This window comes from Micrococcus sp. TA1 (assembly GCF_014199555.1).
Taxonomy (GTDB): Bacteria; Actinomycetota; Actinomycetes; order Actinomycetales; family Micrococcaceae; genus Citricoccus.
On record NZ_JACHNW010000002.1, the window covers coordinates 453,268 to 510,028 of the forward strand.

Here is a 56,761-nt window from a genome sequence, read left to right on the forward strand (position 1 = left end):
ACCACCAAGTGGGGCCTGGTCGGGTTCACCAAGACCCTGTCACTGGAGCTCGGCCCCCACGGGATCACGGTGAACTCCATCCACCCCGGCGGCGTCAACGGACCCCGCCTGGAGAGGGTGTTCGAGGGCCGCGCCCAGGTCTCCGGGCGCAGCATCGAGGAGGAGCGGGAGGCGGCCCTGGAGAACCAGGCCATCAAGTCCTTCACCGACCCGGCCGACATCGCCGCCCTGGCCGTGTTCCTGGCCAGCCCGGCCGCCCGGACCATCTCCGGCCAGCAGCTGAACATCGACGGGGACTCCAAGGCAGCGCAGTGACCACCCTCCGGGCGGGGGCGGCTTGACGGCCACGACGCGTGCTTGACGGCCCGGTCAACCCCGGGTTGACTTGGGTGATCCGCGTCACACGCCCCCCGGTGGCCGGCCTCCGTCCTCATGGTGGTTCCCCGTAGAACCCGCCGCGCCCCGGCCCCCTCCCGGCCGGGTCCGTCCCGAGAGGATGCCATGACCCGCTCATCACACTCCGCACCGCGCCCCTCCGCGCCACACTCCTCCGGCTCGCAGCGTTCCCCGCGCCCCCGGGGCCGCCGGCTGGCCGCCCTCACCCTCGCCGCCGGCCTGGCGCTGGGGTCCGGACTGGCGGCCCCACCGGCCTTCGCCGTGGGCAAGGGACCGAACTACGGCGGCAACGAGACCATCAACACCTCGATCCTCACCACCTACGACGAGCTGGTGGCGGAGCTGCACACGCAGGAGGCCAAGCAGCCGGCCATGGAGCTGGAGGTCATCGGGCAGACCGTGAAGGGCCGGGACATCCACCTGGTCAAGTACCTCTCCGACCCGCAGAACCCGACGATCCTCTACCTGACCCAGCAGCACGGCAACGAGCAGCTCACCACGGAGGGCGCGCTGTCCTTCATCAGGTCGCTCGGCACCGGCAAGAACCAGGGCGTGCTGGACGGGGTCAACATCCTCGTGGTGCCGATGCTCAACGCGGATGGTGCCATGGGTGACGTGGACTTCTCCCTGGAGGACTACATCGCGTCCGGGGACCGTCACCTGACCCGGTACAACGCCCACGAGGTGGACCTGAACCGGGACCACATCGCCAAGGTCGAGCCGGAGACCCGGGCCCTGCACGAGAACGTGCTGCAGGCCTACGACATCGACTACATGATCGACCTGCACCACCAGGGTTCCCGGTCCCAGGCCGACGGTGAACTGGTCTCCGGGTCGATCCTGCATCCGACCACCCCGAATGTGGACGCCGAGGTCCTGGGCGGGTCCAAGCGACTCGGAGCGATCGTCCACGGCGCCATCGAGCCGACCGGCTGGGGCCACCTGGGCAAGTACGTGGGCGGCGCCACCGAGAACATCGCGCGCAACGGCATCGCCGTGGAGTACGGCATCTCCACGCTGCTGTTCGAGATGCGTGGGATGTCCGACCACTCCAACCCCGGTTCCGTCCTGGGCCAGAAGTCGAACGGTTACCTGATCAAGCAGACCGTGACCACGCTGGAGTCCACGGCGCGCGCGATCGCTGACGGGTCGATCGAGGCCGCGGACACCACCTTCTGGGACACCCTGACGGCGCAGTCGAACGCGGGGTGGCCCGCCGAGTAGCCTGGCCGTCCTCACCGGCTGCCGGTCGATGGATGGCGCGGAGCCCCGGGGTCCGGGTGCTCCGCCTCATCCATCGACCACCGGCCCCGCTGGGCTCGCCGTCAGGCCCGACGGGGGTCAGGCAGGGCGGATCGTCAGGCGCGGCGCACCCGGAAGGCGCTGATGATGGTGGTCAGCCCGAACACCACGCCGTAGATCCCGACGACGAGCACCAGGGCACCCAGCGCGACGAGCGGGTTCACGAACATGACGACCGCCAGCACGATCGCGACGACCACGTTGATCAGGCCCAGGAAACTGCCCCACCTCCCGGATCGGCGGTCGGTGATCTCGAGCAGGCCGCGCACCGCCAGGCCGATGGCCAGGATCCACAGCACGGCCACCCCGCCCACCACGGCCAGGGCATAGGGGAAGACCACCAGGGCCAGGCCGGCCAGGATCGCCACCACCCCGCCGAGCAGGGGCATCCCCCACCGGCGGCCCGTACTCTTGCGCCGGCCCGCGATCGCGCAGCCGGTGACCCCGTCCAGGACGAGCCAGATCCCGATGACGATGCTCAGCGCCGCGGCTGCGGCTCCCGGCATGAAGACCATGACGAGGCCGAAGACCAGGGCGAGGACACCGCGGACGAGCAGCCACCAGAAGACGGCGTTCCTGAACTCCTCCTCCAGGCCCTCGAAGGTGCCCCAGTCATCAGTCCGACGCCGATCGGTCTCCCTGGTCATGACGGACCTCCCTCACCCCTGCAGATCCGGCCCCGTTCCGGCTCGACCCCGCCCGGCCCCGGAACCCCGTGGTTGCGTCGTGCCCATCGTCCCACTCTCCCGGCCTCACGCGCAGGACCCCGTCCGCGAGGTCTTGCCCGCAGGGCTCCACCTGCCGCACACTCCGCGCCGGTCGCTTCTGGCCAAGACCCCCCGCCCCCTGTCTACGGTGGTCGGAGCCCTTACCTACGGCGAAAGGCAACACCATGTCCGAGAACCCCCAGATCCCCGGCACCCCGGGCCCGGTCCCGCCCCCGCTGGAGGAGCCCACGACTCCGGCCGGCCCGTTGCCGCCGAAGCCTGACCAGACCGGGCCCGCCACGGTCTCCCCCACCGGGCAGGAAACCGGTGCCCCGCAGGAGAAGATGGCCCAGGGCGGGGAGTTCCTCACCACCGCCCACGGCGCCCGGCTGAAGGACTCGGACCACGCGCTGCGCGCCGGACCCCGGGGACCTCTGCTGCTGCAGGACCACCACTTCCGCGAGAAGATCAGCCACTTCGACCACGAGCGCATCCCCGAGCGGGTGGTGCACGCCCGCGGCGCCGGCGCCCACGGCGTGTTCCGCGGCTACGGCACGGCCGCGAAGATCTGCCGGGCGGGGGTCTTCGAGAAGGACAAGGAGACCGAGGTCTTCGTCCGTTTCTCCACCGTGGTCGGTTCGCGCGGCTCCATGGACGTGGCCCGTGACACCCGCGGCTTCGCCACCAAGTTCTACACGGACGAGGGCACCTGGGACCTGGTCGGCAACAACATGCCGGTGTTCTTCATCCAGGACGCCATCAAGTTCCCGGACGTGGTGCACGCGGTCAAGCCGCACCCGGACCGGGAGATCCCGCAGGCCCAGTCCGCCCATGACACGTTCTGGGACTTCGTCTCCCTGCACACCGAGGCCCAGCACCACACGATCTGGAACATGTCCGATCGCGGCATCCCGCGGTCCTACCGGATGATGGAGGGCTTCGGCGTCCACACCTTCCGGCTGATCGCCCAGGACGGGTCCACGGTGCTGGTGAAGTTCCACTGGAAGCCGAAGCTGGGCGTGCACTCGGTCACGTGGGAGGAGGCGCAGATCATCAACGGCGCCGATCCGGACTACCACCGCCGGGACCTGGCGGACGCGATCGAGGCGGGCGCCTTCCCGGAGTGGGAGCTGGGCGTGCAGGTCTTCGAGGACAACGAGGACCAGATGTTCGCCGGGATCGACCTGCTGGATCCCACGAAGATCGTCCCGGAGGAACTGGCGCCCGTCGAGCCGATCGGGCTGCTGACCCTGAACCGCAACACCTCGAACTTCTTCGCCGAGACCGAGCAGGTGGCGTTCAACCCGAACAACCTCATCCCCGGCATCGACGTCACCAACGATCCGCTGCTGCAGGGCCGGCTCTTCTCCTACCTGGACACCCAGATCACCCGCCTCGGCGGCCCCAACTGGAACCAGCTGCCCATCAACCGCCCGCACGCGGAGGTCAATGACATGCTGCGGGACGGCATGCACCAGACCGCCGTGCACACCGGAGTGGCCCCCTACCGCCCGAACACCCTGGACGGGAACAACCCGTTCGAGACCCCCGACGGCGAGCGGCCCTTCATCGACCACCCCGCCCCGGTGGCCGCCTCGGTGAAGGAACGGGCACTGCCCGCCACCTTCGACGACCACTTCAGCCAGGCCCGGTTGTTCTTCCGGTCCCTGACCGAGGTGGAGCGCGAGCACGTGGCCCAGGCCTACACCTTCGAGCTCGGCAAGTGCTACGAGCAGGCCATCCGCGAGCGCCAGTTGCGCGCCCTGGCCAACATCGACGCCACGCTGGCCCAGGTCGTCGCCGAGGGGCTGGGCCTTCCGGCACCGAAGCCGTCCGAGGCCCCGGCCGACGTCGAGCCCTCACCGGCCCTGGCCCAGGTCGGCGGTGAGTGGCCGCTGGCCGGCCGTCAGGTGGGGATCATCGTCGGCGAGGACGTGGACACCGGCGAGCTCGCCGACGCGGTCGCCGCGGTGGACAAGGCCGGGATGGTGCCCCTGGTGGTCGCCCCGTCCGGCGGCGAGGCCGCCACCCGGCTGCTGGGCAAGGACGTGGTCGCGCAGCGCACCTACCTGACGGCGGCGTCCGTGGAGTTCGACGCCGTCCTGCTCGCCTCGGCCACGCCGCCCGCCCCGGACGCGGCGCACGGCCTGGACGCCAAGGCCGCCGCTCCCGGGCCGGAGGGCGTGGACCCGCGGGTGGCCAAGCTGCTCGGCGAGGCGTGGCGCCATGCCAAGGCGATCGCCGCCTTCGGCACGGGCCAGGAGGTGCTGCGTGCCACGGCGATGCAGGACACCGCGGGTGTGGTGACCGCCAAGGGTGGCGCCGCGGCCGTCCAGGAGCTGCTCGCGCTGATGCCGGCCCACCGGGCCTGGCACCGCTTCCCCACCACGGGCCGGTTCGCCGACTGAGCCGGGGTAGCCGGCCGCTGACTGAGCCGGGGTAGCCGGCCGCCGGGTGGGTGGCACCGATTGTCAGGCGATACCCAGCCGGCACCCGGCCGGTCCCCACGACCGTTGCCTACGGTGGGAAGCACCTCATCAAGGTGCGAGTGACGACAGAGGGCCCCGGGCCCGGCAGAATGCGTTCCCCTCACGCAGCCGGACTACCCGGGGCCCTGCTCGTGCCCGGCGCCTCGGGGCAGCCCCTCCCTCCGCGCCCTTCCTCCCCCTACGGTGGAGAACGGACACCCTTGGACGACCCGGGAGGACCCATGCTCACCCAGGACATCGCCCCCGGCGTACACCTGATCGACCACGCGCACGTCAACTGCTACCTGGTCGAGGACGACGACGGCGTCACGCTGGTCGACGCCGGACTGCCCGGCGTCTGGACCGAGCTCGGCCGCTCGATCCGCACGATCGGCCGCCGGCCCGAGGACGTGAAGGCCCTCGTGCTCACGCATGCGCACTTCGACCACGTGGGCGTCGCCCGGCGCCTCGTGCACCGCCTGGGAGTGCCGGTGTACGCGCACCGCGCCGAGCGCACCCTGGCCGCGCACCCCTACCGGTACGCCCACGAGAACCCCCGCGCCGCCTATCCGCTGAAGCACCCCCGCGCCGTGCCGATCCTCTCGGCCATGCTGGCCGGCGGCGCACTGGCCGTGAGGGGCACCCGGGTCACGGACCACATCGAGGACGGGGACACCCTGCCGGTGCCCGGACGGCCGCGCGTCGTCGCCAGCCCGGGCCACACCCACGGGCACTGCGCGCTGCACCTGCCCGACCGCGATGCCCTGTTGACCGGGGACGCCCTCGTGACCCTGGATCCCTACACCGGTGAGACCGGGCCGCGGATCGTGGCGGGCGCGGCCACCGCGGACAGCGCCCAGGCCCTGCGCTCGCTGGACGCCCTCCTGGCCACCGGGGCTACGCTCGTCCTGCCCGGGCACGGCCGGCCCTGGGAGCGGGGAATCCAGCCCGCCGTGGTCGAGGCCCGGCGTCACGGTCCTTCCTGACCCGCCCCGCTGACCGCCAGGCGGCCAGCCAACCGGCCTCCACGGCGGCGTCCGCCAGGTAGATCCGCCGGATCCGGCCGCTCGTGCCGTAGACCGCGTCGATGGCCCCGAAGGTGAGCGCGGAGCCCACACCGAGCCGGGCCGCCGTCGGGTGTGCCTCCGGGGCGGAGCCGGACCGGAGCATGGACCAGCCGATCGTCACGGCCAGGCCGGCCACGGTCTGCACCAGCCAGCGGTCGGCCTTGGGTCCGGTCACGCGTTCGAAACTGCGGTAGTGCACCAGCGGCCAGGCCCCGGTCACCAGCACGTACAGGCCCTGGGCGCGGGCCAGCCGGGACGTCGTGAGCTCCCCGGTGCGGTCTGCGGCGGCTGGCGGACGTGCCATCGCACTCTCCTCTCCGTGAGGGCCGGTGCCCGTAGCCTACGGACCCGGCCGGCGGCGGACGAGGCCGGACCGGCGGCACCTCACTCCCGGGTCCGGCCCGTGACTACGCTGGACGCATGAGCCACACCACCCCCGCCCTCGCCCTGCAGGCTCGATTCGCCACCGACCTGCCGGAGCTGGCCATCCCGTGGCGCGCCGAGGACACCCCGGCGCCGCAATTGCTGGTGCTCAACGAGCCGCTGGCAGCCGGGCTCGGCCTGGACGCCGAGTGGCTGCGCACCCCCGAGGGGCTGCGGTTCCTCACCGGCACCGGCGTGGGTCCCGACGCCGGCGCTGCCGCGGGTGCGGAGGGCACCTCCCCCGTCGCGCTCGGCACCCCCGTCGCCCAGGCCTACGCCGGGCACCAGTTCGGGGTGTACGTCCCGCGCCTCGGAGACGGGCGCGCCCTGCTGCTCGGTGAACTGGGCGCCGGGAACGGCGATCACGGTCAGCTGCGGGACCTGCACCTCAAGGGGTCCGGGCCCACGCCCTTCGCCCGCGGCGGGGACGGCCGGGCCGCCGTCGGGCCCATGCTGCGCGAGTACGTCGTCAGCGAGGCGATGCACGCCCTGGGCATCCCGAGCACCCGCTCCCTGGCGGTGGTCGGCACCGGGCGGAGCGTGCTGCGCGAGGACGGACCCTTGCCGGGGGCGCTGCTCGCCCGGGTGGCGGCCAGCCACCTGCGGGTGGGCAGCTTCCAGTACGCCCGCAGCCTCGAGGACCCCACCGTGCTGCGCCGCCTGGCCGAGCACGCGATCGCCCGGCACCACCCGCAGGCCGCGGACGCGGACAACCCACCCCTGGCCCTGTTCCGCGAGGTGGTCTCGGCCCAGGCCTCGCTCGTGGCACAGTGGCTGCTGGTGGGCTTCGTCCACGGGGTGATGAACACGGACAACATGACCATCTCGGGCGAGACCATCGACTACGGGCCGTGCGCCTTCATGGACGCCTTCGACCGCGCCGCCGTCTACAGCTCGATCGACACGGCCGGACGCTACGCCTACGGGAACCAACCCGCGATCGCCCAGTGGAACCTGGCCCGTTTCGCCGAGGCCCTGCTGCCGGAACTCCACGAGGACCCGAACGTGGCGGTCGAGCTCGTCACGGATGCGCTGCAGGACTTCACCCGCCAGTTCAGCGACGCCTTCGCGGTCGGAGTCCGCCGCAAGCTCGGGTTGTCCACGGACATCGCGCAGGAGACGGCGGGACCGCTGGCCGACGAACTGCTCGCCCTGCTGCAGCAGGACCACATCGACTTCACCGGGTTCTTCCGCCGATTGGGCCAGGCCGCCCGCGGGGACACCGGGCCGGTCCAGGCGGTGTTCACCGACCGGCCGGCCCTCGACGACTGGCTGGAGCGCTGGGGGGCCCTGAGCCCCGACCCGGAGTTGATGGACCGCGCCAACCCCCTCTATATCCCGCGCAACCACCTCGTGGAGGAGGCGCTCGCCGCCGCGCAGGCGGACGACGTCGGGCCCCTGGAAAAGCTGCTGGAGGCGGTGACCCAGCCGTTCGAGGAGCGGCCCGGGCTGGAACGCTACGCCGAGGGCCCGCCCGAGGACTTCGGACGGTACCGCACCTTCTGCGGCACCTGAGGCCCTGGACAGCTGCGGTCAGGGGGTGCGGTCCACCGGGCGCACGTGGACCTGGGTCAGCTGGCCGTCCTGGACGACCGCCGTCATCATCGTGCACTCGGGCTGGCGCCGCCGGTCCGTGGGCGAGCCCGGGTTGAGCAGTCTCAGTCCGGGGTTCGCGGTGTCCTCCCCCGCCACGGTGTCCCACGGGATGTGACTGTGCCCGAAGACGAGGACGTCCACTTCGGGGAACACCTGCGCCATCCGGCGTTCCCGGCCGCGCGCCGCGCCCGTCTCGTGGGTCATCGCGAACCCGACCCCGCCGATCTCCACGCGCGCCACCTCAGGCAGGCGCCGGCGTAACTCGGCGCCGTCGTTGTTGCCCCACACGCCCACCAGGCGGCGGGCCCGGGACTCCAGTTCATCCAGGAGTTCCGGGACCTGCCAGTCCCCCGCGTGGAAGACGACGTCCGCCTCGTCGACTGCCCGCCACACCTGGGCCGGCAGGGCGCGTGCCCGGTTCGGGACGTGGGTGTCTGCCAGGAGCAGGAGGCGGACCGGGGCGGAGGACATGGGGCAAGGTTAGCGCCGGCCGCACGGACGTCCGGTGGCAGACGGCGCTCAGCACTGCAAGGATGAGTCCTGACTGCGCGCAACACTGCAGGGCGTGGTCACGTGACCCTCGTGACATGGAAGGAGACCGGGTGCCCACTCCCGAGACCGATTCCCAGGGTGACGGGGGCGTCCCCGCGGACATCCCCGTGCCCACCGCCGACGTGGACACCCCCGCGGACGTCAACTACGACGAGGTCTTCTATCCGGCCCGGCCCCGTGCCGCCCGTCCGAAGGCGCGCCGCAACCAGCAGTTCGGGGCGGCCAAGCCCCCCTTCGAGCCGGTGGGGACGAACCCGGCCTACGTCCAGTGGCTGCGCGGTCAGTCCATGCTGGGAGACGCCAAGACGCTGGGCCGCCAGCTGTCCGGCCAGGCCAGCATGTGGCAGCACGCCTACGCCCGCCCCGATCCGCGGCGCGCCGTGGAGGCCGCCAGCGTGTGGGTGACCTCGTATCCGTTGGCCGTCATCACGGAACCCGGGCAGTCCTTCCTCGGCGCCCTCGGCAAGCCGGCCCTGTGGGACGCCTTCGCGCAGATCGGCATCACCGCGATCCACACCGGGCCCCTGAAACGGGCCGGAGGACTGGACGGCTGGAATTACACCCCCAGCGTGGACGGCCACTTCGACCGCATCAGCATGGCCATCGATCCCCTGTTCGGCACCGAGGACGAGTTCCGCGCGATGTGCGCCGTGGCCAGGGACCGTGGCGGGACGGTCATCGATGACATCGTGCCCGGTCACACCGGCAAGGGCGCGGATTTCCGGCTGGCCGAGATGAACTACCGGGACTATCCCGGCCTGTTCCACATGATCGACATCCCGGAGTCGGACTGGCACCTGCTGCCCGAGGTCCCCGCCGGGAAGGACTCGGCCAACCTGGACCGGGAGTCCGAACGCGCCCTGCAGGACGCGGGGTACATCATCGGGGAGCTGCAGCGGGTGATCTTCTACGAGCCCGGGGTCAAGGAGACCAACTGGAGCGCGACCCGGCCCGTGCTGGACACCGAGGGCACGCTGCACCGCTGGGTCTACCTGCACTACTTCAAGGACGGGCAGCCGTCCCTGAACTGGCTCGACCCGACGTTCTCGGGCATGCGCATGGTGATGGGTGACGCGCTGCACTCCCTGCTGGACCTGGGCGCCGGTGCGCTGCGCCTGGACGCCAACGGTTTCCTGGGCGTGGAGAAGGGGGCGGACCAGGGGGCCGGTTGGTCCGAGGGCCATCCCCTGTCCGAGGCGGCGAACCAGCTCCTGGGGTCCATGGTGCGCAAGGTCGGCGGCTTCACCTTCCAGGAGCTGAACCTCTCCATCGACGACATCAAGACGACGTCCATGACCGGCCCGGACCTGTCCTACGACTTCGTCACGCGGCCGGCCTACCACCATGCCCTCGTCACGCAGGACACGGAGTTCCTGCGGCTGACCCTGCGCGAGGCCCTGGCCATCGGCGTGGACGCCGCCAGCCTGGTCCATGCCCTGCAGAACCACGACGAGCTCACCTACGAGCTCATCCACTTCGCCGTGCGGCACCGGGACCGGGAGTTCGAGCTCGGCGGGCGGGCCCTCACCGGCGGTGAACTCGCGGAGCACATCCAGTCGACCCTGCGCGAGCGGATCACCGGCCCGGCGGCTCCCTACAACCTGACCTTCACGACCAACGGGATCGCGTGCACCACGGCCAGCGTGGTCACCGCGGCCCTGGGGATCACCGACCTGGACCAGATCAGCGACGACCAACTCGAGCAGGTCCGCCGAGGACACCTGTTGCTGGCGATGTACAACTCCCTGCAGCCCGGGGTCTTCGCCCTGTCCGGGTGGGACCTGCGGGGCGTGCTCCCGCTGCCCCGGGAGCAGGTCGCCGAGCTGATCGCCCAGGGAGACACCCGGTGGATCAACCGCGGTGCGCACAACCTCATGGGCATGGCCCCCGAATCCCGGTCCTCCGGGTCCGGCCTCCCCCGTGCCCGGAGCCTGTACGCGCCGATCCCGGACCAGCTGGCCGACGAGGACTCCTTTGCCCGCCGGCTCGCGCGCGTCCTCGAGGTCCGGAAGGAACACGGCATCGCGGCCGGGGAGCTCCTCGACGTCGCGACCGCGTCCCACCCCGCACTGCTGGCCCTGGTGCAGCGCACCGCGACCGGGCAGTTGGCGGTCACCGTGCTGAATTTCTCCACGGACACCGTCACGGCCGCGGTCCGGTCGGATCACCTCGCCCAGGACAGCGTGGTGGTCGATGCCTTCACCGAGGAGGTCTGCGGGACCGTCGGCGGGGAACAGGGCCTCGAGATCACCCTTCCGGCGCACGAGGGGACGCTCCTGATCCTCGAGACGCCGTGATGCGCGCCTGACGCCGTCTTCACGACCCGCCGGTATCGCCCCGGCTCCCTGGGGGGAGCCGGGGCGATTCCGGGTCGAGGACCGGGTCAGTCGCGGGACGCGTGCCGCCTGCCAGGGGTGCGCTGCGCCGGCCGCGGGGCCAGGACCGACGAGTCCCCGGCGTTGAGCTCCTCCCAGAAGTCGGCGTGCTTGATGCCCAGCTTGACCGGGTCGAAGACCGGGTCAAGACCGGCGGCACGCTGCTGGTCGTAGTCCTTGAGCGTCTTGAGGGCGATTCCGGAGGTGAAGATCAAGATGGTGAAGTTCAGGATGCCCAGCGCGCCGTATCCGATGTCGGCGGTGGCCCACACCAGGCTGGCGTCCTGGATGGTGCTGTAGAAGGTCATCGCCAGGAGGGCAACCTCCATGATTCGCACGAGGACGCGGTTCCGGTGCCCGACGAGGTAAGCGAGGTTGGCCTCGGCAATGAAGTAGAAGGCCACGATCGTGGTGAGTGCGAACATGGCGATCGCGATGGCGATGAAGGGTCCGGCCAGCGGTTCCCAGACTGTGGCGATGGCTTCCTGGGTGAAGTTCGGGCCGGCGGCGACCCCGGGCAGGTTGGTCTGGATCGTGGTGCCGTCGGTGGTGATGACGTTGTAGGCCCCCGTGACCACGAGCATCAGCCCGGTGGCCATGCACACGCCCAGGGTATCGATGTAGATGGAGAAGGACTGCACCAGGCCCTGCTTGGCCGGGTGCGAGACGTCGGCGGCACCGGCGGCGTAGGTGCCCTCGCCGACGCCCGCGACGTTGGAGAACAGGGCCCGGCGCACGCCCCAGGCGATCGCTGCTCCGATGATGCCGCCGAAGACGGAGTCCACGCCGAAGGCGCTGGTGAAGATCAGGCCGATGGCCGCCGGGACCTGGGTGAAGTTGACGGCCAGCACCACCACTGCCATCAGCAGGTAGCCGACGGCCATGATCGGGACGACGATGTTGACGAACTTGAGCACGCGCTGGCGTCCGCCCCAGATGATGATGCCGAGGATGGCGGTGACGATCAGTCCCACGACCCAGGTCGGCGCTCCGAGGCCGAATTCCGCGGCGACGCCGATGTTGGTGGCCTGTACGCCCGGTGCCAGCAGGGTGTAGAGGAGTAGTGCGATCGCGGCCGCGACCATCCCGAGCCAGCGCTTCTGGGTGATCTTCTCCAGGTAGTAGGGGACGCCGCCCTGCAGTTCACCGTCGATGCGCTGCTTGTAGATCTGCGCCAGGGTCGACTCCACGAAGGCCGTCGCGGCGCCGAAGAACGCCATCAGGCCCATCCAGAACAGCGCCCCGGGCCCGCCGAAGCCGATGGCGGTGGCGACCCCGGCGATGTTGCCGACCCCGACGCGGTTGCCGATCGTCAGCATCAGCGCCTGGAACGGGGTCAGGCCTCCTTCGCGCTCCTTCCCGTCGCCTTTGAGCTGGCGGATCATGTCCACGAACAACCGGACCTGCAGGAAACGGCTGCGCACGGTCAGGTACACCCCGAGCGGCATGGCCAGGAAGAGCATGACCAGCCACATCGTGTCGCCGATCGCGTAAATGCTGTCAACCATCGTTGACTCCTCACAAGGTCGATAGGTGCACGACGACGGACAGGTCAGGGAGTGTGTCGTACATCACTGCGGCAACTGTAGTTTGTGATCACATATCAAACAAGAGGGAAAGTGGATCTGTGATCACCGCCCGAGTGAGAGCCCTATACTTCGGCACATGCCCCTCCCTCAGCTCGAGCCGCAGGCCCGCATCGCAGACCAGGTGTTCGAGGCGATCCACGGGGCCATCATGCGCGGGAGCTACCCCGCCGGTCACCGGTTGCGCATCCGGGACGTGGCCGCGGAGCTGGGCACCAGCGTCATGCCCGTCCGCGAGGCCATCCGGCGACTGGAGGAGGTCGGGCTCGTCGAGACGCTGCCGAACCGCGGCGCCCGGGTGAAGGGCTTCACCCCCGCCGAGCTGCTCCACGTCTACGCCGTCCGGCGCCTGCTGGAGATCGAGGCCTCCGGCCTGGGGGCCGCCGCGGTGTCCGACGACGGCATCGCCCGGCTCCGCGAGGCCTATGCGGCGATGGAGTCGCACCTGGAGGCCGGCGAGGTCGTCCCGTACCTGGACGCGGACGAACGCTTCCTCGACGTCCTGTACGAGGCCGCGGGCAATCCCGTCCTGGTGGAGACCATCCACGTGCTCTGGCAGCGCTGCCGGTCCTACAAGATCGTCGGGGCCAGCAGTGAGCTGGAGAGCGGCAACCCGGGGATCCTCCTGGAGTTCCAGGCCCTGCTGCTCCAGGCGGCGATCGACCGCGACGCCCTGCGGGCGAGGGAACTGGCCGCGGCCTCGATCGACGCCGCGACCGGTCGCATCCGTCAGGCCCTCCCCGAGGGCTGAGCCCCTCCGTCCGCCCGGAAGCCTGGGGCCCGAGTCCCCCTCCCATGACTTCCCCAGACTTCGCACCACCTCTTGTGTGATCACAAATCACAGATTACTGTACTGAGAGATGGATCACATCGAGTCGCAGTGGAAGGCAACCTCATGAAAGACGCAATCATCATCGGCGGCGGGCTCGCCGGCCTGTCCGCGGCCTGGCGCCTGCGCCACTGGGACACCGTGGTCCTGGAGGCGGACCAGCGGGTCGGCGGCCGGATCCGTTCGGAGCGCCGGGGGGACTACTGGATGAACTGGGGCGGGCACGTCTTCGCCGGACCCGGTTCCTCCACCGACGCCCTGCTCACCGAGGTCGGCGTGACCGCCGTGGAGATCCCCGGCTCCCTGCAGGGGCTGTCCATGAACGGGAAGTTCATCAAGAAGGGGCACATCGCCACCTACCCGTTCCGCATCCCGATGCCGCTGGCCTCCCGGGTCGACACGCTGCGGGCCGGGATGAAGGTCGTGGCCGGCGTGGCGAAGTACACGGGGGTCGTGCGCAAGCGCGCCGGGGAGTCCGACGCGATGCGCCAGCAGCGCATCTACGACTTCCAGAACGAGAACTCCTTCCTGGACCTCATCGGGAACACCTCCGAGGATGCCGCGGCCCTGTTCAAGACGACCGTCACGCGCTCCGCCGGGGACATGGACCAGATCTCCGCCGGGGCCGGCATCGGCTACTTCAGCCTGGTGCTGGGCTTCGGGCAGGGGCTGAACCGCGGCATCGTGGGCGGCCCGTCCACCCTGACCGAATCGATCGCGGTGGCCCTCGGCGACCGTGTCCGCCTGGGCGCCACCGTGCACGAGGTGGTGCACCGGAAGAACTCGGTCCTCGTCCGCTACAGCCAGGACGGCCGGGACCACGAGGTCGAGGCGCGCTCCGTCGTCCTGGCGACCACCGCCGACGTGTCCCACCGGATCGGCGTGGACCTGCCCGAGGACCTGCGCGGTGCGCTCGGGCAGATCAAGTACGGTCCGCACGTCAGCTCGGCCTTCCTGACCGATGAGACCTCCGCCCGGCCCTGGGACGACATCTACGCCATCGCCGCCCCGAAGCGCTCGTTCGCGATCGCTCTGAACCAGGCGAGCATCGTCCGCGGCACCGAGTCCGTCCGCAAGCCCGGCGGCAGCTTCATGACCTTCTCCCCGGCCAGCCTGGGCGCCGCCCTGCTGGACAAGAGCGACGAGGAGGTCGTCCAGACCCACCTGGCGGACCTCGACCAGGTGCTCGGCCACGGCTTCGCCGACAGCGTCGTGGAGGCCAAGGCGGCCCGGTGGAAGGTGGCCTCGCCCTACAGCTTCCCCGGCCGCGCCAAGCTCCAGTCCACGCTCATGCGCGGCACCGATCGCGTGTTCCTGGCCGGTGACTACCTCGGCACCCTCTACACCGAGAGCTCCATCATGTCCGGGTTCTCGGCCGCCCAGGAGATCGCCAGCCGACTGGCCACCGAGCGCCAGACCCGGTCCGCGCTCGAAGCCGTACCCGCCCTCGACGACGCCCTGGTCAGCTGACCACCCCACACCACCGAAAGGCAACCATCATGACGAACGAACTGCGCGGTGTCCTGACCGCCCTGGCCATCCCCTTCGACGCCGATGAGCAGATCGACGTCCCCGTCCTGCGGCAGGTGGTGGACCGTTCCATCGCCGGCGGCGTCCACGGCGTGGTGGCCGGGGGTTCCACGGGCGAGTTCGCCACCATGACCCCGGACGAGCGCATCCGCATGGTCGAGGAGGTCACCGCTCACGTGGCCGGCCGGGTCCCGGTGATCGCCCAGACCGGTGCCCTCACCACGGCCGAGGCCGTCCGCCAGAGCCGGGCCGCCCAGCAGGCCGGTGCGGACGTGCTGATGCTCGTCACCCCGTACTACGAGGCGCTGTCGCTCCAGGAGACCACCACCTACCTGCGGGACGTGGCCGAGCAGGTCGAGCTGCCGATCATGCTCTACAACATCCCCGGGGCCACCGGCGTGAACCTCGACCCGGACACCATCGGCACCCTGGCCGAGGAGTTCGAGCACATCCGCTACGTGAAGGACTCCGGGGCGAACTGGGAACAGGGCCTGCAGCTGATCCACCACCACGGGGACCGGATCGGCACGTTCATCGGCTGGGACGTCTACCTCTACTCGGCCCTCGTCGAGGGCGCCGCAGGCGTCATGGCCGGTGCCGCGAACGTGGTGCCGACCGAGATCGTCGCGATCTACGACGCCATCACCGCCGGGGACCTGAGCGGGGCCCTGGCGCAGTGGAAGCGGCTCTACCCGGTGATCGACACCATGATCTCCGGCCAGTTCATCCCCGCGGTCAAGGCCGGCCTGGAACTGCAGGGCGTTCCCGCCGGGGCGCCCCGCCGGCCGATGGCACCGCTGTCCGCCCAGGGACGCGCAGAGCTCCGCGACGCCCTCGAGCTGCTGCAGGGCGCCTTCGCCTCCTGAGCCGCCGGTCCCGACGCCGGCCCGCACCGGCCGGCGTCGGGCCTGGCGGACTGCTGCGCCACCGCCACCCACGCCCCCACCCTTCCCCACTCTTCCTGGAGGTCCCGATGACCGAGCAGAACACCCTGTCCGCGGCCGTAACCGTGCTGCGCGCCGAGCAGCCCCTCACCGTGGAGATGCCCCGGTGCGACCACTACATCGACGGCCGGCACCTCGAGTCCGCCACCGGTGAGACCTCCGAGGTCGTGGACCCGGCCCGCGGCACCGTCCTGGCCACCGTGCCCCGGGGCGGGGCCGCCGAGGTCGACGCGGCCGTGGCGGCCGCGCGCGCCGCGGCTCCCGGCTGGGCGGCGCGCACGCCGAAGGACCGGGCCGAGGTGCTGCTGGCCCTGGCCGAGGCCCTGCGGGACGACCGCGACCGCCTGCGCACCCTCGAGGCCCTGAACTGCGGCAAGCCGCCGGCGGTCACCGCCGACGACGTCGACTCGGCGATCGACACCTTCCGCTTCATGGCCGGCGCCGGGCGCAGCACCACCACCGTCGCCGCCGGGGACTACGTGGAGGACATCACCTCGATGATCCTGCGCGAACCGCTGGGCGTCATCGGGATGATCACCCCGTGGAACTACCCGTTGCTGATGGTCGCGTGGAAGCTCGCCCCGGCGCTGATGGTCGGCAACACCATCGTGCTCAAGCCCAGCGAGGTCACCCCGCTGACCACCCTGCGCCTGGCCGAACTGGCCGACGGCATCCTCCCGCCCGGGGTCCTGAACATCGTCAACGGATCCGGGTCCACCGTGGGGGCCGCCCTGAGCGCCCATCCCGGGATCGACATGATCGCCCTGACCGGCAGCGTGGGGGCCGGCCGGTCCGTGGCCGGCGCCGCGGCCGCCAACGTGGTCCCCGCCCACCTGGAGCTCGGCGGCAAGGCCCCCGTGCTGGTCTGCCCGGACGCCGACCTGGACCAGGTGGCCGCGACCGTGGCCGAGGCCGGATTCTGGAACACCGGCCAGGAATGCGGAGCCGCGTGCCGCGTCCTGGCCCACGACTCCATCGCCGAGGCCCTCACCGAGAAGATCGTCACCGCCGTCGCCGCCTACCGGCTGGCCGCCCCCGAGATCGACCAGGACGACACCCTGGGCCCGATCATCTACCGCGGCCACTACGAACGGGTGATGACCGCCATCGACGCCGCCGTGGACCGCGGCGCCGAGGTGCTCCTCGGGGCACGCGGGGACGACTCCGAGGGCTACTGGATCGAACCGACCGTCCTGAAGGTCGCCACCGGGGACCCGATCAGCCTCGAGGAGGTCTTCGGCCCCGTCGTCACCATCGAGACCTACCGTGAGGAGTCCGAGGGCGTCGCCCGCGCCAACGAGACCGACTACGGCCTCACGGCCTCGGTCTTCACCCGCGACGTCGCCACCGCCCTCTCCCTGGCCAAGGCCCTGGACTTCGGCAGCGTCAACGTCAACACGCACCTGGCCCTGCCCACCGAGATGCCCTGGTCCGGGTTCAAGCACAGCGGCTACGGACGGGACCTCTCCGCCTACGCCCTGGACGACTACTCCCGCACCAAGCACCTCGCCCTCAACCACGCCCGCACCTGAGGGTCCGGGCCACCGGGGACCCCACCCGGTGGCCCGGACCCCCGGGGTCATCTTTCGTCCTCCAGTTGCCCGGATCGGGCCGGCGTCGGGAACAATGGGACGAAACGGGACCGGGACGCGGTCAGCACCGCGCGGCCGACCGGCCCCCACCCCCTGCTGGAAGGACCCCCGTGGCAGAACACCAGTTCGGCTTCCGTACCCGCGCCCTGCACGCCGGCGCCGTCCCCGACGCCGTGCACGGATCCCGCGCCGTGCCCATCCACCAGACCACCTCCTACGTCTTCGAGTCCGCCCAGGACGCCGCGAACCTGTTCGCGCTGCAGAAGTACGGCAACATCTACTCCCGCATCGGCAACCCCACGGTCGCCGCGTTCGAGGAGCGGATGGCCTCGCTGGAGGGCGGCATCGGGGCGGTCGCGACGGCGTCCGGCATGGCCGCGGAGTTCGTCACCTTCGCTGCCCTCTGCCAGGCCGGGGACCACATCGTGGCCTCCTCCAAGCTCTACGGCGGCACCATCACCCAGCTCGACGTCTCGCTGCGCCGGTTCGGGATCGAGACCACGTTCGTGAACTCGATGGAGGCCGAGGACTTCGCCGCGGCGATCCGGCCGAACACCAAGGCCGTCTACACCGAGGTCGTGGCCAACCCCTCCGGGGACATCGTGGACCTGCCCGGCCTGGCCCGGGTGGCCCACGCCGCCGGCGTCCCGCTCGTGGTGGACTCCACGCTGACCCCGCCGTACCTGATCCGCCCGTTCGAGCACGGGGCGGACATCATCATCCACTCGGCCACCAAGTTCCTCGGCGGGCACGGCACCACCCTGGGCGGCGTCGTCGTCGAGTCCGGGCTCTTCCCGTGGGACAACGGCAGGTTCCCGTCCATGACCGAGCCGGTCCCCTCCTACGGGGACGTGTCCTGGTGGGGCAACTTCGGCGAGTACGGCTTCCTGACCAAGCTGCGCTCGGAGCAGCTGCGTGACTTCGGCCCGGCCCTGGCACCGGCCTCGGCCCAGCAGCTGATGATTGGCATCGAGACCCTGGCCCAGCGCATGGACGCCCACCTGGCCAATGCCCAGCGGGTGGCCGAGTGGCTCGAGGCCGACGAGCGGGTCAACTGGGTCAACTACGCGGGCCTGCCGTCCCACCCCCACTACGAGCGGGGCAGGGAGCTGCTGCCGCTGGGCGTGGGCTCCGTGTTCAGCTTCGGTGTGAAGGGCGGGCGCGACGCCGGGGCCGAGTTCATCTCGAACCTGCAGCTGGCCAGCCACCTGGCCAACATCGGCGACGCCAAGACCCTCGTGCTGCACCCGGCCTCCACCACGCACCAGCAGCTGACCGCCGAGCAGCTCGTGGCCGGCGGCATCCCGGAGGACCTGATCCGCATCTCCGTGGGCATCGAGGACGTCGAGGACATCCTCTGGGACCTGGACCAGGCCCTGGAGGCCGCCGTGAACGCCGCCCTGAAGGAGGCCGCCAAGTGAGCACCGTACTGCCCGACCGCACCTGGACCGGACCGTCCGCGCCGGAGCGCCTGGCGCTGCTGCGCCAGACCGAGTCGATCGCCATCGTCGGCGCCTCGGACAAGCCCGCCCGCGCGTCGTACTTCGTGGCGACCTACCTGCTGTCCTCGACCACCTTCCGGGTCTACTTCGTCAACCCGATCCTGGCCGAGCAGGGCAAGCAGATCCTCGGCCACCCGGTGTACGCCTCGCTGAAGGACCTGCCGGAGGTCCCGGACCTCGTGGAGGTCTTCCGCAAGTCCGAGGACACCCCGGGCATCGTGGAGGAGTCCCGCGAGGCCGGCGCGAAGGCCGTCTGGCTGCAGCTGGGCATCTGGAACGAGGAGGCCGCCCACCTGGCGGAGTCCCACGGGATGGACATCGTGATGGACCGCTGCGTGAAGATCGAGCACGCCCGCTTCCACGGCGGCCTGAACCTCGCCGGCTTCAACACCGGCGTGATCTCCTCCCGGCGCCAGGAGCTGGACCGCTGATCCGGCCGGCGGCGGCCGCGCCTCGTCTCGGGGCGGCCGCCGCCGACGGGCCCCTCATGGGCCCGGTCAGGACGTGAGCAGCGACTTGACCACTCCGGCGGGCCCCTTCATCGGGACGAGACGGGCCACGGCCTTGACGTTGTCCAGTCGCTTGGGCCGGAGGTTTCGCGCCCTCTGCAGTTCGCCGTGCTGGGCGCCCAGCACGATCACGGCCCCGGCGAAGGCGGGGATGGTCCACTGCAGCAGCCGAAGTTGCTCCTGGGCCTCCTGCAGCTCCGGGGAGGCGGTGGGCGAGGGTTCGGTGGCGCCCTGGGCGCCCTGCTGGGACAGTTCGTCCACCTTCCTGCCCAGCATCCCGGAGTACAGCGTCACGGCAGCACCGGCCACGGTCACGCCGGCCTTGACCCACGTCCAGCGCATGACCCCCTGCTGGGTCACGTAGCGACCTTTGTTCTCCCAGAGGATCGGTGCCCAGGTGCCCAGGTGCGCGGCGAAGGCCGCTGTCTGCACGGGTGCCCAGCGCTTCCAGCCCAGGCTGGACAGTCGCGTGCGCTCGGTGGGGTCCTTCGCCTGGGCGGTGGCGCCGTTCAGGCCCACCGCGCCCATCAACGAACCACCGAACCAGGCGGCGGCGGTCAGGTCGTGGATGGAACGGGCCAGAAGGTTTCCTGACATGGGTGGATCCTGCCTTTCGTCGTGGAGTCCAGGACCGGTCGCGGACGACCGGACAGTCCCCACCCTTCCGTGCCCGGCTCCGCCCGTAAAGGGGGGTGCTCTTCCCGTCACCCCTCCGGAACACTGCCGGTGGCCGTGCAGATCGGCCCTCCCCCGGGACGAAGGGCCCTGGTCACCCTCCTCTGGCCCCGGACGATGTCTCATCCGGGGCGTGAGGGGGCCTGACCAGGAGTCGGCCGCTACCGGATGTCCGCCAGCTCGCGACGGTGACCCTCGGGAGCGAAGATCACGGCCAGGGCGCACACGCCGAGGACGGCCATCCACAGTCCGCCGAGCACGGCAATGCCGGAGGTCGCGGCGAGAATTCCGGCGGCCAGCATGGGGGTGAAACCGGCGCCGATGGTGGATGAGGCCTGGTAGGCGATCGAGGAACCGGTGTAACGCACGCGGGTGGGGAACATCTCCGCGATGAAGGCACCCAGGGGGCCGAACATGAAGCCCTGGATGACCTGGCCGAGGATCACGGCGGTGGCGTAACCGGCGACGGTGCCGGTCTGGACCAGCATCAGGATGGGGTAGGCAGCGATGATGCCGGCGCTGATACCGAAGAGCATGATCCGTCGGCGTCCGAAGCGGTCACACAGGCGGGCGCTGACGATCGTGGCGATCAACATGCCGGCGGCCGCGATTGCCTTGGCGTTGAGCACACCGGTCTTGTCTGCACCGAGGGCCACGGCCTCGCTGACGGCCCAGACGGTGACCATGCCGGCCATGGTGAACTGCGCGATGCCGGCCAGCACGCCGAGGCCCAGCTGCCTGGGGTACTGGGTGAAGACATCCAGGATCGGCATGCGCCGACGGTCTGCTTCATGCTCGAACTGCTGGAACAGCGGGCTCTCGGAGATCTTCAGCCGAATGACCAGGGCGATGACCACCAGCACGGCGCTGATCAGGAACGGAATGCGCCAGCCCCAGGAGAGGAACTGATCTTCCGGCAGCAGCGTGGCCGCGGACATCGCCAAGGTGGCCAGGGTGGCACCGGCCGGGGCGCCCATGTTGGCGAAGCTGGCGGCGAAGCCCCGTTTGCCGCCCGGAGCCTGCTCGAGGGCGATGAGCATGGCCCCGCCCCATTCACCGCCCACGGCGATGCCCTGGATCACCCGCAGGGTGATGAGCAGAGCGGGGGCGGCCATGCCGATGGCGGCTGTGGTCGGCAACAGTCCCATGGCGGTGGTGGCGAAACCCATCAGCAGCATGGACAGCACCAGCATCTTCTTGCGTCCGAGCCGATCGCCGTAGTGCCCGAAGATTGCTCCTCCCACCGGGCGGGCCAGGTAACCGGCGGCCAGGGTGCCGAAGGAGGCGAAGGTGGCCCACACCGGATCCAGGTTGACGAAGAAGACCTTGTTGAACACCAGGGCCGCGGCCGTGGCGTAGAGCAGGAAGTCGTAGTACTCGATGGCGCTGCCGACGAAGCTCGAGGTGAGGATGCGCCGCATGTGCGGCGTGTTGAGCGACTCCGATGCCGGGGGCGCCGAGGGGCTGGTGGAAGAGGGAGTGGGGGGCATGGTCTGCGTCATGATGATCCTAGAGAGAGGTGGCGGCCAGCGCAGGGCGGGGGCGGCGGGCGACGGTGATGGACTGCAGGTCCTCGGGTACGACGACGGGTCCGGAAAAGGTCTCGGTGGCCTCGTGCCAGACGGAGGCGTCGGCATGGCCCGGTACCAGGTGATGCAGGGCCAGGGTGCCGACGCCGGCGGCGGCGGCGACCTGGCCGGCCTGGCGCGGCGTGGTGTGGGACTTGCGGTGGTGGTCCAGCGTGGCCTCACGGGTGGCGGCGTCCACGTCCCGGTAGGAGGCTTCGGCCCAGCCCATGTCGATGGCCTCGTGCAGGAGCAGGTCAGTGCCGGTGGCCAGTCGCACCAGGTTCTCGCTGGGAGCGGTGTCCCCGGAGATCGTCACTGACCCGTGCTCGGTGTCGAAGCGGAACGCGAAGGCCGGGGCCACCGGCGGGTGCACCACCAGGGTGGCCGTGACCCGGACGAACTCGTCCTCGAACACGGTGAATGGCTCCAGCCCGGCCGGACTCGGGTTCAGGTTGGGGTGATATCCGCTGTGCTCGGGCAGAGTCACATCCTGCGGGGCGAAGAGTGTGTACGGGGAGGGGCGCAATGAGTCGAGCATGCGGTCGGTGACATCGGCGGAGTAGGCGGTCAGCAGGTGCTCCACCAACTGCACGGTCCCGGACGTGGGGGCCTGCGGAGTCAGCGGGGCAACCTCACCGATGGCGCGCGGGTTCACGGCGGGCAGCATTCCGCGGTCACCGGGGCCGATCACCGGGATCGGTCCGTCCGGCCGCGGTCCGGACATCATCCAGCCGAACAGCAGCATCCCGGCGAGGTCCACGGTGTGGTCTGAGTGCAGGTGGGTGAGGAACACCCCGCGCAGCCGGTCCATACTGAGGCCGGCTTCGGCGAACTGGGTGCTGGCGCCTCGGCCACAGTCCACCACGTACACCGCGGGGCCGACCACGACGGCCGTGGCAATCCCGTTCCTGCGGCGCCCGACCGGGTCGGTTCCCCACCAGCGGGGCCCGCCGGCAGTGCCGAGGGTGATCACCCGAGGGGCGAGGTCTGCGGATTCGAATGTCATCTGGGTCACACCTCGACTATGGCGCAGTCCATAGTATGGGTAAATCGAATGTAAACGCAGATCAAGTTTGATGGAGACAAAGATGCTTGCGGTGACGATCCGTCAGCTGGAGTACTTCGTGGCCATCGCCGAGGAGGGCACTCTCGCGGCGGCCGCCCAGCGTCTCCACGTGACCGCCGGGACCCTGTCGGCCTCCCTCAGCGCCTTGGAGAAGACGATGGGCGTCCAGCTGTTGATGCGGCGTCGTGCCACCGGATCGGTACTCACCGCGGCCGGCCGGGACCTGGAAGCTCAGGCACGGGCCGTGCTGTCCGCGGCGGAGGCCATGGAGAGTTCGGCCAGTGCCATCCGCGGCGAGCTGGCCGGCACCCTGTCCATCGGTTGCTTCGACACCCTCACCCCGTGGCTGCTGCCCCCGGTACTGGGCCACTTCGCCGACCACCACCCCCGGGTGCAGGTCGAGGTGCACGAAGGCTCCTCGGACGAACTGCAACAGATGCTCCTGGCAGGCCGGCTCGACGCCGCCTTCATGTACCAGTTACACGTGGACACCGACGTGGAACGAACCACGGTGGCGCCGGTCCGGTTACAGCTGGTCCTGCCGCAAGACCACCGCCTGGCGGGTCGCGCACAGGTACGGTTCGCCGAACTGGGGGATGAACCGGCGGTGCTGCTTGGACTGAAACCGGCCCCCGACCTGATCATGTCCATGATGGCCAGCGTCGGCTTCACCCCGCGGGTGCACTGGCGATTGCGCAATGTGGAAGCCATCCGCTCCCTGGTGGGCCGGGGCCTCGGTTACTCGGTGATCATGGGACGTCCCCGAGGAGACGTCACGTATGAGGGCCGACGTCTCGTCTACACGCAGATCGCCGACGAGCTGCCGGAGAACTCGGTCCAGCTGATCTACCCGCCCGGCGCCCTGCGCAATGCGAAGGTGCGCGAGCTTCACCAGTTCGCCATGACCGAGCTGGGACAGATCGGCGCACCCATGCAGCACTGGACCTGAACCACTGGTCCCGGACTTCGGGTGGTGCCCGGTCTCCTAGAGTGAGGGGATGACGACGACTCCGACGGACGTCCACCGGCTCGCCCACGAGGTCTTCGGCTGGGAGGAATTGCGCCCCAGCCAGGCCGAGGCGGTGGAGGCCGCGGTGTCCGGCCGGGACGTGCTCGCCGTGATGCCGACCGGCTACGGGAAGTCGGCCGTCTACCAGCTGGCCGCGCTGATGGTGGACGGGCCCTGCGTGGTCGTCTCCCCGTTGATCGCCCTGCAGGCGGACCAGCGCGACGGCCTCAACGAGCTGGCCGAGAGCGCCCCGACGCACGCGGTGGCCATCAACTCCTCCGTCCCCGCCCGCGAGCAGGAGGGTGCCTGGCAGGCCCTGGAGGACGGGGCGGCGAAGTTCGTGTTCCTGACGCCCGAACAGCTGGCCAAGGACGTGGTCCTGGAGCGGCTGCGGGCCATCGGCCCGGCCTTCCTCGTGGTGGACGAGGCGCACTGCGTCTCCTCCTGGGGCCACGACTTCCGGCCGGACTACCTGCGCCTCGGCGCCTCCCGGGACCGGATGGGCTCACCGGTCATCATCGCGCTCACCGCCACCGCATCGACCCCGGTACGGGAGGAGATCGTGGAGGGGCTGGTCCTGTCCGATCCGTTCGTCATCGCCCTGGGCTTCGACCGGCCCAACCTGCACCTTGCCGTGCACCGGCACCACGAGGACCACCACAAGCACGAGGCCGTCCTGGAGCAGGTGGCCGGCCTGCCGCGCCCGGGACTGCTCTACACGGCCACGCGGCGCGCGGCCGAGGACTACGCCGAGCGCCTCGCCGAGCGGGGCCTGACGGCCCGGGCCTACCACGCCGGCCAGAAGACCGCGCTGCGGGACGAGACCCTGGAGCTGTTCCTGGGGGGCGGCCTGGACGTGGTGGTGGCGACCAGCGCGTTCGGCATGGGCATCGACAAGGCGGACGTGCGGTTCGTGGTGCACGCCGACATCACCGACTCCCTGGACACCTACTACCAGGAGGCCGGCCGCGCCGGACGGGACGGTGAGGACGCCCAGGTGGTGCTGCACTACCGCAGCGAGGACCTCGGCCTGCGCAGCTTCTTCAGCTCCCAGCAGGCGGACCAGGAGGTGGTGAGCGCCGTCGTCAAGGAGCTGCAGCGCGCGGACGGCCCGGTGCGGCTGACCCACCTGAAGGAGGCCGTGGACGTGAGCGCCCGGCGCGTCACCGGCACGGTCAACCTGCTGCAGGCCGCGGGCGCCGTGGCCTCCACCCGGGAGGGACTGCTGCTGATGGACAGGGTGGGTCCGAAGACGGCCGCGCGGCTGGCCGAGGAGACGGCCGAGAGGCTGGAGCGGATCGACCGCTCACGCATCGAGATGATGCGCGGGTACGCCGAGACGGACGGGTGCCGTCGCCAGTACCTGCTGGGATACTTCGGCGAGGAACTCGCGGACCCCTGCGGCAACTGCGACAACTGCGATGACGGCACCGCCGTGGACCTGACGCACGACGACGACCGGTTCCCCCTGCAGAGCGCGGTGACGCACCGGGAGTGGGGGCCGGGGATCGTGATGAGCGTGGACGAGGACCGCCTCACCGTGCTGTTCGAGGAGCAGGGCTACCGGACCCTGTCCCGGGATGCCGTGGAGGAACAGGACCTGCTCCACCCGGCGTGAGCCCGTGCCCCCGGCATCAGACGCGAACGCGTGCCGGGGGCACGGGAGACGGCGGGGTTCAGGGCCGGCGGGTCGTGCCCGAGGGACCGCCGCGGCCGAGGAAGCGCTCGGCCATGCCGAGGAGCCCGCTCGATCCCGACCGACGGCGCCCGCCCTGGGCGCCCCGGTTCTTCGTGCCGTACTGGCGCAGGGCGTCCGTGCCCTGGCCGATGAGCCGACGCCCCTCGGGGCTGTTGGCGTAGTTGCGAGCCCGGTTGAACAGGTTCTTCAATGCCATGGTGTCCTCCTGGATGGTCGGTGGCTGGACGGTAGTCCCCGAGTATTGCCTCTATGGGACCGATGCGCCAAGGAGGCCGGACCGGGGCTCCGCTCCGACCGGGGGCACGAGCAGGGCCCCGGGTATCCGGCTGCGGAGGGGAATCGCATACGCCGGGCCCGGGGCCCCTGTCATCACTCGCACCTTCATCACTCGCACCTTGATGAGGCTCCTTCAGCGTAGGGGCCGTACTTGTGGGGAAACCGGGTGGAGACTGTGAGATCGCTGGCAGTCCTGGCCGGACGGACCCCTCAGGCGACCAGGGGCAGTCCCACGATCCTCCGGTAGCGCTCCATCCTGGCCTCTGGACGGCCCCCGGCGGTCCCGGTGACCCCCGGCCGGACGGGCACCGCGCCCGGTTCCGCTGCCGGGGTCCCCACCGGGCCCCGTTCTGCCGGAGTGACCTGCGCCAGGTGGTCGCCGATGCGCTCCCGCAGGCCCGCCAGGAACTCCTCATTGCCCGCCGCACCCCCGGCCGGGTAGGCCACGACCTCGTCGACGATCCCGAGGCGGAGCAGTCCCCCGAGACCAATCCCCTGGTGACGGGCGACCCGGGGTGCCAGGTCCGGGGTACGGTGGACGATCGCGCTCGCCCCCTCGGGAGGCAGGGGCGAGATCCATGCGTGGCTCGAGGCCACCGTCCGGTCCGCCGGCAACAGCGCCAGCGCCGCCCCGCCGCATCCCTGCCCGAGCAGGACCGAGACCGTGGGCACCTGGAGCGCCGTCAGGTCGCCCAGCGTCCGGGCGATCTGCCCGGCCAGCCCGCCCTCCTCGGCGGCCGCGGAGAGGGTCGCGCCCGGGGTGTCGATCACCGTCACCACGGCAAGCCCCAGTTCCCCGGCCAGTCGTATCCCCCGGCGCGCGATGCGCAGGGAGTCCGGCCCCAGGGGCCGACCGGGATCTCCCGTCTGGCCGACGACCACCGCATTGAGGCGACCGAACCGCGCGAGCACGACGCCCACACCGGATTCTGCCGCCCCCTCGGCCGTACCGCTCAACGGCAGCACGTCGCCCAGGGAGCGCACCAGGTCCTGGAAGCGCGGATACCGTGCGTCCCGGGTGGCCAGGACGGCGTCCCAGGGGTTCGTCGGGACCGCGGCCCGCACCGCGACCTGGGAGGCGGGCGGGGATCCCGTGACGTCCCCGGCCGGGCTCCCGCCGTCGGGTGCGGACATCAGGCCTAGGGCCCGGTCGAGCACGGACCGGATCTGCGACGGGGAGACGACCGCATCGACCAGCCCGACGTCCGCGAGGTTCTCCGCCCGCTGGACGCCCTCGGGAATCGCCTCCCCGGTGATGGCCTCCACCGCCCGCGGTCCCAGGAACCCCACCAGGGCCCCGGGTTCCGCGAACGTCACGTGGCCGAGTGACCCCCAGGACGCCATGACGCCTCCGGTGGTGGGATGACGCAGGTAGACGAGGTAGGCACGTCCGGTCTCACGGAACACCCGCAGGGCCTCGGCGATGTCCAGCATCGCCAGGAACGCGTGAGTACCCTCCTGCATGCGGGTCCCACCCGACGACGGCGCCGCCACCACGGGCAGTCCCTCACGGGCCGCCCGCCGGAAGGCGGCGGCGATCCTGCGCGCGGTCAGGACGCCGATCGTCCCGCCCAGGAACCGGAAGTCGCTGGCGATCACACCCACCGGGCGACCCCCGATCGTGGCGCGACCGGTGACGACGGCCTCGTCCAGTCCCGTCACCTCGCGCGCCCGGCCGAGGTCCCGGGCATAGTCCTCCTCGAGGTGCCCGTGGTCCACCGGGTCGTCCCAGGACTGGAAGGTTCCCGGGTCCACGAGGATGTCCAGGACCTCGGCGGCCCCCTGCAGGGCCCGGTCCGGGGCGGCGATCACCGGCCCGCCTCGCCGTCGAGCCATTCCCGCACACTCATGCCGTGGTCATCGAGCCCCGGTGGCGCCGAGTGCTGCGTCCGGGTGGTCTCCCGCGTTCCGTCCCCGGAGAAGAAGCGCAGCGCCGGTCCCGGGAGGTTGATCGTACCGAGCCGTGGGTGCTCGACGTCGAGGACCAGTCCCTGTGAGCGGACCTGGTCCCACGAGTAGACCTCCTGCAGGTCCCGCACCTTGCCGGCGGGGATGCCGAGCCCGTCGAGCTTCTCCAGCAGGGCCTCGGGGTCGTACTCCGCGAAGGCCCGCTCCACCTCCGCGATGAGCTGGTCGCGATGGGCCACCCGGTCTGCGTTGGCGGCCAGGTCCGCGCGGTCCGGATCGAGCCCGAAGCCCTCCGCGAAGGCACGCCACAGCCGCTGGCTGCCCACGCTGATCTGGACCCGCCCGCCCCGGCACCGGAACAGCCCGTAGGGGGCGATCGAGGGATGATGGTTGCCCTGCGCCCGGGGCAGCTCGCCTGCCACCGTGGCCCGGGTGCCCTGGAAGGCGTGCACGCCGACCACGGAGGAGAGCAGGGAGGTGCGGACCACGGACCCCCGGTCCGTCCGGTGCCGCTCGTTCAGCGCCGAGACGACGCCGAAGGCCCCGTTCATGCCGGCCAGCAGGTCGGCGATGGGCACGCCGACCCGTTGCGGGTCATCGGGCGAGGAGCCCGTCAGCGACATCAACCCGGCCTCCCCCTGCACGATCTGGTCGTAACCGCTGCGGGACGCCTCCGGCCCGTCATGGCCGAACCCCGATATGGACAGGACGACCAGGCGCGGGTTCAGCTCGTGCAGCCGGTCGACGGGGAAGCCGAGCCGGTCCAGCACTCCCGGGCGGAAGTTCTCGATCAGCACGTCGGCCCGTACCACGAGCCGTTCCAGCACCTCTCGGCCGTCCTCGGACTTCAGGTCGAGGGCGACGGACTCTTTGTTGCGATTGCAGCAGAGGTAGTACGTGGAGATGGGATCGTCCTCCGGGCCCACGAACGGAGGCCCCCAGCCACGGGTGTCGTCCCCGGTCCCCGGGGTCTCGATCTTGATCACCCGCGCGCCCAGGTCCCCCAGCATCATGGCCGCGTGGGGTCCCGCGAGGGCGCGGGAGAGGTCGACGACAAGGGTTCCGGCCAGCGGGCCGGTGGTCTCAGTGGTCTCAGTGGTCTCAGTGGTCATGGTCGCCTCACAGCCATCCCGGCAGCACCATGGCCGCCCAGGCGAGCAGGGGGCCCACCACCACGACGATCGCCGCGTAGACCAGGATCTTCTTGTAGAACGCCTCCCGGTCCACGTCCTCCGGGGCATTGGCCAGCACGAGCGCACCGTTCGTGGAGAACGGGGAGACGTCCACGATCGTGGAGGCCACGGCCAGTGCGCAGATCAGTCCGGTGGCACCGATCTCCCCGGCCTGCAGGAACGGCACGGCCAGCGGGATCAGGGCCGCCAGGATGGCGGTGGAGGAGGCGAACGCGGAGACGACGGCGCCGATGTAGCAGATCAGCAGGGCCGCGAGCAGCGGGACGCCCAGGCTCCCGACGGCGTTGGAGACGTACTCGATGGTGCCGGCCTCCTGCAGCACGCCCACGAAGGTGAGCATGCCGCCCAGCAGCAGGACCGTCGACCAGTCGATCTTGTTGACCGCGCCCTTCTGGGCCTGGGGCGAGATGAGCGCCAACAGGACGGCGACGGTGATGGCGACGAATCCGACGTCGATCCCGAAGCCGAGGGCGACCACGGCCAGGACCGCCAGGCCCACGAGGGTGGCGACCTGCGGGAAGCTGATCCGCACCTTCTCCACGGTCGGCGCCGCGGTGGAACCCGCCGGATCGGACGGGCCGTACATGCCGGAGCCGAAGCCCTTGAAGTCGACGTCCCGGTTCTCCGCGTTCGCCTTGACCATCGCACTGCGGGACAACCGGGCCTCGGCGGCGCGCTCGACGAAGTCCTCCGCGCGGGATGACAGCAGCCCCCGGCCGCCCAGCGCGAGGAAGAGGACCACGGCGATGAGGAAGTTGAAGATCAGGCTCGACAGGAAGACGGCCAGGGGGCTGACCTCCAGGCCGGCCGCGTCCACGATGCCGTTGACGGTGACGCCGTACACCGCGATCGGTGAGAATCCGCCGCCCTGGGCACCGTGGATCACCATCATGCCCATCATCAGCGGGGAGATCCGGTACTTGTTGGCGAAGTTCAGGGCGACCGGGGCGATGATGGCCACGGCCGCGGGAGACAGCGCGCCGACCGCGGTGATCACGGCGGTGATGCCGAACATGATCCACGGGATGAGGGCCACCTTGCTGCCCACCACCCGGACCGCGGCATTGACGAGCACGTCCACGGTGCCGTTCTTCTGGGCGATCGCGAACAGGTAGGTGACCCCGACGATGGTGAGGAACAGCCCGCCCGGGAACGAGGCCAGGATGTCACTGGTCTCCATCCCCAGGATGATGAATCCCAGGACGAACGCGCCCACGAAGGCGAGGGCGCCCATGTTGACCGGGAGAACCGTGGCGATGATGAACATCGCCACCAGGATGAGGATGGATAGCATTTCTGGGCCCATGACTGGTCCTTCGGTGGATGGTCCGGAAGTTCGACGAGAGGTACTGTGATACCGCTCACAGTGGACTAGCCAATAGGACACTGTGCCACTATGTCAACCACTGAATACGATGAGGGCACAGCACGCCCCGCCACCCGACCCCCGTACGGGCCTGCCTGAGAGGTGTTCCATGACCGGACCGTCCCGCATCGACCGCAGTGACAGGCCCCGCCTGTACCAGCAGGTCGTCGAACGGATCGTCGCCCATGTCCTCGACTCCGGCATGGAGGCCGGAAGCCGGTTGCCCCCGGAGCGAGACCTCGCGGAGCAGCTGGGCGTCTCCCGGGCCACCGTGGCGCAGGCCCTGGTGGCCCTGGAGGTCCTCGGCGTCATCGGCGTCCACCACGGCTCCGGGGCCACCCTCCTGGTCCGGCCGACAACCGCGGAGATCCTGCACGACGTCCAGGAGCACGAGGCCCGCCTGCCGGACATCGTGGATGCCCGGCTGGCGATCGAGCCACGGCTCGCGGCCCTGGCCGCCGAGCGGCGGACGGACGAGGACGTGGAGCGGATCGCGGCCTCCATCGACCGCATGCGCCGGGACATCGACAGCGGGGACCGGGGACTGTCCGGGGACGAGATGTTCCACGAGGCCGTCACCCGGGCCGCGCGCTCGAACCTGCTGGCCCGCATGATGCAACAGCTCGCCGACCAGATCCGCGAGACGAGGCTCGAGTCGCTGAGCCAGTCCGGGAGGCCCGAGAGGTCCCTGGCCGGCCACGTCCAGATCTTCGAGGCCATCCGGGACGGCAGGCCCGACGAGGCGGAGCGCGCGATGGTCGCCCACCTCAAGCTGGTGTCCGACCTGCCCGTACTGGACGAGCACCACTGAATCTCGCCGGCGGCGCCTCAGGGCATGGCAGGGCCCCGGGTAGTCCGGCTGCGTGAGGGGAACGCATTCTGCCGGGCCCGGGGCCCTCTGTCATCACTCGCACCTTGATGAGGTGGCTCCAGCCTAGGAAGCGGACGTGGGAATGGGCCGGGCACCAGCTGGGAGGTTGCTGGGACCGGTGTGGTCGGTCGCGTCCGCCTCAGACGGCCGCCTCCTCCGGGGCGGGAACGGGGTGGGGAGGTCTCGGCTCGCGGAGCGTGCGCAGGAAGAGCCAGCCGACGGCGGGCAGCACGATCAGTGGCATCAGCGCGGTCTGCAGGGTGGTGGCATCCGCCAGGGCGCCGATGAACGGAGCGGCGATGCCGCCGACGCTGACCGTGAGCCCGAGGGTCACCCCGCTCGCCGTGCCGGTGCGCCGCGGGAGGTAGTCCTGTCCCAGCGTGATGTGCAGGGAGAAGGGCACGTAGAGGCCCGCAGAGGTCAACACGATGAAGGCGTACATGGCCGGCCCCGGCACGAGGACCGTCCCGGCCACGGCGAGAACGGTGAGGGCGTAGGACCAGCGCACGATCCGCACGCGCGCCCAGCGGTTGGCGAGGTGACCGCCGATGACGGTGCCGAACGCACCGCCCAGGTAGAGCAGGAAGAGGGCGAGGGTCCCGGCGAACGGGGTGCCGTCGCCGCGCTCGGCCGCGTAGAGCGAGATGAAGGCGGACAGGCCGATGAACACGATCGAGCGGCAGACGATGGCCCCGGTCAGCCGGAGGAACGACCCCCAGTCGTTCTCCGGCCCGGCCCCGGCCTGGCCCCGGCCCGGCGCGACCGGTGCGGGGATCCCGCGCAGCGCCGCAAGGCACAGGACCACGCCCGCGAGCGCCGGGACCACCAGCAGCGGGGACGCCCCGAGGCCGCCGATCGCGATGACGCCGGCCACGAGCAGGGGTGCCGCGGCGAAGCCGACGTTGCCGCCCAGGGAGAACCAGCCCATCCGCGAGTGGGTGCCCCCGCTGGCGGCCCGCGCCACCTGCGCGGCCGGAGGGTGGTACGCGGCCACGCCGATCCCGGAGACGGCGACCACGATCAGGGTGACCGGGTAGTTGTCGCTCACGCCCACCAGCGCGATGCCCGCCCCCGCCGTCAGGGTCGAGACCGGCAGGAGCCAGCGCATCGGACGCTTGTCGACCAGCACCCCGAACAGGGGCTGGACCACCGAGGAGAGCAGGGACGCGGCGAGGACGATGGCCGAGGCGGCCGCGTAGGAGTACTCGCGTTCCGCCACGAAGAACGGCACCAGGGCGGCGACGGCACCCTGGTAGATGTCGACGAACGAGTGGCCGAACGCCAGGAGCGTGATCGGGCCCCGACCGGCGGTGGGACGACTGGGCGGCATGGCTCCATGATGACTCATCCCGGAAGGCGCCGTCGTGGCGGACCCTGCGGACGGGTCCGCGGACCGTCAGCCGAGGATGTCGGTCCGGCGGTTGGCCAGCACGGGCAGGAAGGACCGGACCTCGTCGATGCGCTCCCGGGTGACGTCGGCGGTGGCGATCGCCTCACCCTCCTCGGCCAGGGACGCCACGGGGATGGCCAGCGGGTCCACGATCGCCGAGTGCCCGATGGTGGTGTCGCTGCGGGTGTCGGCGGCCACCACCCAGACGGTGTTCTCCACCGCGCGGGCCTTGAGCAGGGTCTGCCAGTGATCGACCTTGTGGTCGCCCGCGAACCAGGCGGCCGGCACCAGCAGCACGTCGGCCCCGCCCACGGCCAGGGCCCGGGCCACCTCGGGGAAGCGCAGGTCGTAGCAGGTCATCATGCCGAAACGCAGACCGCCGATCTCCACGACGGACAGGTCCCGCACGCCCGGGGTGATCCGGTCGGACTCCTTGTGCTTGAAGGCGTCGTAGAGGTGCATCTTGCGGTAGGTGTCCACGATCCTGCCGGTGGCGTCCACCGCGATGAGGGTGTTGAACGGACGGTCGGTGCCCGAGGGCTCGTACCCGCCGGCGACGATGGCGATCTGCAGGTCCGCGGCGATCCGGGTGAGGTCGCGCACGAAGCTGGACCAACCGGCGTCGACGGCCTCGGCGAACGAGCCGGCCACGTGCCGGACCGTGAACATGGACTCCTCGGGGAACAGGATGAGCCCGGCCCCGTCATCCCGGGCCTGGCGGGCCAGCCGTTCCATGGTGGCGACGTTCTCTGCGGCCACTCCGGTGGGGCGGAATTGTCCGACGCTGATCCTCATGGGCCCGTGCTCCTCGACTTCTCCGGCGGTGTCCTCCCACCCTAGTCCCCGGCCGGCCGCACCAACCGGCGCAGGGGCCATCGCGTGAACGGCGCGTAGGGCGCCACCAGCGCCGCAGGCCCGTCCAGGTCGACGCCGGCCCGGGTCCCGGTGCCCTCGGCCGCCAGGTCGTGAAACAGGATGAGCCGGCTGCCCGGCACCCACACGGTCCAGGACCAGGTGCACCGCGCCGGGTCGACGGAATCGATCCGGAAGGGCACCCTCAGGCCCGCGGGCCCGTGGACGGTCCCCCGGGCCCCGGGGTGGATCACCTCGCCGTCCGCCTCGACCCGGCGGATGTGCGGCGCCCACCCCGGCCAGGCGTCGAACCGCTCGTACCGCGTCCATGCCACCTCCGGTGACACGGCCCCGTGGACCTCGACGCGACGATGCATGCGGCCATCGTGCCAGTGCCCGGGCCGGCACGGAAGGTCCGGGCCCGCAGCGGGTCCCGCCGGGGCCGGAGGAGCACCCTGCGGGGCTGGCGCCCCCCGCCCATGGAACGGTGACGGGCCCCGCCCTACCCTGAGGTCATGCCTGCTGCCGGCACCCCGGGTCCCCCCGCATCCTCCCCGCGCGTCTCCCCGCCCCTGCGCGCCGTGGCCACGGACGTGCTCGTCGTGGGCGCCGGGCCCACCGGGCTGATGGCGGGGGCCTGGTGCGCCCGGCTCGGGCTGCGGGCCGTCGTCGTGGACGCCAAGGCCGGGCCGACCCGCGAGTCCCGCGCCCTGGGCCTGCAGTCCCGCTCGCTGGAGGTGTACCGGCAGCTCGGGCTGGCGGACGCCGTGGAGCGGGCGGCCGTCCCGGCCCGTGACATCAGTCCCGGCATCGGCCGCAGGCTGCTCGGCACCGTGCACCTGGACCAGGTCGGCCACCGGATCACGCCGTTCCCGGGACTGCACATCCTCGAGCAGAGCGCGAACGAACGGATCCTCGCCGGGCACCTGGCCGCACTGGGGCGACCGGTCGCCTGGGGGTACTCCTTCCGGTCCCTGGACACGACGCCGGAGGGCCGGGCCGTGGTCGATCTCGACTCCTCCACCGGTCCGGTGAGGGTCCGTGCCCGGTACGTCATCGGCGCCGACGGTGCCTCCTCCCCCGTCCGGCACGCGCTGGGGACGGACTTCGAGGGGACCACCAGCCCGTTCGAGTTCTACGTGCTGGACGCGCTCGGCGTGCAAGGCACCGGTGACGGCATCGAGGTCCACTTCTCGGCGGAGCACTTCGCGCTCTGCTTCCCGATGGGCCGGGACGGGCAGGGACGGCGCCGTGCCCGACTGCTGGGCATCCTGCGCGCGCCCGGGGCCGGTTCGGAGGCGCCCGACGCCGGCCCCCGCGCGATCGAGGCCCGGGCCCGGTCCATCCTGTCCGGCAGGTTCGGCATCACCTACGCGGACACCGCGTGGGCCAGCCGGTACCGGGTGCACCACCGGGTGGCCGCCGCCTTCCGCACCGGCGCCGTGTTCCTGGCCGGCGACGCCGCCCACATCCACTCCCCCGTGGGGGCCCAGGGGATGAACACCGGCCTGCAGGACGCACAGAACCTGGTGTGCCTGCTCGCCGACGTCATCGCCGGCCGTGCGGACGAGACGGCGCTGGACCGCTACGAGGCCGAACGCCGGCCCGTGGCGCTGACCCTGACGCGCACCACCGACCGGGTGTTCGCGGCGGTGACCTCCCTGAGTCCGGTGGCCAGGATCGTGCGCTCGGTGGTGGTCCCGGTGGTGCTGCCCGTGGTGCTGCGCCTGATACCCCGGTCACCAGCGGGCGGCAGGTTCTTCGGCTACCTCTCCCAGGTCAGGATCCACTACTGGACGGGGCCGGGTGGCAGGCCCGCTCCGGGGCAGCGGCGCGGGCGGGTGCTGGGCCGTCGCCTGCCCTGGGTGCCCGACGCCGGCCACGCCGGTCCGGTGCCCGGCGGCGACGGGCGCGGGGACAACCACGAGGCCCTCAACCGTCCGGTGTGGCAGGTGCACGTCTACGGACCGGCCGCCGTGCGGGGCGCCCGCGAGCTGGCCGAACGGCACCGGGACAAGGCCGCCGGCGTGGCCCGGCCGGCGTCGGGAGGACGGCCTTCCCGCGCGGCCCCGGAGGGGGGTGACGGGGAACCGGAGGCGCCGGAGCTGCCGGTGTACGCGTTCCGGGCGGCACCGGAGCAGGGGCTGCCCGACGGGACCGCCGTGCTCGTCCGTCCGGACGGCTTCGTCGCGGAGGTCCTGAGCGCGGCCGCACCGGAATCCGTGTCTTCCCGCCCCGTGGCGAGTACCTTACGGACGTGACGGCGAAGCCACGGACCCGGGAGGTCGTCATGGGACGGCATGTGCAGGCGCGCGATGTGCGGGTCTGGACCGAGCAGGTCGGTGACGGGCCCGACGTGCTGCTGATCGGCGGGCTCGGGGACACGGTGGAGTCGTGGCAGTTCCAGCTGGACGGGCTGGCGGACCGCTACCGGATCACCGCGTTCGACAACCGCGGTGCCGGGCGGACGGCGAGGCCGCCCGGAGAACTGACCCTCGCGGCGATCGCCGACGATGCGGCCGCGGTGTTGAGTTCACTGGACATCGACTCGGCCCACGTGGCCGGGTTCTCCGGCGGGAGCCTCATCGCCCAGGAGCTGGCACTGCGGCACCCCCACCGGGTGCGCAGCCTGGTGCTGCAGAGCACCTTCGCCACCGCCGACGAGTACATGCGGACCCAGTTCCGGGCCCTTCACTGGCAGGCCGAGCTGGCTCCGGGCCCGCGGGAATTCCTGGAGGGCTTCTTCACCTGGGTGTACACCCCCAGGGCCCACAACGACGGGACGGTGGCCCGCTTCATCGACGAGGTCATGGTGTTCCCCCACCCACAGGGCACCGAGGACTTCCGCGCGTTCGCCGACGCCTGCCTCGCCCATGACGCGCGGGGCCGGCTGGGCGGGATCTCCGTCCCGACGCTCGTGCTGGCCGGGGGTGCGGACGCGCTGACCCGCCCGGACCTGGGCCGGGCGGTCGCGGCGGAGATCCCCGGGGCCCTGTTCGAGGTGATGGCCGGCGAGGCGCACCAGCCGTTCCAGGAGGTCCCGGGGGCCTGGAACGACCGGGTGCATGCCTTCTGGCAGGACACCGGGCGGCAGTCTGCGGACCCGGGACGGGGCTGACCCCGGGGGTCAGTCCTCGATGAGGTCGCGGACCTGAACCACCTGGTCGCGGCCGGGGCCCACGCCGATCGCGGAGATCCGGGTGCCGGACATCTTCTCCAGGGCCAGGACGTAGTCACGCGCGTTGGCCGGCAGGTCCTCCATCGTGCGGGCGCCGGAGATGTCCTCGGTCCAGCCGTCGAAGTACTCGTAGACCGGCTGGGCGTGGTGGAACTCGGTCTGGGTCATCGGCATGTCGTCGTGCCGCACCCCGTCCACCTCATAGGCCACGCACACCGGGATCTGCTCGATGCCGGTGAGCACGTCCAGCTTGGTCACGAAGTAGTCGGTGAAGCCGTTGATCCGGGTGGCGTGGCGGGCCATGACGGCGTCGTACCAGCCGGTGCGGCGGGGCCGGCCGGTGTTCACGCCGAACTCTCCGCCCACGGTGCGCAACCGGGTGCCCATGCCGTCCTCGTCGAACAGCTCGGTGGGGAACGGTCCGGAGCCCACGCGGGTGGTGTAGGCCTTGACGATCCCGATGGTGCGGGTGAAGCGCGTGGGGCCGATGCCGGCGCCCACGGAGGCCCCGCCCGCCGTCGGGTTGGAGCTGGTGACGAACGGGTAGGTGCCGTGGTCCACGTCCAGGTAGGTGGCCTGGCCGCCCTCCATGAGCACGACCTTGCCCTCGTCCAGGGCGTCGTTGAGCAGGATCGTCGAGTCCACGACCATCGGGCGCAACCGCTCGGCGAAGGACAGGAAGTACTCGGCGATCTCGTCCACCGTGATGGCCCGGCGGTTGTAGAGCTTGACCAGCAGCTCGTTCTTCTGCCGCAGGGCGCCCTCGATCTTCTGCCGCAGGATCGACTCGTCGAACACGTCCTGGACGCGGATGCCCAGGCGCCCGACCTTGTCCATGTAGGTGGGGCCGATGCCGCGGCCGGTGGTGCCGATGGCGCGCTTGCCGAGGAAGCGCTCGGTGACCTTGTCCATGGTCTGGTGGTACGGGGCCACCAGGTGGGCATTGGCGGAGATGCGCAGGTGGTCACAGCGCTGGCCCCGGGACTCGAGGCCGTCGATCTCCTCGAACAGTGCCTCGAGGTTCACCACCACGCCGTTGCCGATCACGGGCACGGCGTTCGGGGACAGGATGCCGGCCGGAAGCAGCTTCAGCTCGAACTTCTCGCCGCCCACGACCACGGTGTGCCCGGCGTTGTTGCCGCCGTTGGGCTTGACCACGTAGTCGACCCGGCCGCCGAGCAGATCGGTGGCCTTGCCCTTGCCTTCGTCGCCCCACTGGGCGCCGACGATCGCGATTGCTGGCATGAGTGCATCTCTCCTGAGCAGGCCGGAGGGAGTTCCCGCCCGGCCCTCGACATGGAAAACGCCCCCGGCGAGCGGTCCGACGGGGTCATCCCGGGACTCGACCGTGTGGTACATCACCTGAGGGCCTTACATCGGGAGTTTACCAGCCGTCACCGGGGCCCTCCCGACGACGGCCACGTACCGTCACGCTGCGCGGCACCGTGGGACCGCCGCCGGACTAGGGGGCCTTCTCCGCGTAGGCGCGGAACTCCTCCAGCTGGGCGGCCTCGGCGTCGGCGAGCGCGGTGGCCAGGTCCTCGGCCTCGTCGTGCAGGTCCTGGACGGAGCGGACGGCCACCCGCAGCTGCACCCGGGTCCAGTCACCGTCCGGGAGCAACAGGTAGCCGTACTCCACGCGCAGGTCCGAGTCGTCCGTGCCGTTGACCATGGTCAGGCCGTGGCCCGGGTCGAACGTGGACAGGGTGTACTGGCGTTCGTGCCCGCCGGCCACGTAGGTGAGCTCCTGGCCCGGGCCCACCGGTCCGTTGACGTGCATCTCGTCCACTCCGGGCAGCCAGACGGGCGCGGCCGCCCAGTCCGTGAGCAGCTCCCAGACCCGCCCGGCGGGCAGGTGGACCACGATCTCGTCCTCGAGGGCGGTGAACGTCTCCATGCCTGAATCCTGACGGGCCGCGCCGGGTGACGGAAGGGCGCATGGGCGGGCGATCCTGGGTGACCGGGGAGGGGCGGATTGACCGGGGCATGGTCCCTCCATACCGTGAGAGGCGTCACGCTCGAGGCTGCAGGATCCCCTGCACGCCCCACCTGCCCGCCGCCGGGATACGGCGGCAGATGAGGAGACCGCATCATGTCCAGCGCGCCCGGTAGCACCGAGACCCGCCCCCGCAAGGAGGGGACGCCCCTGTCCCGGGCCATGCGCCCCATCAACAACGTGGTGGAGCGGTTCATCCCCTCCGCCCTCGTGTTCTCGATCGCCCTGACGTTCATCGTCGCGATCCTGGCCCTGATCCTCACCGACACCGGGCCGGCCGACCTGATCCTGTACTGGGGTGACGGCCTGGCCGGGCTGCTGTCGTTCATCACGCAGATGGCGCTGATCCTGCTCCTCGGACACATCCTGGCCAACACGGGACCGGTCCGCCGGCTGCTCGCCTTCCTGGGGAGCATCCCGAGCTCGCCGTTGATGGCGTACGTCTTCGTCTTCGTGGTGGCCGCCGTCGCCAGCCTCATCACGTGGGGCCTGGGGCTGGTGGTCGGCGGGCTGCTCGCCCGGGAGGTCGCCTACCAGGGCCGCGAGCGCGGGATGAAGCTGCACTTCCCCATGCTGGTGGCCTCGGGCTTCGCCGGGTTCGTGGTCTGGCACATGGGCTACTCGGCCTCCGGTCCCCTGACGGCCGCGACGGAGGGCTCGTTCCTCATCGAACCGCTGGGCGGGGAGACGCTGCCGATCACCGAGACCGTCTTCTCCTCGTGGAACATGATCGCCGCCGTCGCGACCATCCTGGTGGTGGGCCTGGCCCTGTTCCTGGTGGCCCCGCGCCCCGGGGACAGGATCAAGGAGCTGGAGATCGACGCCCGGGAGCAGGCCGACGACGGCCAGGAGGAGATCGTCACCCCGGCCGACCGGCTGGACGCCAGCCGGGTGGTGACCCTGCTGCTGGGCCTGATGCTCACGGCCTACCTGGTCCTGCACTTCGCCCAGGGCGGCACGCTGACCCTCGACACCGTGAACTGGTCCTTCCTGGCCCTGATCCTGCTCCTGGTGCGCAACCCCTTCGAGCTGATCGCCCTGACGAAGAACGCCGCCTCCAACGTGGGCGAGATCCTGCTGCAGTTCCCCCTCTACGCGGGCATCCTGGGCATGATGACCGGTTCCGGACTGATCCAGGTGTTCTCGGACGCCTTCGTGGCGATCTCCACCCCGGTCACCTTCGGGCTGCTGGCCTTCCTGTCCGCGGGCCTGGTGAACTTCTTCGTCCCCTCGGGCGGGGGGCAGTTCGCGGTGCAGGGCCCGATCATGCTCTCGGCCGGTGCCGAACTCGGGGTGGACCCGGCGATCACGGTCATGGCGGTGTCCTACGGCGACCAGTGGACCAACATGGTCCAGCCGTTCTGGGCCATTCCACTGCTGGCGATCGCCGGGCTGAAGATGCGGGACATCCTGGGGTACACCACGGTGGTGCTGATCGCCTCCGGCCTGGTCTTCGGCGGGACGCTGTTGCTCGTCTCCCTGTAGGGGCCCGGGGGCGAGCCCCGGGGTGGACACGGTCGGCGGCCCGCGGGCTTGAAAAAGTTAGCAGTACGTTGCTAACTTTGTTAACCGGCAGGCACCACCGCTGCCAGGGACATCAACGCGAGGAGACACCATGGCTGCAACCACCACCGCCGACCAGGCCCAGGCCACCGCCGACCAGGCCCAGGCCACCGCCGACCAGGCCACCCAGACCACCACCACCATGCTGGAGGAGACCCTCGAACGCTTCGAGGAGAACTCCGAGCGCCTCACCCGGATGGTCGAGGACGCCGCCAAGCGCTTCGAGGAGAACTCCGAGCGCGTCAAGGCGTTCAACACCGAGATGATGGAGTCGGCCAAGGCCAACAGCCGCGTCGTCGTCGACAACTACGCCAAGGCCGCCAAGATGGCCGAGGAGACCACCAAGCGCCTCCAGGAGAACTCCGAGCACGTCGCCAAGATGACCCAGGAGGCCGCCAAGAGCTTCCAGGAGAACTCCGTGCGGGTGCACGAGGTCAACTCGGCGATGATGGACTCCTCCAAGTCCGGCAGCCGCCTCGTCGTGGACAACTACGCCCAGGCCGCCCGCAGCGTGTTCGCCGCGCAGCGCCAGATGGTCGACGCCGCCCAGGTCCAGTGGGTCCAGGACGCCGCCGTCACCCAGATCCGGTTCGCCGAGGACGTCACCGCCGCGTGGACCCGGGCCGCCCGCGCACTGCTGAAGTGAACCGAGCGGCACTGACCTGACGTCAGCGCCGGAGGGGCCCTGCCGATCGCGGTAGGGCCCCTCTTTCGTCGTGCTTTCGTCGTGCCGGCAACGGCCGGTTCCCCCGAGGGACGGTACGACGGTGCGGTCAACGGCCCGGACGCGGCGGCAGCCTCACCGGCAGCACCCCGGCGAGCGCCGCGGCCAGCGCGGTGGCCGCCCGGGAGACGGCCTGCTCCGGGGCGGAGGACAGGCCCTCCGGCAGCGCTCCACCCCAGGCATAACCGTGGTCCCGGGCCGTGGCGCGCAACCGGCCCAGGTTGGCGCGGTGCACCGCGGTCGGTTCCACTGGCCAGCTGCCCACGATCAGCGTCCCCGGCCGCACGCCCCGGCGCGCGGCGGCCTCGAGCGTCAACCCGGTGTGGTTCAGCGTCCCCAGGTCGGGGCGCGTGATCACGGCCAGTGGCGCACCCGCACCGAGGGCGATGTCGGCAATGGTCGCCCCGCCAGGGGTCAGATCCACGAGCAGTCCCCCGGCGCCCTCGACCAGGACGATGTCCTGGTCGAGGGCCAGTGCCTCGATGCGCTCCAGGTGCCAGTCCAGTCCCGGCAGCGCCTCCACCGCGGCCTCTCCCCCGGCCTCGAGCGCGGCGTCCACCGGTGCCATCGCCGGGCCCAGCCTCACGCCCTCCGCCACGGTCAGCCGGTCCGGGTGCCCCAGCAGCCGCGCCACGGTCTCGACGTCCCCGGCCCCGACCGGGCCGACACCCGTCTGCGCCGGCTTGTACACGGCCACCCGGTCGCCCCGCGCCAGCGCCGCGGCGACCAGGCATGCCGTGGCCACGGTCTTGCCGACGTCCGTGTCCGTGCCGGTGACGCACAGGACCGCCGCGCTCACGGGTCGACCCCGACGGCGGCGGACCGGACCGGGACCGTCCGCGGGGCCTGGAAGGAGAGCAGGTGCTCCCATTCCGGTTCGACGGCGAGCTTCAGCCCCGGGAGGGCGCGGGCGGCCTCCTCGAGGATGAGCGCCGCCTCCAGCTCGGCCAGCCCGGCGCCCAGGCACCGGTGCACCCCGAACCCGAAGGCCAGGGAAGGATCTCCCGTCTCGCCCAGCGCCCCACCGGACAACCGCAGCACGAGGTGCTCGCCAGCGGCGAAGCGCTCAGGACCCACCTGCGTGTCCTTCACGACCAGCCGCCGCCAGGTCGGCACGGAAGAGGCTCTCGCCAGAGAGCGGCGGACCACCTCCCGGCTGGCCGCGGCGCCGCCGTCGGGATCCGCGCACTGTGCCCAGCGGCCCTCGGCCAGCGCCGTGACCAGCACGGTCTGGGCGAGCATCGCGGTGGTCTCCTGCCCGGCGATGACCAGGAAGTAGCCAAGCGATCGGATCCTCTCGCGGTCGACGCCTCCCGCGTGCAGTGCCGCGAACAGGTTCGGCCCGGGCGCTCCCGGGCCGGGGCCCGCCCCGGACCCTACGGTCGCGGTGGAGCGATCGACCTCGTCCCGCAGCCAGGCGTGGAAGTCGATCGCGCTGTCCGACAGGTCCAGTTGCCGCTCGGCATCGGGCCAGCCCCAGAACAATTCGAGCGAGTCCCGGCTCCAGCGCTTCAGGTCCGCCGGCGGCGGGGTGGCCACGCCGGTGAGAGCGGCCATGATCCTCGGTGGGACCACGGCGGCCAGGTCGGCGGCGAGGTCTACGGTACCTCCGGCGTCGAGCTCGGCCCGGAGCCCGTCGCAGGCCCGTTGCACCAGCGCCCGGATGGGCTCCGACTGGGCTGCGACCTTGGCGGGGCTGAAGAAGCGAGCGACGATGCGGCGCACCTCGCGGTGCGGCTCGCCGGAGGCGCTGGCCAGGACAGGCGGGAGGCTGAAGCGCCGAGCGGCAAGCCGGCGGAGCGTGGCCGGGGCCAGGGGCATGGCCGTCGTCAGGGCGTTGTCCGCAGCGAAGTACTCGGGGCGCCGGAGGATCTCCCGGACGGTCGCCGGGTCCTCGACGCACCGGTGCTGAGCGAGGACCTGCTCCGGGTACACCGTGACCAGCGGATCGGACAGGGGCGCCCGCGCAGTGGGGGCGGTGCCGGTCGGGGCCGCCGTGGCGGTGGACGCGTAGGGGCAGCTCACGGGTCCTCCCGTCCGATCGCTGCGGCCACCGTCTCCAGGGCCCGCACCAGGCGGCGCGGTGCCAAGTCGGCGTGCACGGTGATCCGCAGCCGGGCGATCCCGTCCGGGACGCTGGGCGGGCGGAAGCAACCGACCGCGATGCCGTTCCGGCGCAGCGCCTCGGCCGTGCGCACAGCGGCGGCGGGGCTGCCCATCCGCACCGAGTGGACGGCCCCCTCCCCGCGCTCGACCCGGTTCGCGGTGACCGGGTGGGCGGCCAGCACCCGGTGCGCCAGGGCCGCATTGCGGACCAGCCGGCCGATACGTCGGTCGTCGGCCAGGGCGAGCGCACGCCGGGCGGCGCCGGCGGTCGGCGGGGCGAGGGCGGTGTCGAAGATGAAGGTCCGCGCGGTGTTGAGCAGGTGCGAGCGCCACCGTGCCGCGTCGTCACCACCGAGCAGGATCGCCCCGCCCTGGGCACCGAGGGCCTTGGACAGGGTGGCGGTCACGATCACGTGCCCGGTGTCCGCCAGGCCCGCGGCGCGCACGGCGGAACCCCCCGGCACGGCGGCCAGGGTGTGCGCCTCGTCCACGATGAGCAGGGCACCGTACCTCGCGCACAGTGCCGCGGCCTCGGCCAGGGGCGCGGTGTCCCCCAGCACGGAGTACAGGGACTCCATCACGACGGCGGCCCGGGCACCGGTCCCGGCCGTGGTGCGGTGGGCGAACAGCGCCTCCTCGACCGCCCCCAGGTCCCCGTGGCCGACGACGCGCACCTCGGCCTTGGCGAGCCGGGCGCCGTCGATCAGGCTGGCGTGGGCGTGGGCGTCGGAGACCAGCAGCGTCCCGGGCCCGCCGAGGGCCCCGAGCAGCCCCTGGTTCGCGGCGTAGCCGCTGGAGAAGACGAGGGCCTCCCGGCGGCCGGCGTAGCGGGCGAGGTCACGCTCCAGGGCGGGCAGCAGCGCGTGGGTGCCGGTGACCACGCGGCTGGCCCCGGCACCGGTGCCGTACCGGTGCGCGGCCCGGGCGGCCGCGCGGGCCACCGAGGCGTCCCGGGACAGGCCGAGGTAGTCGTTGGAGGCCAGGTCGATGTCACCCCGCGGCCGAGGGTGGTCGTGGCGTTCGCCGTCGCGGGTCCGCCGCACGCGGGCGCGGGTCTCGACCCAGTCCGTCCAGGGACCGGCCGCGGCACCGGTCGCACCCGTGCGTGCGGCGTGCTGTGACTCAACCGTGGACACGGTCCACCCCCTCAACGATCGCCGCACCCAGCGCCCGGACGTCCCCGGCGGTGCAGACGTAGGGCGGCATGACGTAGACCAGGTCCCGGAAGGGCCGCACCCAGGCGCCCCGGGCGACGACCTCACGGGTCACGGCGGTCACGTCCACGGGGCCACGCAACTGGACGACGCCGACCCCGCCGAGGACCCGCACGTCCCGGACGCAGGCCAGTTCCCCGGCCGGGGCCAGCGCCTGCCGCAGCCCCGAGTCCAGGGCGTGCACCTGGGCCCGCCACGGCTGGGACCCGTCCGGGCCGGTCAGCACGTCCAGGGAGGCGTTGGCGACCGCACAGGCCAGCGGGTTTCCCATGAACGTCGGCCCGTGCAGCAGCGCGCCGCCGTTCGGGCCGGAACCGAGGTCGGCGGCCACCTCGGCGGTGCACAGCATGGCCGCCAGCGTCAGGTACCCACCGGTCAGGGCCTTGCCCACGCAGAGGATGTCCGGGACGACCTCACCCCCGCCACGCGGCAGGGACTCCTCGCTCGCCCATTCCGCGGCGAAGAACCGGCCGGTCCGGCCAAAGCCCGTGGCGATCTCGTCGAGGATCAGCAGCAGGCCGTGCTCGTCCGCGATCTGGCGGAGGATCCCGACGGCGGCCGGCGGGTAAGCGTGCATCCCGCCGGCCCCCTGCAGCACCGGCTCGCAGATGATGCCCGCCAGCTCCGGGGCGAGTCCGGCCGCGATCTCCCGGGCCGTCTCCTCCCACGAGGCCAGGGCACCGTCGTCGTACGACCAGGTGCCGTCCACCCCCAGGCGGGCGGCCGGGGGACGGGGCAGGAAGACCTGTTGCGGGACGAGTCCCGTGAACTCGGCGTGCATCCCGTCCTCGGGATCACACACGCCCATGGTGGCGAAGGTGTCCCCGTGGTACCCGCCGCGCAGGGCCAGGAAACGACGCCGACGGCGCTCGCCGCGGGAGGCCTGGACCTGCAGGGCCAGCTTCAGGGCGACCTCGACGCTGATCGAGCCGGAGTCGGCCAGGAAGACGTGCCGCAGTCCGTCCGGGGCCGCGTCCACGAGCCGTTCGGCCAGGGCCACGGCGGGCTCGTGGGTGAGCCCGCCGAACATGACGTGGCTGAACGAGTCGAGCTGCGTGCGGGCCGCGGCGTCCAGTGCGGGGTGGCGGTACCCGTGCACGGCGGCCCACCACGAGGACATGCCGTCGATGACCTCGTGGGTGCCGCCGTCGGGTCCTTCCAGGCGCAGGCGCACGCCCTCGGCCCCGCGGACGGCGTAGAGCGCACCGGCGTCCACCGGGGCGTAGGGATGCCAGACCAGGCCGGCATCGCGCTGCAGCAGAGAGGGCGCGGCGGACGACACGGTGGTCGACGAGGTAGTGGTGGACGAGGCGGTGCCGGGCCGGGCCTGGTCGAGGGTGGGACTCGTCATGCGTTCGGCGCCTCGGCGGTGCCGGCCCCGCGCCGACGGATGCGGGGTTCTACGCCGGCCGCCTCCATGCCGGCCGCCTGCTCGGCGGGGTGGCCGCAGCCGCAGCCCGGCCCGGTCTCGGCGTGCGAACCGCAGGGCGAGGACGCCGGGCCGCCGGCACCGGCGGGACCTCCGCAGGGCCCCGGAATTGACGCCCCGGCCTGCGAGAGGGAGGCCTGCGGGGTGGAGTCCTGGGGGGAGGAGGTCTGGGTCGGGACCGCCGCCCAGGGCGCGGCCTGCCCGGTCGCCGCCTCCGCGCCGGGCCTCTCCCCGGTGCCGAGGACGCGGAAGCCGGAGTCGGCGATCATGGCCAGGTCCTGCTCGGCGGTCTGGCCCTCACTCGTGAGGTAGTCGCCCAGGAACAGGGAGTTGGCGACCTCCAGGGCGGTGGCCTGCAGGCCGCGCAGGTGCATCTCGCGGCCTCCGGCCAGGCGCAGTTCCGTGGCCGGGGCCGCCAGGCGGACCAGTGCGAGGATGCGCAGGCAGCGCAGCGGGGTGAGCTCCCACGTCCCGGCCAGCGGGGTGCCCTCGAAGGGCATCAGGAAGTTCACGGGGATGGAGTCGCTGTCCAGGTCCCGCAGGGCCAGCACGGCCTCGACGACCTGCTCGTCCGACTCCCCCATCCCCACGATCAGCCCGGAGCACGGCGACAGCCCGGCACCCTTGGCGCGCTCGACCGTCTCCACGCGGTCGGCGTAGGTGTGGGTGGTGGAGATGTCCGCGTACTTGGACTCGGCCGTGTTGAGGTTGTGGTTGTAGGCGTCCACCCCGGCCTCGCGGAGGCGGTCCGCCTGGCCGTCCTTGAGCAGGCCCAGGCAGGCGCAGACCTCGACCTCGGGATGTTCGGCCTTGAGCTGGTCCGTCATGGTGGCCACGCGCTCCACGTCCCGGTTGGACGGGCCGCGGCCGCTGGCGACGAGGCACACGCGGGAGGCGCCGCCGCCGATGCCCAGCTTGGCCTGCTCGACGGCCTCCTCCGGCTTCAGCCAGCTGTACTTGAGGATCTCCGCGGTCGAGCCGAGGCGCTGGGAGCAGTAGGTGCAGTCCTCCGGGCACAGTCCGGACTTCAGGTTGACGAGGTAGTTCACCTTGACGGTGTTGCCGAAGTGCCGCCGGCGCAGGCGCCCGGCCTCGGTGACGAGCCGGAGGGTGTCCGTGTCCGGGGTGGACAGGATCGCCAGCCCGTCCTCCGCGGTGAGCCGGTGACCCGTGGCGACGGCCGCGGCGATCGCGAACGGGTCGGCGGACACGGGGCGGGTCGAGACGGGGGGCTGGGTCGCCTCAGGGGTGTCGGCGGGGGCGTCGGCGGTGGTCTCGGGAGCGGTCTGGACCATGGGGGGCCTTCCGGTTCGGCCGCAGGCCCCAGGGGCCTTGAACGGCGTTCAAGTCTGTGTGCTCGGAAGTACAGCACAGTCCTGAACGGTGTTCAAGATCATGACGGGGCGCGGTCCGACGGCCAGGGGCGCGACGGAGCTGGCCCGGACCGAGTCGGGGTGCGGCCGGGGGCGCGGACGCAGGACCGGACTCGGAGCGGGGGCCGGACCCTACACTGGAGCGCATGACGCTGACCCGGGACCAGGTGGAGGACACGGCCCTGGCCATCCTCACCCGCTTCGGCCTGGCGGACCTGTCCATGCGCAGGCTCGCCCGGGAACTCGACGTCCAGGTCGGTGCGCTCTACTGGCACGTGAAGAGCAAGCAGGAGTTGTTGGTGGGCGTGGCCGCCCGCCTGCTCAGCGGGCTCGACGGTCCCGATGGCCTCGCCGGCCCCGATGACGCGGGCCGGCCGGGACCGTCGGCACCGCAGGACGCCTCTCCGGCGGGGGGCCGCAGGGCGGAGCGGCGGGATCACGCCGCCGGACGCGCCGGCGTCGCCGGCCTGGCGACGGGGATCCGCTCAGCGCTCGTGAACGTGCCGGACAGCGCCGAGGTCGTGCAGGTGGCCCAGTCGTTGCAGCCGGACGCGCTGAAGCCGCTGAACCGCCTGCGCTCCCTGCTGGAATCGGCGGGCGTCGCGCACCCTGCGTGGGCGCAGCACCTGGTCATGAACCACGTCCTGGGCTCCATCGCGGCGGCCCAGGAGGCCGCCCGGCTGGCCGCCGTGGACCCCACCGCCTCCGCGACGCCCCTGGGTGAGGACGCGTTCCAGTGGGGGCTGCAGGTCATCCTGGACGGGCTCTTCGGGACGGCGCCCGTGGCGGCGCGCCCCTGAGCGCGGTCCGGGCCGGTCAGCCGAGGTCGACGACCTCGAACTCCAGCAGCTCCGCCCCCGTGGCCACGGGCTGCCGGGCCGGTCCGCCGTCGTCATGACCGTTGTTGCGGGCGCTCCGCCAGGCCTCGAAGTCCTCCTCGGTGGCCCAGTGGGTGATCACGAAGTACCGCGACTCCCCCTTCACCGGGCGCAGGAGCTGGAATCCCTCGAAGCCGGGGGACTGGTCCACGGCGTGCTTGCGCGCGGCGAACCGGGCCTCGAGCTCGGGCCCCTGGCCCTCGGGAACGGTGATGGCGTTGATCTTCACGACGGTCATGCTCGGTCTCCTGGTCCTCCGACGGGTGTGGACTGGTGCGCCACGCCGTGCGGTCAGGGCACGGGCGGCGGCTAGGGGCAACCTACCCCAGCCTGCCGCCGGATTCCTCCAGGTAGCAGACGCCGCACAGGGACTCGTAGGTGACCTCGACGCCGTCGATCGCCACCTGGTCGCCCTCGAAGATGAACCGCTCCACGGCCTCGTCCCCGCCCACCTCGACGACCTTGCGGGTGTTGAAGATGGCCTTGCGCCCGCACCGGCAGATGGTCTTGAGCTCCTCGAGGGAGTGCGCCAGTTCCAGGAGCCGCGCCGAGCCGGGGAACGAGTCGGTACGGAAGTCGGTCCGGATGCCGTAGGCCATCACGGGAACACCCTGCAGCACGGCGATGCGCAGCAGGTCGTCCACCTGCACCGGCTCCAGGAACTGCGCCTCGTCCACGAGCAGGCAGGCCACCGGCTTGACCACGGCGTCCACGTGCTCGATCAGCGCGGCCGGGTCATCCCCGGTGGCGTGGCGACGGAAGAGTTCCAGCAGGTCGGCCCCGTGGGGGATCAGGAAGTCGACCGCCCGGGTGACGCCGAGCCGGGACACGATCTCGTCGTCTCCCTTAGAGTCCACCTGCGGCTTGGCCAACAGGACCCGCTGGCCCCGTTCCTCGTAGTTGAAGGCGGCCTGGAGCAGTCCGGTGGACTTGCCCGAGTTCATCGCCCCGTAGCGGAAGTAGAGTTTGGCCACGGTCGACGAGTCTAGTTCGCCGCCGGGCCGGTCCCCCGCCCCGTGCTCACCGGATGGAGTTGGGGTGCTTCGCCAGCGGGGTGACCTTGATCTTCATGTACGGGTACATCGGGAAACCGGACAGGACGGCGTGGAGCTCGTCGTTGTCCGCCACGTCGTAGACGGAGTAGTTGGCGTACTCCCCGACGACCCGCCAGATGGACTGCATCTTCCCCTGCCGCTGCAGGTTGCCCGAGTACTCCTTCTCCTGGGCCACGAAGTCGGCCTTGACCTCATCCGTCATCGACTCGGGAAAAGTGACGTCCATGCGCGCCAGGAACAGCATCGTGCAGCCTCCAAAGGGTCTGGGATCGGGTCGAGGCCACCCTACCGGCCCCCGGGAGCCCTCCCGGGGCAGATGAACCCGGCTCAGTCCAGCGGCAGCACGAACCCGGGGCGCCGGACCGCGGTCCGTCCGGTGACGCCCCGCGGGATGCTCTCGGCATCGAACGGCAGGTGCACCACGGCGTCGCCCCGTTCCAGCGCGACGAGCAGTCCCTGCCCCCCGGGCGGCCCGGCCAGGGCGATGTGGCGGGGCCAGTCCCCGCCGCACGGCACCTCGGCGACCAGCTCGGGCGCCTCGCCGCGGCGGATCACCCCGATGGTGTTCCGCCCGCGGTTGGCCACGTAGACCAGGGCGCCGTCCGCCGAGACCACCAGGTGTGAGGGCAGGTTGTCCCGGGCCGACTCCGGATCCGCGTCCTGGGCGTGGGTCGGGACGATGCCGATCTCCGGGAAGCCCTCCGGCCCGGCCTCGAGGCCCAGGATGTGCAGTCGCGAGTCCAGTTCGCCCACGACCGCGAGGTGCGGCCCGGGCCGGTCGGACCCCGGGAGCGGGGGCAGCACCGCGAGGTGACGCGGTCCGGTGCCACCGGGCAGGCGGTGCACGGCGGTCGGTTCGGTCTCCACGCGCACGACGTCGGTCGCGTCGCCGTCCGCGGAGCTCCCGCCGTCGCGGTCGTCCAGTCCCTCCCCGACGACCCCGCTGGTCTCGCGGTAGGCCTGGCCGTCGGCCGCGCCGGGGGTCTCCTCCGTGGCGTCGCCCCCGGCGGCCCGGGCCGAGGCCTCGAGGGCGGCCACCGAGTACTCCAGGATCCGGTCGCCGCCGAGGTCCGTGACGAGCAGGCGGTCGTCGTCGAGGAACAGCACGAAGTGCAGGTGCGGGGCCTCCTGACGGGAGGGCACCGGCCCGGAGCCCTCCGGGGCCTGGACCGCGATCGGCCGGCCCAGCCGGCCGTCGCCGAGGACCCTGGCGACGGTCAGGGTGCCCGAGTCATAGGAGGCCGCAGCCAGCCACGTCCCGGCGGGGTTCAGGTCGGCGTGGCAGGTGTTCTCGCCCCCGCTGGGGATCCGCTGGGTGGTGATCCAGCCGACGTCCTCCGTCCCGGCGTCCGGCTCCGACGGTGACAGGACCGCCAGCGCTCCCTCGGGCACGTGCTGGGCGGCGTACAGCAGGCCCTCCGACGGGGTGCCCGGGCGCCCCGCGACCAGCCAGGACGGGGCGTCCGGACCGGAACCGGCCACCGCCTCCGGGCCCTCCGGCCAGCCGGTCGTGCGCACGATGCCCCCCGAGGTGGGCAGGGCGGGGACGTGCTCACCGGGTTCGTTGAAGGTGCCGACCAGGACGGAGGCGGTCACGGCTCAGCCCCGGGCGATCTCGTCTTTGGCGCGGGGGTCGGCGTCGGCCAGGAAGGCGTCGATCCGGTGGACCTCCTCGCCCTCGCCGATGGCCGCGGCGGCCTGGCCGAGCAGGTAGAGCGAGCGCAGGAAACCGCGGTTGGGCTCGTGGCTGTACGGCACGGGGCCGGCCCCGCGCCAACCGGCGCCGCGCAGGGCGTCCAGTCCGCGGTGGTAGCCGACGCGGGCATAGGCGTAGGCATCGATGGTGCGGCCCTCGCCCCAGGCGTCCTGCGCCATGAGGGCCCAGGCCAGCGAGGACTTCGGGAACCGGGTGGCGAGGTCCTCCGGCAGGTCACCGGCCTCGATCCGCGCGAGGACCTCGTGCTCCTCGGGCAGGTAGGTGGGTTCGGGCTGCATCAGGTTCCTGCCGACCAGGGACGCGTCAGACATGGTGCTCCTTCCGGGGCGGTCGTGGGCGGGGCGGGTTCACCCCCGACTCTAGCCGTGCCCCGGCTCCCCGCCCTCGTCCCATCCGAGCTCGCGGGCCTGCCGGGCCCACCGGTCGTGCTCCACGTCGCGCGCCTCCCGGCGGTCCTGCCGGGCCTCCAGACGGTCGACCCGCTGCTCCAGCTCCGGCCGGGCCGTGCCCTTCTCGAGCGCCTCGACCCGCTTGCGCAGTGCGTCCAGTTCCTGCGGATCGGCGCCCTCGGACCACGGCAGCGGCCTGCCCGTGGCCATGCTGAACACGGTGATCCCACCCCAGACGAGGATGGCGATGATGGCGATCCACGCGTACCACGGCATGGGCGTTCCTTCCGGTGGGCAGCCCGGGCCGGCCGGCCCGGGCTGTCGGTGGGGTTACTTGATGGACTTGCCTGCGGAGCCCAGTTCCTGACAGGCCTGGACGATGCGCTCGGCCATGGACGTCTCGGCCAGGGCACCCCAGACGCGCGGGTCGTACGCCTTCTTGTTGCCGACGTCGCCGTCCACCTTCAGCACGCCGTCGTAGTTGGTGAACATGTGCCCGGCCACCGGCCGGGTGAAGGCGTACTGGGTGTCCGTGTCCACGTTCATCTTGATGACGCCGTAGGAGACGGCATCGGAGATCTCCTGCTGGGAGGAGCCGGAGCCGCCGTGGAAGACCAGGTCGAAGGGGCGCTCCCTGCCGATCTTCGCCCCGACCTCGCGCTGGATCCCGTCCAGGATCTCCGGGCGCAGCTTCACGCCGCCCGGCTTGTAGACGCCGTGGACGTTGCCGAAGGTCAGCGCGGTGATGTACCGGCCGTTCTCCCCGGTGCCGAGGGCCTCGATGGTGGCGAGCCCGTCCTCGACGGTGGTGTAGAGCTTGTCGTTGATCTCGTGGGCCACGCCGTCCTCCTCCCCGCCGACGACGCCGATCTCCACCTCGAGGATCTGCCGGTTGGCGTGGGTCCGGGCCAGCAGCTCGCGGCCGATGCGCAGGTTCTCCTCCAGGGTCTCGGCGGAGCCGTCCCACATGTGGGAGTTGAAGAGCGGGTCCCGGCCGGCCTTCACCTCGGCCTCGGAGGCGTCCAGCAGCGGCATGACGAAGCCGTCCAGCTTGTCCTTCGGGCAGTGGTCGGTGTGCAGGGCGATGTTGACGTCGTACTTCTTCGCCACCTCACGGGCGAAGGCCACCATGGCCAGGGAACCGGTGACCATGTCCTTGACGGAGGAGCCGGAGAAGTATGCCGCGCCGCCGGTGGACGCCTGGATGATGCCGTCCGAACCGGCCTCGGCGAAACCGCGGATGGCCGCGTTCAGCGTCTGGGAACTGGTGACGTTGATCGCCGGGTAGGCGTAGCCGCCCTCCTTGGCGGAGTCGATCATCTCGGCGTACTTGTCCGGGGAAGCGATGGGCATTGCGGCTCCTTGGCATCTGGTGACCGTGAGCGCCGGCGAACATGCCGGCGTCGGGAAGTCCGGCCTGCGGGCGGGGCGGGCAGGCAGCCCCGGTGCAGACCCTGTCCGCAAGCCATCCTAGCGACCGGACGGGCACGGGGGCCGCGCCCGCACCAGGGTGACCTGGTCGCGGGCCCGGCGCCCGCCGGTTCAGCCCTGGGGCCCCCGGTCCGCGGTGGCGGCGTCGACGTCATCGCCCTCGGGTGGCGCCTGGGCGGGCCCGTGGGATCCGGCCGCCGCCGGGGTCACGCTCCTGCGGCGTTGGCGGCGCATGCGCTGGTAGCGCAGGCGCTGGGCCGGGGTGGCCTTGGCGGAGGCCCGGTCCTTCGGGTCGAGGGGGTCCTGGCCCAGCACCGGGTCGGGGCCGGTCTGGTAGCGATCGGACCAGACCTGGATCAGGGTCCACGCCACGGCGGTGTAGGGCACGGCCAGGATGGCACCGAAGATCCCGCCCACGATGGTGCCGACCGTCAGGGCCAGCAGCACGATCAGGGCGTGCAGGCTCAGGGTGCGGCCCATGACGACGGGCTGGAGCAGGTTGCCCTCGAGCTGGTTGACGGCGACCACGATCGCGACCACGATCAGGGCCTCGACCGGCCCGGTGGTGACCAGGGCGACCAGGGCGGCCAGGATCCCGGCGACCGTGGCCCCCACGATGGGCACGAACGCACCGATGAACACGATCACCGCCAGGGGCAGGGCCAGCGGGACGCCGATGATGAACAGGCCGAGCCCGATCAGCACGGCGTCCACCAGGGCCACGGTGGCGGTGCCGCGGACGTAGCCGCCGAGCACCTGCGAGGACCGGTCCACGGACTCGGCGAGTTTGGCGCGGGTCCCGTCCCGGAACCAGCGGAGGGTGAAGCTGGTGATCTTCCAGCCGTCCTTGAGCAGGAAGAACAGCACCACGACCATCAGCACCACGCCGGTGAGGAACTCGGTGGCCGCGGACAGGCCGGTCAGGGTGTTGCTGGCCAGGCCCCGGGCGAACTCACCACCGGTGAGGAAGTCCGTGACCTGACCGGTGACGTCCTGCAGGGCCCCGGCGTCCACCGGCAGCGGGCCGGAGGTGATCCAGTCCTGCAGTTGCTGCCAGCCGGCGATCGCCGAGGCGGTGAGGGCGTCCCACTCGTTCCGGACGGCGACGACCACTCCGGTGACCACGCCACCGACGAGGACCAGGATGCCCAGGAAGGCCGCGAGGGTGGCCCAGAGGTGGGACCAGCCCCTGGCCACCAGCCACCGCACCAGCGGGGCCACGGCGGCCGCCAGGATGAACGCGACCAGCACCGCGACCAGCACGACGCTCACGCGCAGCAGGAGCCACAGGACCCCGACGACGACCGCGGCGATCAGCAGCGTCTGCCCGGCCCGGGCCCCGGCCCGGCCCATCCCGTCCGACCACGGTCCCGGTGGCCGTGCGGCCGGGGACCCGGTGGCGGGCTCGGCGTCACCGTCCGGGGTGGCGCCGGGGCCGGCCCGGTGCGGACCGGTGCCGGCCAAGGGATCCTGCGGGTGCTGCGGGGCATGCGGTGTGGTCACGGGCTGGCTCCTGAGGCCTGGAGGACGCGGTGCTGTGGTCCAGCCTACGAGCCCGCGCGGCCGGTGGACTCCCGTGAGGGTGTCCGGCGGATGCCGCGGCGGCGGTCAGGTACCGAACACGTGGCGGCGGACCCAGGCGTGCATGGCGATCCCCGCCGCCACGCCGGCGTTGATGGACCGGGTGGAGCCGAACTGGGCGATGGACAGCGTCGCCTCCGCCGCGCGGTGCACCTCCTCGGACAGTCCCGGCCCCTCCTGGCCGAAGACCAGCACGCACCGCTCGGGCAGCCGGTAGGTCTCCAGCGGCACCGAGTCCGGGAAGATGTCGATGCCCAGCACCGTCAGTCCCTCGGACCGTGCCCAGTCGATGAAGTCCTCCACCGTCGGGTGGTGGTGCACGTGCAGGTAGCGGTCCGTGACCATGGCCCCGCGCCGGTTCCAGCGGCGCCGGCCGATGATGTGCACGCCGGCGGCGTTGAACGCGTTGGCGGTGCGCACCACGGTGCCGATGTTCAGGTCGTGCTGCCAGTTCTCGATGGCCACGTGGAAGGAGTGCCGGCGGGTGTCCAGGTCGGCGACGATCGCCTCCAGCGACCAGTAGCGGTAGTGGTCGGCCACGTTGCGCCGGTCCCCGTGCCGCAGCAGGTCCGGGTCCCAGTGCTCCCCCGTCGGCCAGTCACCCTCCCAGGGGCCCACGCCCACCTCGCGCGGGTGCCCCTCACCGGGCACGACGCCGGCGTCCGCCTCGGCCGGCACGTCCGGGTCCAGTGCGGCCGGCACCGGGGCACCCGGGGTGCCGGGTCCGGCGTCGGGCGTCACCCCTTGCGGTCCACCAGCGCCCACGAGGCCAGCGCCGAGGCGGCCGCCACGGTGAGCACCGAGGGCCAGGCGCCGATCTTCTTGGCCAGCGGGTGCGAGGCGCCGAACCCGCCCAGGTACACGGCGGACAGCGCGGCGGTGGTGCCCGCGCCGGCCTTCGCCGCCCAGGTGCGGCCCGCGTAGGCGCCGACCGCGGCCAGGACGACCCCGCCGAGGGGACGGGTCCCGGTCTCGCGGGCGGTCAGGTAGCCGCCGATCAGCCCGAGTGCCGCCAGCGGGGCGGTGGTGACGGACTCGGCGGGCTTGAAGACTCCACGTTCACTCATGGCCCCTACGCTAGCCGCCCCAGCGGTGGGTATTGACGTGCTGACGCGCGCCGGAGGACAGTGGTCATGCACCCGCCGCGCCAGCCTCCGGGACGAGGCCCCCCGCACCACGCGGCACCGTGAGATGAGGGATGAGATGACCGAGAGTTCCGCGCCCACCACCGGATTGCCACCGACCGCCGTCGACCCCGAGGTAGCGGAGCAGGAGGACCGGAAGTGGACTCCGGGCAAGATCATCCTCTGGGCGGTCATCGCCCTGGTCGGCGGCATCGCGTGGGCCATCCTGGCCATCTCCCGCGGCGAGACGATCAACGCCATCTGGTTCGTGTTCGCCGCCGTGTGCACCTACCTCATCGCCTACCGGTTCTACTCGAAGTTCATCGAGCGGAAGATCACGCGGCCGGATGACACCCGGGCCACGCCGGCCGAGTACAACAACAACGGGCGGGACTTCATGCCGACGGACCGGCGGGTCCTGTTCGGCCACCACTTCGCGGCGATCGCGGGCGCCGGCCCCCTCGTCGGCCCCGTCCTGGCGGCCCAGATGGGCTACCTGCCCGGGACCGTGTGGATCATCATCGGCGTGGTGCTGGCCGGCGCGGTCCAGGACTACCTCGTCATGTTCTTCTCGATGCGCCGCGGGGGCCGCTCCCTGGGTCAGATGGCCCGGGAGGAACTGGGGATCATCGGTGGCACCGCCGCCCTGTTGGCGACCCTGATGATCATGATCATCATCGTGGCGATCCTGGCGCTGGTCGTCGTCAACGCCCTGGGCGAGTCCGCCTGGGGTGTCTACTCGGTCGCCCTGACCATTCCCATCGCCCTCTTCATGGGCGTCTACCTGCGCTTCCTACGCCCGGGCCGGGTCATGGAGGTTTCCGTGATCGGTTTCGCGCTGCTGATGTTCGCGATCATCTCGGGCCGCTGGGTCGCCGAGTCCGCGTGGGGCGCCGAGCTGTTCCACCTGGACCGGACCACCATCGCCTGGGCGATCATCATCTACGGTTTCGTGGCCGCCGTCCTGCCCGTGTGGCTGCTCCTGGCCCCCCGCGACTACCTCTCCACGTTCATGAAGATCGGCGTCATCGGCCTGCTGGCCATCGCGATCGTCGTGGTGCGCCCCGAGATCACCGTGCCGGCCATCTCAGAGTTCGCCGGACGCGAGGACGGTCCGGTCGTCCCCGGGTCACTGTTCCCCTTCCTCTTCGTCACCATCGCCTGCGGCGCGTTGTCGGGATTCCATGCCCTGATTTCCTCCGGGACCACGCCGAAGCTCGTGGAGAAGGAGAGGCAGACCCGCTTCCTGGGCTACGGCGGCATGCTCATGGAGTCCTTCGTGGCGATCATGGCGCTCGTCGCCGCGATCTCGATCGACCGCGGCGTCTACTTCGCGATGAACTCCTCGGGGGCCGTGACCGGGGGCACCGTGGAGGGCGCCGTCCAGTTCGTCAACTCGCTGGGGCTGATGGGCGTGAACCTGGCGCCCGAGACACTCACGGACCTTGCGGCCAATGTCGGCGAGGAGTCCGTGGTGTCCCGCACCGGTGGCGCCCCGACGCTCGCCGTGGGCATCGCGACGATCATGAACCAGTGGTTCGGCGGGCCCGCGATGATGGGCTTCTGGTACCACTTCGCGATCATGTTCGAGGCCCTGTTCATCCTCACCGCCGTGGACGCGGGTACCCGCGTGGCCCGGTTCATGCTGCAGGACACGATCGGCAACTTCATCCCCCGGTTCAAGGACACGTCCTGGCGCCCGGGCGCCTGGTTGTGTACGGCGATCATGGTCGCCGGCTGGGGATACATCCT

General features: G+C 71.6%; 52 protein-coding genes (2 of these 52 running past the window's edge). 21 read left to right on the top strand and 31 right to left on the bottom strand.

Annotated features, from left to right (window positions below; all coding sequences use genetic code 11):
• Both GGQ69_RS13380 and GGQ69_RS13385 read left to right on the top strand, forming a co-directional pair.
• Positions 1-315: the final stretch of an SDR family oxidoreductase gene (locus GGQ69_RS13380; RefSeq protein WP_183529323.1), read on the top strand. It extends 447 nt beyond the left edge of the window; 315 of the gene's 762 nt are visible here — the last part of the coding sequence; its start codon lies off the left edge, out of view; it ends in the stop codon at positions 313-315.
• 186 nt (positions 316-501) lie between these two features.
• The gene (locus GGQ69_RS13385) at positions 502-1,620 is read left to right on the top strand and encodes a M14 family zinc carboxypeptidase (protein WP_255459714.1); all 1,119 of its coding nucleotides are present in this window, start codon (positions 502-504) and stop codon (positions 1,618-1,620) included.
• Between the two features lie 134 nt (positions 1,621-1,754).
• On the opposite strand, the gene GGQ69_RS13390 is transcribed toward GGQ69_RS13385, so the two are convergent.
• Positions 1,755-2,345, bottom strand: coding sequence for an HdeD family acid-resistance protein (locus GGQ69_RS13390; protein ID WP_183529325.1), 591 nt, complete (start codon positions 2,343-2,345; stop codon positions 1,755-1,757).
• 245 nt (positions 2,346-2,590) lie between these two features.
• Between GGQ69_RS13390 and GGQ69_RS13395 the strand changes: the two genes are divergently transcribed.
• Both GGQ69_RS13395 and GGQ69_RS13400 read left to right on the top strand, forming a co-directional pair.
• Positions 2,591-4,813: a catalase gene (locus tag GGQ69_RS13395; RefSeq protein WP_183529327.1), complete on the top strand. Its 2,223-nt coding sequence runs from the start codon at positions 2,591-2,593 to the stop codon at positions 4,811-4,813.
• A gap of 302 nt (positions 4,814-5,115) precedes the next feature.
• Positions 5,116-5,859, top strand: coding sequence for an MBL fold metallo-hydrolase (locus GGQ69_RS13400; RefSeq protein ID WP_183529329.1), 744 nt, complete (start codon positions 5,116-5,118; stop codon positions 5,857-5,859).
• Here the strand turns inward: GGQ69_RS13400 and GGQ69_RS13405 are convergent.
• Entirely contained in the window at positions 5,771-6,244 is a 474-nt protein-coding gene (locus tag GGQ69_RS13405) for a hypothetical protein (protein ID WP_183529331.1), read from the bottom strand. The two genes, GGQ69_RS13400 and GGQ69_RS13405, sit on opposite strands and share 89 nt — an antisense overlap.
• Positions 6,245-6,360: 116 nt before the next feature.
• On the opposite strand from GGQ69_RS13405, the gene GGQ69_RS13410 reads away from it, so the two are divergent.
• Entirely contained in the window at positions 6,361-7,878 is a 1,518-nt protein-coding gene (locus tag GGQ69_RS13410; protein ID WP_183529333.1) for a YdiU family protein, read from the top strand.
• Between the two features lie 18 nt (positions 7,879-7,896).
• Here GGQ69_RS13410 and GGQ69_RS13415 read toward each other — a convergent pair whose 3' ends face one another.
• Positions 7,897-8,430, bottom strand: a complete 534-nt coding sequence (locus tag GGQ69_RS13415) for a metallophosphoesterase (protein WP_183529335.1) — start codon at positions 8,428-8,430, stop codon at positions 7,897-7,899.
• 116 nt (positions 8,431-8,546) lie between these two features.
• On the opposite strand from GGQ69_RS13415, the gene treS reads away from it, so the two are divergent.
• On the top strand, positions 8,547-10,808 hold the full coding sequence (gene treS, locus GGQ69_RS13420) for a maltose alpha-D-glucosyltransferase (protein ID WP_221243770.1): 2,262 nt from the start codon (positions 8,547-8,549) through the stop codon (positions 10,806-10,808).
• 86 nt (positions 10,809-10,894) lie between these two features.
• On the opposite strand, the gene GGQ69_RS13425 is transcribed toward treS, so the two are convergent.
• A complete protein-coding gene (locus GGQ69_RS13425; RefSeq protein WP_183529339.1) occupies positions 10,895-12,394 on the bottom strand; it encodes a sodium:alanine symporter family protein in 1,500 nt (499 codons plus the stop codon).
• 157 nt (positions 12,395-12,551) lie between these two features.
• On the opposite strand from GGQ69_RS13425, the gene GGQ69_RS13430 reads away from it, so the two are divergent.
• The 6 genes from GGQ69_RS13430 to GGQ69_RS13455 all read left to right on the top strand — a co-directional run bounded on the left by GGQ69_RS13430 (position 12,552) and on the right by GGQ69_RS13455 (position 19,300).
• Positions 12,552-13,223 carry a GntR family transcriptional regulator gene (locus GGQ69_RS13430; RefSeq protein ID WP_183529341.1) on the top strand — a complete coding sequence of 224 codons (672 nt, stop codon included), beginning with the start codon at positions 12,552-12,554 and terminating at the stop codon, positions 13,221-13,223.
• Positions 13,224-13,367: 144 nt separating this feature from the next.
• A complete protein-coding gene (locus GGQ69_RS13435; RefSeq protein ID WP_183529343.1) occupies positions 13,368-14,771 on the top strand; it encodes an NAD(P)/FAD-dependent oxidoreductase in 1,404 nt (467 codons plus the stop codon).
• A gap of 29 nt (positions 14,772-14,800) precedes the next feature.
• Positions 14,801-15,697 carry a dihydrodipicolinate synthase family protein gene (locus GGQ69_RS13440; RefSeq protein WP_183529345.1) on the top strand — a complete coding sequence of 299 codons (897 nt, stop codon included), beginning with the start codon at positions 14,801-14,803 and terminating at the stop codon, positions 15,695-15,697.
• 107 nt (positions 15,698-15,804) lie between these two features.
• Positions 15,805-17,307, top strand: a complete 1,503-nt coding sequence (locus GGQ69_RS13445) for an aldehyde dehydrogenase family protein (RefSeq protein WP_255459715.1) — start codon at positions 15,805-15,807, stop codon at positions 17,305-17,307.
• 170 nt (positions 17,308-17,477) lie between these two features.
• Complete coding sequence (locus GGQ69_RS13450) at positions 17,478-18,788, top strand: O-acetylhomoserine aminocarboxypropyltransferase/cysteine synthase family protein (RefSeq protein WP_183529347.1); 1,311 nt, start codon at positions 17,478-17,480, stop codon at positions 18,786-18,788.
• Positions 18,785-19,300, top strand: a complete 516-nt coding sequence (locus tag GGQ69_RS13455; protein ID WP_010143520.1) for a CoA-binding protein — start codon at positions 18,785-18,787, stop codon at positions 19,298-19,300. The genes GGQ69_RS13450 and GGQ69_RS13455 overlap by 4 nt, the downstream gene beginning before the upstream one ends.
• Positions 19,301-19,366: 66 nt before the next feature.
• Here the strand turns inward: GGQ69_RS13455 and GGQ69_RS13460 are convergent, their stop codons facing one another.
• From GGQ69_RS13460 to GGQ69_RS13470, 3 genes are all read right to left on the bottom strand, one after another.
• Positions 19,367-19,975: a hypothetical protein gene (locus tag GGQ69_RS13460; protein WP_255459716.1), complete on the bottom strand. Its 609-nt coding sequence runs from the start codon at positions 19,973-19,975 to the stop codon at positions 19,367-19,369.
• Between the two features lie 239 nt (positions 19,976-20,214).
• Positions 20,215-21,555 carry an MFS transporter gene (locus GGQ69_RS13465; protein ID WP_183529349.1) on the bottom strand — a complete coding sequence of 447 codons (1,341 nt, stop codon included), beginning with the start codon at positions 21,553-21,555 and terminating at the stop codon, positions 20,215-20,217.
• 7 nt (positions 21,556-21,562) lie between these two features.
• Positions 21,563-22,627, bottom strand: coding sequence for an MBL fold metallo-hydrolase (locus tag GGQ69_RS13470; RefSeq protein WP_183529351.1), 1,065 nt, complete (start codon positions 22,625-22,627; stop codon positions 21,563-21,565).
• Between the two features lie 82 nt (positions 22,628-22,709).
• On the opposite strand from GGQ69_RS13470, the gene GGQ69_RS13475 reads away from it, so the two are divergent.
• Both GGQ69_RS13475 and GGQ69_RS13480 read left to right on the top strand, forming a co-directional pair.
• A complete protein-coding gene (locus GGQ69_RS13475; RefSeq protein ID WP_183529353.1) occupies positions 22,710-23,636 on the top strand; it encodes a LysR substrate-binding domain-containing protein in 927 nt (308 codons plus the stop codon).
• A 49-nt stretch (positions 23,637-23,685) separates the two neighbouring features.
• Complete coding sequence (locus tag GGQ69_RS13480; RefSeq protein ID WP_183529355.1) at positions 23,686-25,314, top strand: ATP-dependent DNA helicase RecQ; 1,629 nt, start codon at positions 23,686-23,688, stop codon at positions 25,312-25,314.
• 58 nt (positions 25,315-25,372) lie between these two features.
• Here the strand turns inward: GGQ69_RS13480 and GGQ69_RS13485 are convergent, their stop codons facing one another.
• The 4 genes from GGQ69_RS13485 to GGQ69_RS13500 all read right to left on the bottom strand — a co-directional run bounded on the left by GGQ69_RS13485 (position 25,373) and on the right by GGQ69_RS13500 (position 30,078).
• Positions 25,373-25,591: a hypothetical protein gene (locus tag GGQ69_RS13485; protein ID WP_183529356.1), complete on the bottom strand. Its 219-nt coding sequence runs from the start codon at positions 25,589-25,591 to the stop codon at positions 25,373-25,375.
• Positions 25,592-25,881: 290 nt separating this feature from the next.
• A complete protein-coding gene (locus tag GGQ69_RS13490; RefSeq protein WP_183529358.1) occupies positions 25,882-27,507 on the bottom strand; it encodes a carboxyl transferase domain-containing protein in 1,626 nt (541 codons plus the stop codon).
• Positions 27,480-28,691: a CaiB/BaiF CoA-transferase family protein gene (locus GGQ69_RS13495; protein ID WP_183529361.1), complete on the bottom strand. Its 1,212-nt coding sequence runs from the start codon at positions 28,689-28,691 to the stop codon at positions 27,480-27,482. The genes GGQ69_RS13490 and GGQ69_RS13495 overlap by 28 nt, the downstream gene beginning before the upstream one ends.
• A 7-nt stretch (positions 28,692-28,698) precedes the next feature.
• Positions 28,699-30,078: an SLC13 family permease gene (locus tag GGQ69_RS13500; protein WP_183529363.1), complete on the bottom strand. Its 1,380-nt coding sequence runs from the start codon at positions 30,076-30,078 to the stop codon at positions 28,699-28,701.
• Between the two features lie 169 nt (positions 30,079-30,247).
• Between GGQ69_RS13500 and GGQ69_RS13505 the strand changes: the two genes are divergently transcribed.
• Entirely contained in the window at positions 30,248-30,949 is a 702-nt protein-coding gene (locus GGQ69_RS13505) for a FadR/GntR family transcriptional regulator (protein ID WP_183529365.1), read from the top strand.
• A 199-nt stretch (positions 30,950-31,148) separates the two neighbouring features.
• On the opposite strand, the gene GGQ69_RS13510 is transcribed toward GGQ69_RS13505, so the two are convergent.
• The 3 genes from GGQ69_RS13510 to GGQ69_RS13520 all read right to left on the bottom strand — a co-directional run bounded on the left by GGQ69_RS13510 (position 31,149) and on the right by GGQ69_RS13520 (position 33,628).
• Positions 31,149-32,339: an MFS transporter gene (locus GGQ69_RS13510; RefSeq protein WP_183529367.1), complete on the bottom strand. Its 1,191-nt coding sequence runs from the start codon at positions 32,337-32,339 to the stop codon at positions 31,149-31,151.
• Positions 32,340-32,405: 66 nt separating this feature from the next.
• Positions 32,406-33,194: a carbon-nitrogen hydrolase family protein gene (locus tag GGQ69_RS13515; protein ID WP_183529369.1), complete on the bottom strand. Its 789-nt coding sequence runs from the start codon at positions 33,192-33,194 to the stop codon at positions 32,406-32,408.
• A 41-nt stretch (positions 33,195-33,235) separates the two neighbouring features.
• Positions 33,236-33,628 (bottom strand): SRPBCC family protein, encoded by a 393-nt coding sequence (locus GGQ69_RS13520; protein ID WP_183529371.1) that lies wholly within the window; start codon positions 33,626-33,628, stop codon positions 33,236-33,238.
• 138 nt (positions 33,629-33,766) lie between these two features.
• Between GGQ69_RS13520 and GGQ69_RS13525 the strand changes: the two genes are divergently transcribed.
• Entirely contained in the window at positions 33,767-35,512 is a 1,746-nt protein-coding gene (locus GGQ69_RS13525) for an FAD-dependent monooxygenase (RefSeq protein WP_183529373.1), read from the top strand.
• Positions 35,509-36,369, top strand: a complete 861-nt coding sequence (locus tag GGQ69_RS13530) for an alpha/beta fold hydrolase (protein ID WP_370577190.1) — start codon at positions 35,509-35,511, stop codon at positions 36,367-36,369. Before GGQ69_RS13525 ends, GGQ69_RS13530 begins: the two co-directional genes overlap by 4 nt.
• Before the next feature lie 9 nt (positions 36,370-36,378).
• On the opposite strand, the gene GGQ69_RS13535 is transcribed toward GGQ69_RS13530, so the two are convergent.
• A complete protein-coding gene (locus tag GGQ69_RS13535; RefSeq protein WP_183529375.1) occupies positions 36,379-37,674 on the bottom strand; it encodes an adenylosuccinate synthase in 1,296 nt (431 codons plus the stop codon).
• Between the two features lie 217 nt (positions 37,675-37,891).
• Positions 37,892-38,326: an SRPBCC family protein gene (locus GGQ69_RS13540; RefSeq protein WP_183529377.1), complete on the bottom strand. Its 435-nt coding sequence runs from the start codon at positions 38,324-38,326 to the stop codon at positions 37,892-37,894.
• Between the two features lie 261 nt (positions 38,327-38,587).
• Between GGQ69_RS13540 and GGQ69_RS13545 the strand changes: the two genes are divergently transcribed.
• Both GGQ69_RS13545 and GGQ69_RS13550 read left to right on the top strand, forming a co-directional pair.
• Positions 38,588-39,910: a short-chain fatty acid transporter gene (locus tag GGQ69_RS13545; RefSeq protein WP_183529532.1), complete on the top strand. Its 1,323-nt coding sequence runs from the start codon at positions 38,588-38,590 to the stop codon at positions 39,908-39,910.
• A gap of 130 nt (positions 39,911-40,040) precedes the next feature.
• The gene (locus GGQ69_RS13550) at positions 40,041-40,634 is read left to right on the top strand and encodes a hypothetical protein (protein WP_183529379.1); all 594 of its coding nucleotides are present in this window, start codon (positions 40,041-40,043) and stop codon (positions 40,632-40,634) included.
• A 127-nt stretch (positions 40,635-40,761) separates the two neighbouring features.
• Here GGQ69_RS13550 and bioD read toward each other — a convergent pair whose 3' ends face one another.
• From bioD to bioB, 5 genes are read right to left on the bottom strand one after another with little or no spacing between them, the layout of a single operon-like run.
• Positions 40,762-41,511: a dethiobiotin synthase gene (bioD, locus tag GGQ69_RS13555; RefSeq protein WP_183529381.1), complete on the bottom strand. Its 750-nt coding sequence runs from the start codon at positions 41,509-41,511 to the stop codon at positions 40,762-40,764.
• Positions 41,508-42,737 carry a cytochrome P450 gene (locus GGQ69_RS13560; protein ID WP_183529382.1) on the bottom strand — a complete coding sequence of 410 codons (1,230 nt, stop codon included), beginning with the start codon at positions 42,735-42,737 and terminating at the stop codon, positions 41,508-41,510. Before GGQ69_RS13560 ends, bioD begins: the two co-directional genes overlap by 4 nt.
• Positions 42,734-43,954: an aminotransferase class I/II-fold pyridoxal phosphate-dependent enzyme gene (locus tag GGQ69_RS13565; protein ID WP_183529384.1), complete on the bottom strand. Its 1,221-nt coding sequence runs from the start codon at positions 43,952-43,954 to the stop codon at positions 42,734-42,736. Before GGQ69_RS13565 ends, GGQ69_RS13560 begins: the two co-directional genes overlap by 4 nt.
• Positions 43,941-45,383 carry an adenosylmethionine--8-amino-7-oxononanoate transaminase gene (gene bioA, locus GGQ69_RS13570; protein WP_183529386.1) on the bottom strand — a complete coding sequence of 481 codons (1,443 nt, stop codon included), beginning with the start codon at positions 45,381-45,383 and terminating at the stop codon, positions 43,941-43,943. The genes GGQ69_RS13565 and bioA overlap by 14 nt, the downstream gene beginning before the upstream one ends.
• Entirely contained in the window at positions 45,380-46,672 is a 1,293-nt protein-coding gene (gene bioB / locus GGQ69_RS13575) for a biotin synthase BioB (RefSeq protein ID WP_183529533.1), read from the bottom strand. Before bioB ends, bioA begins: the two co-directional genes overlap by 4 nt.
• 308 nt (positions 46,673-46,980) lie before the next feature.
• Between bioB and GGQ69_RS13580 the strand changes: the two genes are divergently transcribed.
• Positions 46,981-47,634 (top strand): TetR/AcrR family transcriptional regulator, encoded by a 654-nt coding sequence (locus tag GGQ69_RS13580; RefSeq protein WP_183529388.1) that lies wholly within the window; start codon positions 46,981-46,983, stop codon positions 47,632-47,634.
• 16 nt (positions 47,635-47,650) lie between these two features.
• Here the strand turns inward: GGQ69_RS13580 and GGQ69_RS13585 are convergent, their stop codons facing one another.
• The 10 genes from GGQ69_RS13585 to GGQ69_RS13630 form a co-directional block, all read right to left on the bottom strand.
• Positions 47,651-47,950: an antibiotic biosynthesis monooxygenase gene (locus GGQ69_RS13585; protein ID WP_183529390.1), complete on the bottom strand. Its 300-nt coding sequence runs from the start codon at positions 47,948-47,950 to the stop codon at positions 47,651-47,653.
• 82 nt (positions 47,951-48,032) lie between these two features.
• Entirely contained in the window at positions 48,033-48,686 is a 654-nt protein-coding gene (locus GGQ69_RS13590; protein WP_183529392.1) for a thymidine kinase, read from the bottom strand.
• A 46-nt stretch (positions 48,687-48,732) separates the two neighbouring features.
• The gene (catC, locus tag GGQ69_RS13595) at positions 48,733-49,011 is read right to left on the bottom strand and encodes a muconolactone Delta-isomerase (protein WP_183529394.1); all 279 of its coding nucleotides are present in this window, start codon (positions 49,009-49,011) and stop codon (positions 48,733-48,735) included.
• 83 nt (positions 49,012-49,094) lie between these two features.
• Positions 49,095-50,363 (bottom strand): beta-propeller fold lactonase family protein, encoded by a 1,269-nt coding sequence (locus GGQ69_RS13600; protein WP_183529396.1) that lies wholly within the window; start codon positions 50,361-50,363, stop codon positions 49,095-49,097.
• A 3-nt stretch (positions 50,364-50,366) separates the two neighbouring features.
• Positions 50,367-50,795 (bottom strand): DUF3151 domain-containing protein, encoded by a 429-nt coding sequence (locus GGQ69_RS13605; RefSeq protein WP_010143545.1) that lies wholly within the window; start codon positions 50,793-50,795, stop codon positions 50,367-50,369.
• A 48-nt stretch (positions 50,796-50,843) separates the two neighbouring features.
• Positions 50,844-51,149 carry a hypothetical protein gene (locus GGQ69_RS13610; RefSeq protein ID WP_183529397.1) on the bottom strand — a complete coding sequence of 102 codons (306 nt, stop codon included), beginning with the start codon at positions 51,147-51,149 and terminating at the stop codon, positions 50,844-50,846.
• 54 nt (positions 51,150-51,203) lie between these two features.
• Positions 51,204-52,226 (bottom strand): class II fructose-bisphosphate aldolase, encoded by a 1,023-nt coding sequence (fbaA, locus tag GGQ69_RS13615; RefSeq protein ID WP_183529399.1) that lies wholly within the window; start codon positions 52,224-52,226, stop codon positions 51,204-51,206.
• 189 nt (positions 52,227-52,415) lie between these two features.
• On the bottom strand, positions 52,416-53,807 hold the full coding sequence (locus GGQ69_RS13620; RefSeq protein WP_183529401.1) for an AI-2E family transporter: 1,392 nt from the start codon (positions 53,805-53,807) through the stop codon (positions 52,416-52,418).
• Positions 53,808-53,912: 105 nt separating this feature from the next.
• Positions 53,913-54,626 carry a TrmH family RNA methyltransferase gene (locus tag GGQ69_RS13625; RefSeq protein WP_370577191.1) on the bottom strand — a complete coding sequence of 238 codons (714 nt, stop codon included), beginning with the start codon at positions 54,624-54,626 and terminating at the stop codon, positions 53,913-53,915.
• The gene (locus GGQ69_RS13630) at positions 54,623-54,952 is read right to left on the bottom strand and encodes a hypothetical protein (protein WP_183529403.1); all 330 of its coding nucleotides are present in this window, start codon (positions 54,950-54,952) and stop codon (positions 54,623-54,625) included. Before GGQ69_RS13630 ends, GGQ69_RS13625 begins: the two co-directional genes overlap by 4 nt.
• Positions 54,953-55,088: 136 nt before the next feature.
• Between GGQ69_RS13630 and GGQ69_RS13635 the strand changes: the two genes are divergently transcribed.
• Positions 55,089-56,761 carry the 5' portion of a carbon starvation CstA family protein gene (locus GGQ69_RS13635; protein ID WP_183529405.1) on the top strand. It continues 574 nt past the right edge of the window, so 1,673 of the gene's 2,247 nt are visible here — the first part of the coding sequence; the start codon lies at positions 55,089-55,091; the stop codon falls past the right edge of the window.

Bases quoted from the DNA above. Each gene is read 5' to 3' on its own strand.
- GGQ69_RS13385 (WP_255459714.1), top strand. From the start codon at position 502: ATGACCCGCTCATCACACTCCGCACCGCGCCCCTCCGCGCCACACTCC.
- GGQ69_RS13390 (WP_183529325.1), bottom strand. From the start codon at position 2,345: ATGACCAGGGAGACCGATCGGCGTCGGACTGATGACTGGGGCACCTTC.
- GGQ69_RS13395 (WP_183529327.1), top strand. From the start codon at position 2,591: ATGTCCGAGAACCCCCAGATCCCCGGCACCCCGGGCCCGGTCCCGCCC.
- GGQ69_RS13400 (WP_183529329.1), top strand. From the start codon at position 5,116: ATGCTCACCCAGGACATCGCCCCCGGCGTACACCTGATCGACCACGCG.
- GGQ69_RS13405 (WP_183529331.1), bottom strand. From the start codon at position 6,244: ATGGCACGTCCGCCAGCCGCCGCAGACCGCACCGGGGAGCTCACGACG.
- GGQ69_RS13410 (WP_183529333.1), top strand. From the start codon at position 6,361: ATGAGCCACACCACCCCCGCCCTCGCCCTGCAGGCTCGATTCGCCACC.
- GGQ69_RS13415 (WP_183529335.1), bottom strand. From the start codon at position 8,430: ATGTCCTCCGCCCCGGTCCGCCTCCTGCTCCTGGCAGACACCCACGTC.
- treS (WP_221243770.1), top strand. From the start codon at position 8,547: ATGGAAGGAGACCGGGTGCCCACTCCCGAGACCGATTCCCAGGGTGAC.
- GGQ69_RS13425 (WP_183529339.1), bottom strand. From the start codon at position 12,394: ATGGTTGACAGCATTTACGCGATCGGCGACACGATGTGGCTGGTCATG.
- GGQ69_RS13430 (WP_183529341.1), top strand. From the start codon at position 12,552: ATGCCCCTCCCTCAGCTCGAGCCGCAGGCCCGCATCGCAGACCAGGTG.
- GGQ69_RS13435 (WP_183529343.1), top strand. From the start codon at position 13,368: ATGAAAGACGCAATCATCATCGGCGGCGGGCTCGCCGGCCTGTCCGCG.
- GGQ69_RS13440 (WP_183529345.1), top strand. From the start codon at position 14,801: ATGACGAACGAACTGCGCGGTGTCCTGACCGCCCTGGCCATCCCCTTC.
- GGQ69_RS13445 (WP_255459715.1), top strand. From the start codon at position 15,805: ATGACCGAGCAGAACACCCTGTCCGCGGCCGTAACCGTGCTGCGCGCC.
- GGQ69_RS13460 (WP_255459716.1), bottom strand. From the start codon at position 19,975: ATGTCAGGAAACCTTCTGGCCCGTTCCATCCACGACCTGACCGCCGCC.
- GGQ69_RS13465 (WP_183529349.1), bottom strand. From the start codon at position 21,555: ATGACGCAGACCATGCCCCCCACTCCCTCTTCCACCAGCCCCTCGGCG.
- GGQ69_RS13470 (WP_183529351.1), bottom strand. From the start codon at position 22,627: ATGACATTCGAATCCGCAGACCTCGCCCCTCGGGTGATCACCCTCGGC.
- GGQ69_RS13475 (WP_183529353.1), top strand. From the start codon at position 22,710: ATGCTTGCGGTGACGATCCGTCAGCTGGAGTACTTCGTGGCCATCGCC.
- GGQ69_RS13480 (WP_183529355.1), top strand. From the start codon at position 23,686: ATGACGACGACTCCGACGGACGTCCACCGGCTCGCCCACGAGGTCTTC.
- GGQ69_RS13485 (WP_183529356.1), bottom strand. From the start codon at position 25,591: ATGGCATTGAAGAACCTGTTCAACCGGGCTCGCAACTACGCCAACAGC.
- GGQ69_RS13490 (WP_183529358.1), bottom strand. From the start codon at position 27,507: ATGGCTCGACGGCGAGGCGGGCCGGTGATCGCCGCCCCGGACCGGGCC.
- GGQ69_RS13495 (WP_183529361.1), bottom strand. From the start codon at position 28,691: ATGACCACTGAGACCACTGAGACCACTGAGACCACCGGCCCGCTGGCC.
- GGQ69_RS13500 (WP_183529363.1), bottom strand. From the start codon at position 30,078: ATGGGCCCAGAAATGCTATCCATCCTCATCCTGGTGGCGATGTTCATC.
- GGQ69_RS13505 (WP_183529365.1), top strand. From the start codon at position 30,248: ATGACCGGACCGTCCCGCATCGACCGCAGTGACAGGCCCCGCCTGTAC.
- GGQ69_RS13510 (WP_183529367.1), bottom strand. From the start codon at position 32,339: ATGCCGCCCAGTCGTCCCACCGCCGGTCGGGGCCCGATCACGCTCCTG.
- GGQ69_RS13515 (WP_183529369.1), bottom strand. From the start codon at position 33,194: ATGAGGATCAGCGTCGGACAATTCCGCCCCACCGGAGTGGCCGCAGAG.
- GGQ69_RS13520 (WP_183529371.1), bottom strand. From the start codon at position 33,628: ATGCATCGTCGCGTCGAGGTCCACGGGGCCGTGTCACCGGAGGTGGCA.
- GGQ69_RS13525 (WP_183529373.1), top strand. From the start codon at position 33,767: ATGCCTGCTGCCGGCACCCCGGGTCCCCCCGCATCCTCCCCGCGCGTC.
- GGQ69_RS13535 (WP_183529375.1), bottom strand. From the start codon at position 37,674: ATGCCAGCAATCGCGATCGTCGGCGCCCAGTGGGGCGACGAAGGCAAG.
- GGQ69_RS13540 (WP_183529377.1), bottom strand. From the start codon at position 38,326: ATGGAGACGTTCACCGCCCTCGAGGACGAGATCGTGGTCCACCTGCCC.
- GGQ69_RS13545 (WP_183529532.1), top strand. From the start codon at position 38,588: ATGCGCCCCATCAACAACGTGGTGGAGCGGTTCATCCCCTCCGCCCTC.
- GGQ69_RS13550 (WP_183529379.1), top strand. From the start codon at position 40,041: ATGGCTGCAACCACCACCGCCGACCAGGCCCAGGCCACCGCCGACCAG.
- bioA (WP_183529386.1), bottom strand. From the start codon at position 45,383: ATGACGAGTCCCACCCTCGACCAGGCCCGGCCCGGCACCGCCTCGTCC.
- GGQ69_RS13580 (WP_183529388.1), top strand. From the start codon at position 46,981: ATGACGCTGACCCGGGACCAGGTGGAGGACACGGCCCTGGCCATCCTC.
- GGQ69_RS13585 (WP_183529390.1), bottom strand. From the start codon at position 47,950: ATGACCGTCGTGAAGATCAACGCCATCACCGTTCCCGAGGGCCAGGGG.
- catC (WP_183529394.1), bottom strand. From the start codon at position 49,011: ATGCTGTTCCTGGCGCGCATGGACGTCACTTTTCCCGAGTCGATGACG.
- GGQ69_RS13605 (WP_010143545.1), bottom strand. From the start codon at position 50,795: ATGTCTGACGCGTCCCTGGTCGGCAGGAACCTGATGCAGCCCGAACCC.
- GGQ69_RS13610 (WP_183529397.1), bottom strand. From the start codon at position 51,149: ATGCCGTGGTACGCGTGGATCGCCATCATCGCCATCCTCGTCTGGGGT.
- fbaA (WP_183529399.1), bottom strand. From the start codon at position 52,226: ATGCCCATCGCTTCCCCGGACAAGTACGCCGAGATGATCGACTCCGCC.
- GGQ69_RS13630 (WP_183529403.1), bottom strand. From the start codon at position 54,952: ATGAGTGAACGTGGAGTCTTCAAGCCCGCCGAGTCCGTCACCACCGCC.